The organism is Pseudomonas allii (assembly GCF_055380095.1).
The window spans coordinates 5,697,153-5,753,782 of sequence record NZ_AP039450.1 but is presented as its reverse complement, the minus strand read 5'-3'; the positions used below and the strand labels follow the sequence as shown (position 1 = coordinate 5,753,782).

Here is a 56,630-nt window from a genome sequence, read left to right as displayed (position 1 = left end):
CAGTGGACACCAAGTGATCGCGCAGCAGGCGGAACTTGTCCATCGGGAACCGGTGGTCCGCCGGGAACTCGGGGCTGTAGTCATCGTGGTAGATCAATGGCAGAGGCATGGGATTTTCTGACGGGAACCTGCGGCGCATCTTACCCGCGTTGTACACTCACGCACATGGCAAGGGAGGGGACCCATGGAGCCGATACTCGAATTGGAAAGCGCACGCCTTTTGTTGCGTCAATGGCGCGACAGCGACCTGCCGGACTTTGCGCGCATGTGCGCCGACCCGCAGGTGATGCGTTATTTCCCGGCCACACTGAGCCACCTGGAAAGCGCCGCGTTGATCGGCCGGATTCGCGGCCACTTCGCCGAATACGGCTTTGGCCTGTGGGCGTTGCAACGCAAGGACACAGGGGAATTCATCGGTCTCACCGGGTTGCTGAATGTCAGCTTCGATGCCGACTTTACCCCGGCGGTGGAAATCGGCTGGCGCCTGGCCCGCGAACACTGGGGCCTGGGCTATGCCAGCGAGGCCGCCTGGACCGCATTGCGCTGTGGTTTTGATCGTCTGAACCTGGACGAGATTGTCGCCTTCACCACGGAAGCCAATCTGCCATCACAAAAAGTCATGCAGGCCATCGGTATGCATTACGATCCCCAGGCAGATTTTGAACACCCCAAGGTCGCAGCCGATGACCCGCTGCGCCATCATGTTTTGTACCGCATCACCCGCGCCCAATGGTTGGACACGCTGCACGGATAGGCAGCCCGGAATGCCCGATAGATTTTAGGAGTTGCTCAATGAGCCAAGTATTGGAAGATCTGGTGGACCTGCTGACCCTGGAGCCGATCGAGGAAAACCTCTTTCGCGGCCGCAGCCAGGACCTGGGTTTTCGCCAGCTGTTCGGCGGCCAGGTGCTCGGCCAGTCGCTGTCGGCGGCCAGCCAGACCGTAGAAGAAGCGCGGCACGTGCATTCGCTGCACGGTTATTTCCTGCGCCCCGGTGATGCGAAATTGCCGGTGGTGTATTCGGTGGATCGCGTTCGCGACGGCGGCAGTTTCAGCACGCGCCGCGTGACCGCGATCCAGAAAGGCCACCCGATCTTCACCTGCACCACCTCGTTCCAGTACGACGAACAAGGCTTCGACCACCAGACCACCATGCCGGTGGTGGTCGGCCCGGAAAACCTGCCCTCGGAGCTGGAACTGACCCAGCGGCGTGCGCACCTGATCCCCGAGCACATGCGTGACAAGCTGCTGTGCCCCAAGCCGATCGAAGTGCGCCCGGTCACCGAGAAAGACCCGTTCAACCCGCAACCGTCCGACCCGGTCAAGTACGTGTGGTTCCGCGCCGACGGCGCCCTGGCCGATGCACCGGCGCTGCACAAATACCTGCTGGCCTACGCCTCGGACTTCGGCCTGCTGACCACTTCGCTGCTGCCCCACGGCAAAACCGTGTGGCAGAAAGACATGCAGGTCGCCAGCCTCGATCACGCGCTGTGGTTTCACGCCGACCTGCGTGCCGATGACTGGTTGCTCTACGCCATGGACAGCCCGTGGGCCGGTAATTCCCGGGGTTTCTCCCGTGGCAGCGTGTACAACCGCGCTGGGCAGTTGGTGGCCTCGGTGACCCAGGAAGGCCTGATTCGCCATCGCAAGGATTGGGCATGAGCCTGACGGACGTTAGACATTGGGTGTTCGACATGGACGGCACCCTTACGGTGGCCGTGCATGATTTCGCGGCCATTCGCGTGGCCCTGGAGATTCCACCCGAGGACGACATCCTCACGCACCTGGCGGCGTTGCCGGAGGAGGTTGCGGCAGCCAAACACGCTTGGCTGCTGGAGCATGAGCGCGCGCTGGCGCTGGGGTCGGTGGCTGCCGAAGGCGCGGTGGACCTGGTGCGCGAACTGGCCGGGCGTGGCTATCGCCTGGGCATCCTGACGCGCAATGCGCGGGAGCTGGCGCATATCACCCTGGAGGCGATTGGCCTGGCGGACTGTTTTGCCATCGAGGACGTGCTGGGGCGGGATGACGCGCAACCCAAGCCTGATCCGGATGGTTTGCTGAAACTCGCAGCCGCTTGGGACGTTGCGCCCAGCGAGATGGTGATGGTCGGCGATTACCGCTTCGACCTGGATTGTGGCCGGGCGGCGGGGACGCGGACGGTGTTGGTGAATCTGCCGGAGAACCCGTGGCCGGAGTTGGCCGATTGGCATGCATCGGACTGCGCGGTGCTGCACCAGATGATCCAGCCCAGACAATAGAGATCAACTGTGGGAGGGGGCTTGCCCCCGATAGCGGTGTATAAATCAGCACATGTGTAGTTGGCAGACCGCAATCGGGGGCAAGCCCCCTCCCACAGGTTATGGCGTGAACAGTACTTTCTGGCCCTCGGGCGACGTAAACATCCCATCCCCGTTATGCCCCACTCCCGGCACTTCCACCAGCGTGTGGCTCAACTGCGGATGCCGCTGCTTGAGGTAGTCAAAGTAGTTGTGCCCACGAATCAGGCGGTACGCGCCCTGGGTCTCGGCAGCGCAGCTTTTGTCCAGCGCCGGGTGGTTCGGGTCGGTGTCCTGCTGGCCCAGCAGGTAGGTGATGTTGCGTGACACGTAAGCCTGCTCCAGCTGTTGGGCGCTCTGGCCCTTGGCGTAGTCGGGCAGGTTCTGCAGGCCGTACTTCCAGTCGTTGAAGCCGGGGCAACGGGCGGGGTCGAACTTCACCGGGCGTTGTGGGGTGAAGTAGGCGTAGGACGAAGGGTTGGCCACCACGTAACGCAGGCTGATGCCTTCGGTTTGCAGCATCGGGTGGTAGTGGCCGGTGAGGGCGAAGCGCTGCACCACCTGGCCGCCGCCGGAGTGGCCAGCGACCACGATTTCTTTCAGCGCGGGGAACAGCTTGCGGTTGCCCAGGTGTTTGATGAGCTGGTCGAGGGCGCCGTAGGAACTGATTGGCCCCGGACCGGTGGAGGGCTCGCCGGCCATCCAGTCATTGCCGCTCCAGCGCAACACCTGGTTGTCCAGATGGTTGCGCTTCACGTCGGACTCATTCAGAAACTGCGGTGCAATCACCAGCGTGTTGGTGGCCTGGCCGGCGTGCTCGGCGGCGTCTTCAGCGCTTTGCAGGTAGGTCTGCGCATTGCGCAGGCGGCCGTGCACGATGATCAGCGCGCGGGTAACCTGGGGCAGCGGCTGGCGCCAGTCCTGGCTCAAGCCCAGGCTGAGATCGCCGGCCTCCAGGTGGAAACGATCAGGGCTGACTTCCTTGACGCCGTGCTCGGCGGCCCAGGTTGAACACGTAACTAACAAGCCCAGCAGCCATCCCAATCGTTTATTCATTTAAAGACTCTTGGCGGTAAACGTGTCGCATTGAGTGATCTGGCCCTGGGCGAAGCCGGTCTTGAACCAGCGAACCCGCTGTGCCGAGGTGCCGTGGGTAAACGAGTCCGGCACAACGCGCCCCTGACCCTGTTGCTGCAAACGGTCATCGCCAATGGCGTTGGCCGCGTTCAGTGCTTCTTCAATGTCACCGGGCTCCAGCCAGTTGAGACGCTTTTGCGCACGGTTGGCCCACACCCCGGCGAAGCAGTCGGCCTGCAGTTCCTGGCGCACCAGCAGGCCGCCATCGCCTTGCATCTGCCGGCCTTGCTGGCGCGCCGCCTGGATCTTCGACGAGATGCCCAGCAAGGTCTGCACGTGGTGCCCGACTTCGTGGGCGATCACGTAGGCCTGGGCGAAATCACCTGCGGCCTGGAAGCGCTGCGACATTTCCCGGAAGAAATCCAGGTCCAGGTACACCTGCTGGTCAGCCGGGCAATAGAACGGGCCGCTGGCGGAAGTGGCACCCCCGCAGGCGGAATTGACCCGGCCACGGAACAGGATCAATTTCGGGTTCTTGTAGGCCAAGCCGTTTTCCTGGAACACCTGGCCCCAGGTGTCTTCGGTGTCGCCCAGGACGGCACGGACAAAATCCGCCTGCTCATCGTTGGCCGGCGGCGCCTGGCGCGTCTGCGTGCTCACTGACGGTGCCTGTTCCAGCTGGCCGGTCAACTGGCCGAGGATCTGCATCGGGTCCTGGCCGGTCAGCCAGCCGATGCCGACGATCAGCACGATGGCCGTGAGGCTCAGGCCCTTGCCGCCCCCAAAGCGTATACCGCCCCCACCGCCGCCGCTGTCATCGCGGGCGTCGACCACGTTGTCGCTGCGTCGGCCTTTTTTCCATAGCATGGGGCAATCCTCTTTGATGAACGGTCCTACAGGGATGTGGGTTGAGTATGGCCGTTATTGGCGGCAATACCCTTCGCCGGTATCGACGATCAGGCAATCCTTTTTATCCGCCAACCATTTCAAACCGGTGGCTTCGCCGTCGCCGGCGCTCAGTTGCTGCGGGCCGTCCGGACGGGTAAAGGCGATGCCGTCTTCGTTGGCTTCACCTTTGAAGGTGCCTGAGTCGTCGTCATCAAGGCCGTACTTCATGGTCAGGATGTAGTGACCGCGGCCGATACTGTCGTCCTTGGCGATGGTGAGGTAGAGACCTTCGACGCCGATCCACTTGCCGACCCATTTGTCGGTGGGCGGCGTTGCCGGCACCAGTGTGGCTTGTACGGACGCCGGGGCCGGCTTGGGGGCTGGCGCCTCTTGCTGGTTGCATGCGGTGAGCAGGACAAGGGCAGACAGAACAAAGAGGATTTTTTTCATAGCGGCAAGGCCTTGATTAAAAAGTGTGCAACACGGCAGTCAACGTGCAGCGTTGGACTCGAATCCGGTGATTTAGTGCGCTGTTCGCACGGTGTTTGGTTATGCTCTAGGGGCAGACGCAGGCCCGGCTGCTAGATTACCGGGTTGAGTGCCACGCGTTCAGCTCGCCACGCAGAGAATTCCATGACTGTCAGCACCCCCCTTTCCGGCGTCAACCACCCCTTCAAAGGCATTTTGCTGATTGTACTGGCGACGTTCCTGTTCTCCAGCCATGACGCCTTGTCCAAATACCTGGCCGGGTTCTATCCGATCGTGATGGTGGTGTGGGCGCGTTACCTGGTGCACACCTTGTTGATGGCCGGTATCTTCCTGCCGCAATCGGGCTTGCGCGTGCTGCGCAGCAAACGGCCGGGGATGCAGGTGGTACGGGCGCTGTGCCTGTTGGGCACCAGCCTGTTTTTCACCTCGGCGCTGCACTTCATCCCCCTGGCGGAAGCCACGGCGGTGAACTTCCTTGCACCGATCCTGGTAACGGCGCTCTCGGTGCCGCTGCTCGGCGAGCATGTGACGCGTGGCCAGTGGCTGGCGGTGATCTGCGGGTTTGTCGGGGTGCTGATCATCATCCACCCCGGTGGCGAACTGTTCACCCCGGCGGTCTTGTTGCCCCTGTGTTCGGCGCTGTTCTTCTGCTTCTATCAACTGCTCACGCGCATCCTCAGCCAATACGACACCCCCACCACTAGCAACTTCTTCGCCGGGCTGTGCAATACCCTGGTGATGAGTGCGATGGTGCCGTTCTTCTGGCAGGTGCCGACGCTGTGGCACGGTGTGTTGATGCTGGCCCTGGGCACTTGCGGGATGACCGCGCACTTGATGCTGACCCAGGCGTTCCGCTTCGCGGCGCCGGCCTTGCTGGCTCCGTTTGGCTATTGCCAGATCGTGTTTGCGGGGTTGTTGGGCTGGCTGGTGTTCAACCACACCCCGGACCTGACCACGGTGGTCGGTATCGGGGTGATCTGCATGAGCGGGCTGGCCGCTGCCTGGCAGCAGCGGCGCCGGTAGCTGAGACGGTAGATCAAACGTCCACGGTGGGGATCTTGCGCGGTGCCATGAAGTACATCCAGGTCAGCGCAATGAAGTACATCGCCGGGATCAGGGTGAACAACACCGTGTAGTTGTTGTTCGTGACCGTGAGGATGTGGCCGACGATCTGGGTCATGAACATGCCGCCGATGGCCGCGCACATGCCGCCAAAACCGAACACCGTGCTCATCATGTGCTTGGGCGTGTAGTCCATCACCAGGCTCCAGATGTTGGCGGTCCAGGCCTGGTGCGCGCCAATCGCCAGGGAGATGGCAAACACCGCGACCCACAGCTGGCTGGAACCGGCGGCCATGATCACGCCGACGATGCAGCAGGCAAACAGCAGCATCGATAGCAGCCGCGCCTTGATCGAGTTCATGCCACGGCCGATCAGGAACGACGACAGAATCCCACCGCCCACGCTGCCGAAGTCGGCGGTCAGGTAGATGATGATCAGCGGGATACCCATCTGGGTCACGTTGATGCCCAGGTTGTATTGCTGGTTCAGGAACGGCGGCAGCCAGTACAGGTAGAACCAGAACACCGGCGCGGTCAGCGAGTAGGCGAGGGCGAAGGCCCAGGTGCCACGCATGCGCAGGATGCGGCTGAAGGGCACGCGGGGTTGTTCTGGTTCGACTTCCTGTTGCACGTAGTCCAGTTCGGATTGTTTGACGGTGGGGTGATCTTCCGGGTTGAAGTACTTCAAGCCCCAGAACAGCAGCCAGATCCCGCCGAGCGCCGACATGCACAGGAACGCCGCCTGCCAGCCCCACACGTGCAGGATCAACGGCAGCAGCATCGGCGTCATCATCGCGCCAACGTTGGTGCCGGCGTTGAAGATACCGGTGGCCACCGCGCGCTCTCCGGCCGGGAACCACAGGCGTGTGGTCTTGACGCAGGCCGGGTAGTTGGCGGCTTCGGTCAGCCCAAGAATGAAACGACAGACCATGAAGCCCACTGCCGAGGTGGCCAGGCCGTGGGCGCCGGTGGCCAGGCTCCACAACAGGACCGCGCAGAAAAACACGCGTTTCACGCCGACGCGGTCGATCAAGCGGCCCTGCAGCACAAAGCCGATGGCGTAGCCGACCTGGAACCAGAAGTTGATATTGGCGTAGTCCATCGCCGTCCAGCTCATCTCCTTGGCGAGGATAGGCTGCATCACGCCCAAGGCGGCGCGGTCGATGTAGTTGAGGGTGGTGGCGAAGAACACCAGGGCCAACATGCCCCAGCGCGTTTTACCCACGGCCAGGGCGCCGCGGATCTTGTCGCCGATGCCGGCGTGCGGGGTGCCCGGGCGGTCGGCCAGGACGGAGTTTTGCAGAGGCATGAGGTCGTACCCGTTTTTTGAAATTTTTATGGTGTGTTCTGGGTCTTGTTACTGAATCGATGGTGCGCAGTGGCTAAAAAATCGTCAATTCGCCAAAACGGCTTTGTGTTCGATAATCGCACCAAAAACTAACCGGTTCGTACATTTTAATTGCTGTGAACAGTTTAGCGGCCAATAATTTGCCGTAAATAAGACGCGCCTTAAATGCCGGGAGTCGCCCATGCAACGCTCTATTGCCACCGTTTCCTTGAGCGGAACCCTGCCGGAGAAACTCGAAGCCATCGCGGCCGCCGGGTTCGACGGTGTAGAAATCTTCGAAAACGACCTGTTGTATTACGACGGCAGCCCCCGCGAAGTTAGGCAAATGTGTGCCGACCTGGGCATTGCCATCACCTTGTTCCAACCGTTTCGCGACTTTGAAGGCTGCCGCCGTGACCGCCTGGCGCGCAACCTGGAACGCGCCGAACGCAAATTCGACTTGATGCAGGAACTGGGCACCGACCTGGTGCTGGTGTGCAGCAATGCCTCGGCCGACTGCGTGGGCGACGAGGGCATTTTGCTCGATGACCTCAGCCTGCTCGCCGAACACGCCGGCCGTCGTGGCTTGCGCATCGGCTATGAAGCGCTGGCCTGGGGCAAGCATGTGAACACCTGGCAACAGGTGTGGAACCTGGTGCGCCAGGTCGATCACCCGAGCCTTGGCGTCTTGCTCGACAGCTTCCACACCCTGTCCCTCAAGGGCGACCCGAGCGCCATCGCCGAGATCCCCGGCGACAAGATTTTCTTCGTACAAATGGCCGACGCGCCGATCCTGGCCATGGACGTGCTGGAGTGGAGTCGGCACTTCCGCTGCTTCCCCGGCCAAGGCGAATTCGACCTGGCGGGGTTCCTCGCGCCGATCATCAAGAGCGGCTACACCGGGCCGCTGTCCCTGGAAATTTTCAACGACGGCTTCCGCGCCGCGCCCACCCGTGCGAACGCGGCGGATGGCCTGCGCTCCCTGCTGTACCTCGAAGAGAAAACCCGCGAACGCCTGAAACAGGAAGCGCCGGCGCAACCGGTGGAGATTCTGTTTGATACCCCAGCGGCCAGCGAATACGACGGCATCGAGTTCCTCGAATTTGCCGTGGACGAGAGCCTTGGCGCCAAGCTGACCCATTGGCTGGAACGCCTGGGTTTCGTCAAAGCCGGGCAGCATCGCTCCAAGAGCGTGAGCCTGTTGCGCCAGGGCGATATCAACCTGATCCTCAACTGCGAACCCTATTCGTTTGCCCACAACTTTTTCGAAGCCCATGGGCCGTCGCTGTGTGCCACCGCGATTCGGGTCAAGGACAGCGCCAAGGCCCTGGAGCGGGCGGTAGCGTACAAGGGCCAACCGTATCGCGGCCTGGTCGGGCCGAACGAGTTGGAACTGGCGGCGGTGCGTGCGCCGGATGGCAGCCTGATTTACCTGGTGGATCAGAGCGAAGGCGGGTTGTATGACACCGACTTCAACCTGCAACCCGCCGCGTCGTCCAGCGGCGGCTTGCTGCGCATCGACCACATGGCCATGGCCTTGCCGGCCGATAGCCTCGACAGTTGGGTGCTGTTCTACAAGAGCCTGCTGGATTTCGAAGCCGATGACGAAGTGGTGCTGCCCGACCCTTACGGCCTGGTGAAAAGCCGCGCCCTGCGCAGCCGTTGCAGCTCGATCCGCCTGCCGCTGAACATTTCCGAGAACCGCAACACGGCGATTTCCCACGCACTGTCGAGCTATCGTGGCTCGGGCGTGCACCACATTGCCTTCGACTGCGCGGATATCTTTGCCGAAGTGCGCCGCGCCAAGGAGGCCGGTGTGCCGTTGCTGGATATCCCGCTCAACTACTACGACGACCTGGCGGCGCGTTTCGATTTCGACGATGAATTCCTCAGTGAGCTGGCGTACTACAACGTGCTGTACGACCGTGACGCCCAGGGCGGTGAGCTTTTTCACGTGTACACCGAACCCTTCGAAGGGCGGTTTTTCTTCGAGATCATCCAGCGCAAGAACGGTTATGCCGGCTACGGCGCGGCCAACGTGGCGGTGCGCCTGGCGGCGATGGCCAAATCGCGCAGCGGCGCGGTGCGCCAGGCGCGTTTATAACGGCGGCCCGGGTGCTTTCTTTCGGGGGGCATCGCGGCCCATAATCACGGCCTGCATAACACTGGCCGTGAGCGCACCATGACCACCGAGGCACCTCGCAAGAGTCGTAAGAACAATCCGGAAAAGACCCGCGAAAACATACTCCAGGAAGCCATCGTCGAGTTTGTCCAGCAGGGCCTTTCCGGCGCTCGCGTGGACGCGATCGCTGAACGCATCCATACCTCCAAGCGCATGATCTATTACTACTTCGGCAGCAAGGAGCAGTTGTACGTCGAGGTGCTGGAGAAACTCTACGGCGACATCCGCAACACCGAGACCCGCATGAACCTGACGGCCCTGGAACCGCGTGAAGCGATCCGGCGGCTGGTGGAGTTCACCTTTGATCACCATGACCAGAACGTGGATTTCGTGCGCATTGTCAGCATCGAAAATATCCACAATGCCGAGTACGTGAAGCGCACAGACACCATCAAGGCGATGAACAGCAAGATCCTTGAAGGGCTGGGGGAAACCTTGCGCCGTGGCGCCGAGCTGGGCTTGTTCCGCGAAGGGCTGGAGCCGTTGGATGTGCACCTGCTGATCAACTCGTTCAGCTTTTACCGGGTGTCCAACCGCCATACCTTCAGTGAGATTTTTCAGATCGACCTGTCGGATGAGGCGGTTAAACAGCGGCATCGGGACATGATTTGTGATTCGGTGATGCGTTATCTCCAGGCCTGAAGTTTCAGGTTGGAATGCATTCAAAATGTGGGAGGGGGCTTGCCCCCCCGATGACAGTGGGTCAGCTACAGATAAGCTGGCTGATCCACCGCTATCGGGGGCAAGCCCCCTCCCACATTTGGATTTTTATTCCAACTCAGTCAGGTATTCATGCTTTGGAAATGCGCCAGCATCCTATCGGCATCCGGCACTTCCCCACTGAACAACTCAAACGCCTTCACTGCCTGAAACACCGCCATGTTACCGCCATCCAGGGTGCGGCAGCCCAAGGCACGGGCATCGCGCAGCAGTTCGGTTTCCAGCGGGAAGTACACGATTTCGGCCACCCACAGTTCGGCCCGTAAAAAGGCGGCGGGCACGGGTGTGCCGGGCAGTTTGGCCATGCCCATCGGCGTGGTGTTCACCAGGCCATCGGCCTCGGCCACGGCGTTTTTCACGTTATTGCCCACTTGGGCACGGCCCGGCCCGAAACGCAGCGTGAGGTTATCCACAAGGTCGCGGGCGCGCGCGGGGTCCACGTCGAAAATACTCAACTGTTGCACCCCCTCGGCCAGCAGCGCATGGGCTACCGCCGCACCCGCGCCGCCGGCGCCCATCTGCACCACGTGTTGGCGGGCGACATCACTCAAGTTGCGCCGGAATCCTTCGGCAAATCCCAGGCAGTCGGTGTTATGGCCGATGCGCTTGCCGTCCTTGAACACCACCGTGTTGACCGCGCCAATGCCATGGGCCTCGTCGGATAACTCATCGAGCAACGGCAGGATCGCCTGCTTGCACGGGTAGGTAATGTTCAGCCCGGTAAAGCCCATGAGTTCGGCGGCGCGCAGCAGATCGGGCAGGGCGTCGATGTCCAGGTGCCGGGGTTCAAGATCGATCAGGCGGTACAGGTAGCGCAAGCCTTGGGCATCGCCTTCGTGTTCATGCAGCGCGGGCGTACGGGAGGCCTGGATACCGGCGCCGATCAGGCCGGCGAGAATGCGCGGTTTCATCGGGCCGATCCTTTGAGCAACTGGCTGAAGTGTTCCAGCGCCAGGTGGTAGCCATGGCTGCCGAACCCCGCGAGCACGGCCTTGGCGATGGGCGACACAAAGGAGTGATGACGGAACGCTTCGCGGGCGTGCACGTTGGAGAGGTGCACTTCGATCACCGGCACTTCACTGGCCACCAGCGCATCGCGGATTGCCACCGAGGTGTGGGTCCAGGCCGCCGGGTTGATCACGATACCGGCGCAGCGGGCACGGGCGCCGTGGATCCAGTCGAGCAGTTCGCCTTCGTGGTTGGTCTGGCGGAATTCGATTTTCAGGCCCAGCTGTTCAGCGCTGCGCCCGCACAAGGCAGCAACATCGGCCAGGGTTTCATGGCCATAGGTGGCGGGCTCGCGGGTGCCGAGCAGGTTGAGGTTGGGGCCGTTGAGTACCAGCACGATAGGCGGCATGGGGCGTCTCTCCACAGTTATTGTTCGTTGTGCGGATAAAATGTACTGGTTGGTTAATTTGGTCAATTGATGGTGGCGTATGTGTTCGATTACCGAACTGTTAATCAAGCCTTTCCTCCCGCCGGATCAGATTATATATCAATTGAAAATCATTCTCGACAACGCTTAAGATGCCCGCCTGTTTCCTTAACATTCCAGGGAGTCGGTTTGTCGGACGTGGATCTCAAAGGCCTGTTTCTCAAGCATGCCGATACCTTGCGCGGGTATCTGGCGCGCAAGGTACGGGACCCGCAGTTGGCCGCAGACCTGGTGCAGGAGAGCTTCCTGCGCCTGGCAGAAAAGCCGGCCGGCGAGCGCATCGACAACTCCCAGGGCTATCTCTATCGAACGGCGAGCAATCTGCTGATCGACCATATTCGCCAGGAAGCGCGGCGCAAGACAGACTCCGTGCCCCATGAGGCGCTGGCCGAGATTGAAGATGACGTGGCCGGGTTGGAGGCTCAGGCAATGGCGCAGCAACAGCGACAGGCATTGAAGCAGGCATTGGCGGAATTACCGGAACGCACCCAGCAGATTTTCCGTCTGAACCGCATCGAAGGCATGACCCACGCCCAGGTCGCCCGGCACTTGGATATCTCTGACAGCTCCGTCCAAAAGCATCTGGCCAAAGCATTGGCCTACGTGATGCAGCGCTTGCAGGAAGGCGAGAGGGCGCCATCCGACGAATGAATTACCGAAAAAAGCCCGTTCACTCGTCACAGCGTTATATAACGAAAAATTCGAGATTCACACGTGAATAGCCAGGGTCCGCAACAGCACAGCATTACCGAGGCGGCCGCCGAGTGGGCGGTGCGCCTGCACGCCGGTGCCCTGACCGAACAGGAGCAGGCCGAGTTGCGGCATTGGATCGCCTGCGACAGCCGCCACGAAGCGGCATTGCGCTTTGCCGAACAGACCTGGGCGGCATTGGGCGACGTGTACAAGGAACCGCCGGTGAACCGCCAGCGCCCGCCAGCGGCGACGCCGCCTGTGCGCGGGACCAGGCGGCGCCGACCATGGCAACGTGCGGCTGCCGTTGCGTTGGTCGTGGTGGTGGCCGGTGTCGGCTGGGTGCGCGGGCCGGACCTGTTGCTGCGCATGCAAGCGGACTACATCACCGAAAAAGGCGAAGTGCGCACCGTGCACCTGGCCGATGGCAGCAAGGTCGAGCTGGATTCCGGCAGTGCCATCCGCCTGGATTACGACGGTGTGCAACGCCGTATCAGCCTGCTGCAAGGCTCGGCGATCTTTGATGTGGCACCGAGGGTGGGCGCAGAAACCCGACCGTTCGTGGTGCAGAGCGCCGGGGGACAAACCCGGGCGCTGGGCACGCGGTTTGTGGTGGAGCGCGAGGGCGATAGCCAGGCGTGGACCGGGGTGTTGGAGCACAGTGTCGAGGTCACGTTGCAAGCCATCCCGAAAAAAGGCCCGGCCGACCAAGTGGTCAAACAAGGCCAGGCCGTACGCTACAGCACGCAGGATGGCATCGTGCCTTTGGATCAGCTCGACGTAGCGCGCGCCACCAGTTGGCGGCGCGGTGTGTTGATCTTTGATCGCCAGCCGTTGGCCAAAGTCATCGAACAGCTCAACCGCTATCGCCCCGGGCGCGTGGTGTTGGCCGACTCGGCATTGGGCGATCGTGAAGTCAGCGGCGTGTTCCGCCTCGACATGCTCGACACCGCCTTCGACACGCTCACCCAGGAACTGCAAGTGCAACGCTTGGACCTGGCCGGCCTCAGCCTGATCTATTGATAACCCGGTGGGGGCTTGCTCCCACCGCCTCGAATCCCCGTTCCTGAAAAACTTTCAAAAAACCTTACTGACTTCCTGCGCGTCGCACGTCTTGCTAGGTGAGAAGCATTCGCATAAACAAAAAACGCTCAGCGCAGGGAACCACAGAAATGTCAGCACTCAACAAGGGGCGTATCACCGCAAGCCGATTAGCCCTGGCCATCCACTTGGGCCTGTTCGCCGCAGTGGCTCCAGTATGCGCTGATCAGTCTCAGGCGAATGCTGCGCAACCTGTGGTGCTGATGCTGGATATCCCCGCGCAGTCCCTGGACAGTGCCGTACTGGCGTTCGCCGACCAGGCTGGCCTGCAAGTGCTGTTCGACAGCCAGCGCCTGGCCGGTTTGCAGAGCACGGCGGTGAAGGGGCAATACGGCGTGCAGGAAGGGTTGGCGCGTCTGTTGGGGAATGCGCCGGTGGAGTATCGCTTCAATGGCGAGCGCCAAGTCACCCTGACCCGCGTCGAGCAGAGCGGCGCCGCGTTGGCGCTGGCGACCACCACGATTACCGGCCTGCACCCCAACGACTGGGTGTATTCATCGCCACGTTCGGTGAGTGTGGTCGGTCGCGAACAACTGGACCGCAACCCGCCACGGCATGCGGCTGAAATGCTGGAGGAGGCGCCGGGCGTCTACTCGGCGGTCAGCCAGCAAGACCCTGGCCTGTCGGTGAACATTCGCGGTATCCAGGACTATGGCCGGGTCAACATGTCGGTGGACGGCATGCGCCAGAACTACCAGCAAAGTGGTCACCAGCAACGTAATGGCACGCTGTATGTCGACCCGGAATTGCTGTCGGAAGTGGTGATCGAGAAGGGCGCCACGTCCACGATGGGCGGCGCCGGGGTGATCGGCGGGGTGGCCAATTTTCGCACTGTGGAAGCCGCCGACCTGCTCAAGGGCGGCAAGGAAATCGGTGGGCGCATCCGTTTGACCACAGGGCTGGGCGGGCGCAGCAACGGTACGCACTTTATCGGCAGTTCGGCGTTTGCCGTGGGCACCGATGTGTGGGACATGCTGGTGGCTGCCAGTGAGCGTCACCTTGGTGACTACAAACCCGGCACCCAAGGCAGCATCGGTGAGTTGCGCACCGGCAGTTCCTTCCTGCCCGCCAGTGAAGACCGCATCAAAAACTCCACTGTCGAGTACACCGGCTCGGTGATGCGCTCGCGCCTGCTCAAGCTGGGTCTGAACCTGCCGGTGGATCAGCGCCTGCAACTGAGCTACCTGACCACCGAAGTCAACTACGACGACGTCAACATGATGACCGCCGAAAAAGCCCAGCTCTGGGAGAAACTCGGCAGCAGCAACGTCACGGCGCAGAACTTCGCACTGGACTACAGCTACACGCCGGACAACCCGCTGATCGATTTCAAGGCCAAGCTCTACTACGTCGACACCCGCAATGACCAGACCACACTGACCCGTGGCAGCAGCAAGGGCTACGACGTGACCTATCAGACCAACACCTATGGTGTGCAGGCGCAGAACCTCTCGACCTTCGCCTTGAGCGAGCTGTCGGTGATCAAGGCCAACTACGGCCTGGAGTTTTTCTACGACAAGGTCCGGCCGGACTCCAACCAGATGGTGGCTGCCGATTCGGCGGTGACGGCCTCGGCGGCGGAAAGCATCACGCCTAAAGGTGATCGGGCAATGGGCAGCTTGTTCGCGCGCCTGGACTACGACTACGACAACTGGCTGAACCTCAATGCCGGGTTGCGTTACGACCGCTATCGGCTGCGCGGTGAAACCGGCTTGAACACCCGTACCTTCATCATCGGCACCACTCGACAGGTCGGCCTGCCCATGACCTATGACGTGGATCGGGAAGAGGGGCATTTCTCGCCGACCTTCGGCCTGTCGGTCAAGCCCGGCGTGGATTGGCTGCAACTGTTCGCCACGTACGGCAAGGGCTGGCGCCCGCCGGCCGTCACCGAATCGCTGGTCAGCGGACGGCCCCATGGCGGCGGTTCGGAATCGATTTTCCCCAACCCTTACTTGAAGCCCGAGACGTCCACGGCCTGGGAGGTCGGCTTCAACGTGCTGAAGGAAGACCTGCTGTTCGCCGAGGATCGCGTGGGCATGAAAGTGTCCTACTTCAACACCCGCGTGGACGACTTCTCCTATATGGCCCTGGGGGTGCAGCCGCCCGGTTATGGCATCGCCAACATCGGTAATGCGGCGTATGTGAACAACCTGGAAACCACACGTTTTCGCGGCCTTGAGTATCAGCTGGATTACGACGCCGGGTTTGCCTATGGCCAGTTCAACTACACGCGCATGCTCGGCAGTAATACGTTCTGCAGCAAGACCGCGTGGCTGGGGGGGGTTACCAAGATCCAGAAAGGCCCGGGCAGCCGGGCGCCGGTCACCGCGATGGTGCCGGACGACGTGGCCAATGCGGGGCAGAGCTGCAGCGCGATCCTGGGCTCTTCCGAACACATGCCGATGGACCGTGGCACCGCGACGCTGGGCGCGCGCTTCTTCGAGCGCACGTTGGATGTGGGGGTTCGTGCGCGCTACAGCGGCGGTTACTACGTCAAAGGTGGCGCCGGCGTGACCACCTCGCAAACCGGCGTCTATCCGGCCGACTGGAAACCCTACACCGTCTACGACCTGTACAGCAGCTACCGCGCCACCGAGCAGTTGACCCTGCGCCTGGCCATGGAAAACGTCACCGACCGCGCCTACCTGGTGCCGCTGGGCGACGTGTTGGCCTTCACCCTGGGGCGTGGGCGCACGTTGCAGGGCACCGTTGAATATCAGTTCTGACCGATTTTGCCCAGTGACGGGCAAAACCACAGCAGGCACTGGCTTGCTGCGGAGATACCACCCCATGACTTGGAGTTTTGCATGAGCATTTCTATTTCATACAGCACCGCCTACGCCGCTAACACCGTTGCCGAGTACCTGAGCGACTGGTCGGCTTACTTTGGTGACCTGAACCACCGTGAAGGGTCGGTCAAAGAGGGTTCGAACACCGGTGGTTTCAATCCTGGCCCGTTCGACGGCACCCAATATGGCGTGTCGAGCACTGTCAGCAACGCGGCGGTGGTGGCCAACGGCGACCTGCATTACACCTTGTTCAACCCGCCGTCGCACACCTTGTGGGGTTCGATCGACTCGCTGGACCTGGGCACTGTCCTCACCGGCGGCGCTGCCGGCGGTAGCTACGCCCTCGCCGAGCAGGAAGTCAGCTTCGCCAACCTGGGCCTGTCGAGCCTGCAGGCCGAAGGCCGCGATGGCCAGGTGCACAAAATCATCTACGGCCTGATGAGCGGCGACAGCTCGGCACTGGCGTCGGCGATCGACTCCCTGCTCAAGGACATCGACCCAAGCCTGTCGATCAACTCGACGTTCGACCAACTGGCCGCTGCCGGTGTGGCGCATGTGGACTCGGCTGCTGTCGCCGCCTCCGATGTGGCGCTGGTGGGGGTGCAGGACGTGCCTCAGGACTTCGCCCTGGCCGCTTAAGCAAAAAAGCGAATGGAAGATCGCTCTCCCATTCGCCGCATGACACACCGCTGTCGCCCAAGCCTTCTATTTCTTCAGCGACGGCGGTGCCGAATTCTGCGCAGCGTCCTACCGCCTGTCAACGCGACGACGCTGCCCGCTCAACCCTTTGAGAATCCCCAGATGCGCCACGCCGGCAACGAAACCCTGGCTGCCCTCACGGCCTATAAAAGTGGCTTCTTCAACATCGGCCTGTTCTCGGCGGTGATCAACCTGCTGATGCTCGCCCCGGCGCTGTACATGCTGCAGGTGTACGACCGGGTACTGGCCTCGGGCAATCAGATGACCCTGCTCATGCTGACGCTGATGATCCTCGGCCTGTTTGGCTTGATGGGCGCGTTGGAATGGGTGCGCAGCCAGGTGGTGATCCGTCTTGGCACGCAGATGGACATGCGCTTGAACCAGCGGGTGTACGACGCCGCGTTCGAAGCGCAACTCAAGGGCGGCACCCAGGCGGCCGGGCAGGCGCTGCATGACCTGACCACCCTGCGCCAGTTCGCCACCGGCCAGGCGTTGTTCGCGTTTTTCGATGCGCCGTGGTTTCCGGTGTACCTGCTGGTGATCTTCCTGTTCCACCCCTGGCTCGGGCTGTTGGCGCTGGTCGGTGCGGTGCTGCTGATCGTGCTGGCGTGGGTCAACCATCACGTCAGCCAGGCGCCGATGGCCCTGGCCAGCCAACTGTCGATCAACGCCAGCCAACAGGCCACGGCCAACCTGCGCAATGCCGACACCATCGAAGCCATGGGCATGCTCGCCACGTTGCGCGCGCGTTGGTTCGGCCAGCACCAGGCGTTCCTGGCGCAACAGAACCTGGCCAGTGAAAAGACCGCGACCGTCACCGCCTGGTCCAAGGGCGTGCGCCTGGCATTGCAGTCGCTGGTACTGGGCCTGGGCGCGTTGCTCGCGGTGCAGGGCGACATCACGCCGGGGATGATGATCGCCGGTTCGATCCTCATGGGCCGCGTGCTCAGCCCCATCGACCAGTTGATCGGCGTGTGGAAGCAGTGGGCTTCGGCGCGCCTGGCTTTTGATCGCCTGTCACAGATGCTGGAGGCCAACCCGGCACGGCCCGAACGCATGAGCCTGCCGGTGCCCAAGGGCCAACTGAGCGTCGAGCAAATCAGCGCCTGTGCTCCCGGCAGCCGTCGACCGGCGCTGGCCAATTTGGGCTTCAGCCTGGCGGCGGGCGAGGTACTGGGGGTGATCGGACCGTCGGGCTGCGGCAAGTCCACCCTGGCCCGGATACTGGTGGGCGCCTGGGCACCCTTGGCCGGCAAGGTGCGGCTGGACGGTGCCGACCTGGCCCTGTGGGACAAACAGCAACTAGGCCCGCACATCGGCTACCTGCCGCAGGACATCCAGCTGTTCGCCGGCAGCATCGCGCAAAACATTGCACGGTTTGCCGAAGTCGAGGCGGACAAAGTCCTTGCCGCCGCACAAATGGCCGGCGTGCATGAGCTGATCCTGCAACTGCCCCTGGGCTACGACACGCAATTGGGGGAGGGTGGCGCTGGATTGTCCGGTGGCCAGAAACAACGGGTCGCCCTGGCGCGTGCGCTTTACGGCCTGCCGGCGCTGATCGTGCTGGATGAGCCCAACGCCAATCTCGACGAAGTGGGCGAGCAGGCCCTGCTCCACGCCATCGCCCAGCTCAAGCAACAGCGCCGCACAGTGATCCTGATCACCCACAAGCCCAACGTGCTGACCCTGACGGACCAGATGCTGATCCTCAAGGACGGCCAGTTGCAGGCCTTCGGGCCGACGGCACGGGTGTTGGAGGCACGGCAGAAACCGGCGGCGAGCAAACCGGTGGCGACCCTGAGCATGAGTTACCGCCTCGGTGAAGGAAAACAGGCATGAGCCAGAGCAAACCTTTGCTGATCAGTGATGCGCCGAACAATGTGCTGGCGCTGGATGACAAAAAATATTCGCGCCTGGGCTGGCTGCTGGTGCTCGGCGGTTTTGCCGGGTTCCTCGGCTGGGCAGCGTTGGCGCCACTGGACAAGGGCGTGGCGGTGCCGGGCAAGGTCATGGTCTCGGGCCATCGCAAGACGGTGCAGCACCCGGCCGGAGGAATCGTGGAACGTATCGACGTGCGCGACGGTGATGTGGTCAGCGCCGGCCAGGTGCTGCTGCGCTTGAAGGAAACCCCGTTGCGCGGGCAGATGCAGTCCCTGCGCAGTCAGTTCCTGGCGTCCCTGGCCAGTGAGGCGCGTTTGAGTGCCGAAAGCGAAGGGCTGGCTGCGATCAGCTTTGGCCCCGAACTGCTCAATGATCCTGAGGCGGCGGTCACCCTGAACCTGCAACGGCAGTTGTTCAATAGCCGTGCCCAGGCACTGGCCACTGAGCAACAGGGCCTGCGCGAAACCATCGCCGGCGCCGAGGCGCAGTTGCGCGGCACGCGGGATTCGCAAGCGAGCAAAGTCCAGCAACGGGCGGCGTTGAATGAGCAGCTGCAAGGCCTGCGCGAGTTGGCCCGTGACGGTTACATCCCGCGCAACCGCCTGCTCGACAGCGAGCGCCTGTATTCCCAGATCGACGGCGCCATCGCCGAAGACTACGGCCGCATCGGCCAATTGCAGCGTCAGGTGATTGAACTGCGCCTGCGCATCCGCCAGCTTGGCGAAGACTTCCAGAAAGACCTGCGCGGCCAGTTGGCCGAGACCCGCACCCGCAGCGACGACCTGCGCAATCGCCTGGCTTCGGCCGAGTTCGAACTGGCCAACAACCTGGTGCGAGCGCCGGCATCCGGCGTGGTGGTGGGGTTGGACGTGTACACCGAAGGTGGCGTGATCAAGCCCGGCCAAGCGTTGATGGACATCGTGCCCCAGGGCGAGCCCTTGCTGGTGGAGGCGCGGGTGCCGGTGCAGATGGTCGACAAAGTGCATCCGGGCTTGCCGGTGGAGTTGATGTTCTCGGCGTTCAACCAATCCACCACGCCACGGGTGGCCGGTGAGGTGACGCTGGTCTCTGCCGACCGCCAGGTCGATGAGCGCACCGACGAGCCGTATTACACGCTGCGTGCCCAGGTCAGCGCGGCGGGCATGCAGCAACTGGACGGCGTGCAGATCCGTCCGGGCATGCCGGTGGAAACCTTCATCAAGACCGGTGAGCGCTCGATGCTCAACTACTTGTTCAAACCCCTGATGGATCGCACCCACATGGCCCTGGTGGAAGAATGAAGGCGTTGTTGTTTACCTTGTGTTTGGGTTGCACCTCGGCGGCGCAGGCCTTGGGTTTGCTGGATGCCTACGACCGGGCCCTGCGCAATGATCCGACCTTCCAGGCAGCCATCCAGGAGCGTGAGGGCGGTGAAGAAAATCGCGCGATCGGTCGTGCGGCGTTGTTGCCCAATTTATCGTGGAGCTATAACAACTCGCGCAATGAATCCGAAGTGACGGCGGGGGATGTCAAAAGCGACCGTGATTACCGCAGTTATGCCTCGACCCTGACCTTGCAGCAACCGCTGCTGGATTACGAAGCCTACGCGCGCTTTCGCCAGGGCACCGCCCAGGCGTTGATGGCCGATGAACGCTTTCGCGGCAAGAGCCAGGAACTGGCGGTGCGGGTGCTCAATGCCTACAGCCAGGCGTTGCTGGCCCAGGAGCGTATCGAGCTGAGCCGCGCACAGAAACGTGCGTATGCCGAGCGCCTGCAACTCAATGATCGCCTGCTCAAAGGCGGCGAAGGCACCCGTACTGATGTGCTGGAAACCCAGGCGCGGCTGAGCCTGGCCCAGGCCGAAGAGATCGAATCCCAGGATACCCAGGACAGCGCCCTGCGCGAGTTGGAAGCCATCGTCGGCCAACCGTTGCAGATCGAAGAACTGGCGCCGCTGACGCGCCAATTCGAGATCCCGCCGCTGGAGCCCAACCGTTTTGAAACCTGGCGCGAACTGGCCATGGCCAACAACCCGGAACTCCAATCCCAGCACCACGCCCTGGACGTGGCCTCCTATGAGGTGGAACGCAAACGCGCCGGGCACCTGCCCAAGGTCAGCTTGTACGCCACGAGCCGCCAGACCCACTCCGACTCGGAGAGCAGCTACAACCAGAAGTACGACACCAACACGGTCGGCATCCAGGTCAGCCTGCCGCTGTTTGCCGGTGGTGGCGTGGCGGCCTCCACCCGTCAGGCAGCCAACCAACTGTCCCAGGCCCAATACGAACTGGACGCGCAAACCTCGGCCACGCTGGTGGAGTTGCGCAAGCAGTTCAACCTCAACACCAGCGGCGCGGCCAAAGTGCGTGCCTATGAAATGGCGGTCAGCTCTGCCACGGCGTTGGTCGCTGCGACAAAGAAGAGTGTTGCCGGCGGTGAGCGGGTCAACCTCGACGTGCTCGACGCCGAGCAACAACTGTTCACTGCCCGCCGCGACCTGGCGAATGCGCGGCATGCGTATTTGCTGGCGAGGATTCAGCTGAAGTATTACGCGGGGTTGCTGAGCGAGCAGGATCTGCGGGCGTTGGCGGAGTATTTCCAGCCCTCGGCATGAGTGGTTACAACCCGGCCTTCGCCGGGTTTTTTGTGCTTACTAGTCTGTGAAACAGCTTCGGGTAGATGAGGCCGGTTGTCGGGTGGCAGGGGAAAATTGTTACCTGGCGGAAAATAACCTAACGGATGGGTTACGATGAGAGTAGGCGCTTACAAGGGATATGTGATTTCGGTGTTCATCAGGGATGAGCATTGCCCGCCCCATGTGCATGTGCGGGGCAAGGAATGGGATGCGCGTTTTCGTTTCAGCTTTCTGAACGGGGACGTGGAGTTGTGGGACGTAGAGCCTGAGCGGAGGCAGCCACCCATGGCGGTTTTGAAAGAAATACGCGGGGTGATCATGCAGCGGCACTACTTGGCACGGGCACGCAGGATCTGGTGGGAATACCTGCAAACGGTCTGCCTGGAGAATCATTCCTGGGATTGGGACGCCGGTGAGTTGGTGCCAGGGTTGGTTATTCGGCGTGGAGTCCATGTCATCGCAAGTGCTCGGCACGATGTCGTAGCGCAACGGACAATTTTGAATCTGGTAAGGGCACCAGACTGCGTGGGGATTGATCTATGAAAATCGTAAAAGCCAAGGTTGTACCCTATAAACCACTCACTGAGGCCGACGTAGAAAAGGCAATAGCCCGAGGGCGCAAGACGCGGCACCTTTATGCCCGTGCCAGCGCTGTGCGTTATGAAGACAACTGCCTTTCCATCGGCTTCAGCGACGGTAGTCGCGTTGTACTGCCGGTGGCTGGTCTGCCCGAGTTCGCGGGGTTTTCCCTGGAGGACTTTGAGCAACTGGAAGTCGGCTTTGGCGGCAAGGCGCTGTGCTGTGAGGCCCAAGACCTGGACGTTTCGATCACGGGCCTGATTGCCACCAGCAAACCCCTGATGGACCTGGCGATCAGCCTGGTTGCCTCGCGCAACGGTCGCAAAAGCAGCGCCGCCAAAGCCGCTGCCGCCCGTGCCAATGGCAAGAAGGGCGGGCGGCCGCGCAAGAAGCAACCGGAGGACGTCGAGTTACCGCCGAGTCAATAACACCCCGGATTCCATGTGGTGCGTCCACGGAAACTGGTCAAACATCGCGCATTTCGTAATCGTGTGCGTGTCATGCAGTTGCGCAATGTTCGCGGCCAACGTCTCCGGGTTGCAGGAGATGTACAGGATGTTGTCGAAGCGCCGGGTCAGTTCGCAGGTGTCCGGGTCCATGCCAGCGCGCGGCGGGTCGACGAACACGCTGCCGAACTCATAGCTTTTCAGGTCGATGCCGTGCAGGCGGCGGAACGGGCGCACTTCGTTGAGGGCTTCGGTGAGTTCTTCGGCGGAGAGGCGCACCAGGGTGACGTTATCCACCGCGTTTTCATCGAGATTGCTAAGGGCCGCATTCACTGAGGTCTTGCTGATCTCGGTGGCCAGTACGTTGCGCACGCGCGTCGCCAGGGGCAGGGTGAAGTTGCCGTTGCCGCAGTACAGTTCCAGCAGGTCATCCGGGCGATCGCCCAAGGCGTCGTATGCCCAGTTGAGCATCTTCTGGTTCACCGTGCCGTTGGGCTGGGTGAAGGCACCCTCGGGCTGGCGGTAGCTGAAGGTGCGGCCGCCGACTTCGAGTTTTTCCACCACGTAGTCATGGCCGATCACATCGCGCTTGCCCTTGGAACGGCCGATGATGCTGACATTCAAGTCGGCAGCCAGCTGGTTGGCGGCGGTGTGCCAGTGCTCGTCCAGCGGGCGGTGGTAGCACAGGGTGATCATCGCATCGCCTGCCAGTGTGGTGAGGAACTCCACCTGGAACAGCTTGTGGCTCAGGGCGGCGCTGGCTTGCCAGGCGGCCTTGAGCTGCGGCATCAACTGGTTGATGCGCTGGCTGGCGATGGGGAACGCTTCGATCAGGATCGGCGTGCGTTTGTCGTCCTGGGAGAACATCGCGTAGTGGCGCTCACCGCCTTCGCGCCACAGGCGGAACTCCGCGCGCAGGCGGAAGTGCTGCAGCGGCGAGTCGAAGACCTGCGGCTCGGGCGCGTCGAACGGTGCCAACAGGTCACGCAAGCGCGTGACCTTGTCTTGCAGTTGAGCGGTGTAGCGTGCGGCGTCAAAAGTCATGCGTTGAACCAGCCCAGCTTGATCACAAACAGAATCGACAGAATCACCAGCGCCGGGTTCAGCTCACGGTAGCGGCCCGAAAGCAGCTTGATGGCGGTCCAGGCGATGAAACCGAAGGCGATGCCGTTGGCGATGGAGTAGGTGAAAGGCATCGCCAGGGCGGTGATCACCACCGGCGCTGCAACGGTAATGTCGTCCCAGTCGATTTCGGCCAGGCCCTGGGTCATCAGCACCGCCACGAACAGCAGGGCCGGTGCGGTGGCGAAGGCAGGGACACTGGCGGCCAGTGGCGAGAAGAACAACGCCAGCAGGAACAGGATTGCGACCACGATGGCGGTCAAGCCGGTACGGCCACCGGCGCTCACGCCCGCCGCCGATTCGATGTAGCTGGTGGTGGTCGAGGTGCCGAGCAGGGAGCCGGCCATGGCGGCGGTGCTATCGGCGATCAGCGCACGGCCCATTTTCGGCATATGGCCGTCCTTGCCCATCAGGCCGGCACGCTTGGCCACGCCGATCAGGGTGCCGGAGTTATCGAACAGGTCGACGAACAGGAAGGCGAAGATCACGCTGACCAGGCCGATATCCAGCGCGCCCTTGATATCCAGTTGCAGGAAGGTCGGGGCCAGGGACGGTGGCATCGACGTCACGCCGCCAAAGGGCGTAACGCCCAGCAGGATGGAAACAATGGTCACCGCCAGGATGCCGATCAACACCGCGCCGCGCACGGCCAAGGCTTCCAGGGCAACGATCAGCACGAAACCGAGGGTGGCGAGAATCGGTGCCGGTTGTTTCAAGTCGCCCAGGCCCACCATGGTGGCCGGGTTGCTGACCACGATGCCGGCGTTGTGCAGGGCGATCAAGGCCAGGAACAGGCCGATACCGGCGGCAATCGCCGAGCGCAGGGGCAGGGGGATGGCGTTGATGATCCACTCACGGATACGGAAGATCGACAGCAGGAAGAACAACACCGCCGAAATAAACACCGCCCCCAGCGCCACCTGCCAGGTGTGGCCCATGTGCAGCACCACGGTGTAGGTGAAGAAGGCGTTGAGGCCCATGCCCGGCGCGAGGGCGATCGGGTAGTTGGCGATCAGGCCCATTACGGTCGAACCGATGGCAGCCGCCAGGCAGGTCGCGACGAACACCGCGCCCTTGTCCATGCCGGTCTCGCCGAGGATGCTCGGGTTCACGAACAGGATGTAGGCCATGGCCAGGAATGTCGTGATGCCCGCGAGGATCTCGGTGCGCACGTTGGTGTTGTGTGCCTTGAGTTGAAACAGCTTTTCCAGCATGCCTGCTCCCTGTGACGCTCTGTGGCGTCGTGATTTGTTGACCTCTAAGTCAAAGCACAAACTGCGCCAAGCGCCTTTGGTTTCAGAGAGGATCGGAAAAAGCGGCGCATCATACCAGCAGCCGAGGCCTTGAGGCATACTGCGCCGACGTTTAAACGAAGGTCATCTGCAACATGAAAAACGCCAGCCCGTGGAGTCTAGCCCTGATCCCCTGTATCAGCCTGTTGCTCGGCGCAGCACCGGCCTGGGGCGCGACTGCACCGCCGTTGAGCGAAGTGCGGGTGTTCAAGGTTGAATCGGCAGCGTGCACGGAAACCATCCCGGAGCGCGCACAAAGCACGCAGATGTGCACGCACCGTGGGCCTACCAAAGTGTCAGTCATGGAAGTCGGCCTGGGCAACAACCCCATGGGACGCTTTGATGGCGCAGAGCTCAATGGGCAGCGCACGGCGGTCTGCCAGGTCGGCAACATCAGCGAGGCCTGCAACGGGGCCGGCACGCTGATGGGCTACATCTATGTGTTTGACCTGAACGTGGAGGCCCAGGGCTGGTTCCAATACAGCAATTCCTCGATCAACCCCCCGCAGAACACCCTGACCACGCAGCTCAATATCCGCTGATCAATCACCTTGAACGCTCATTACCCCGGGAAGTCGTACCCCTGAGACGGCGACTTCCCTGAACGCCGCGGATGTCCACCAACCCGTGAGGTGTTTATGAGCACAACCCCCAATGGCGCGGCGGCCCAACCGTTCGTCAGCCACTCGATACGCCTGAGCCTCAACGGCCAGGATCGCCAACTGGATGTCTTGCCCTGGACCACACTGCTCGACCTGCTGCGCGAGCAACTTGACCTTGTCGGCAGCAAAAAAGGCTGCGACCACGGTCAATGCGGCGCCTGCACGGTGTTGCGCGATGGCAAGCGGATCAATGCCTGCCTGACCCTGGCGGTGATGTGCGACGGCGCCGAGCTGACCACCATCGAAGGCCTGGCCGACGGCGATCAACTGCACCCGATGCAGCAGGCGTTTATCAAGCACGACGCCTTCCAATGCGGCTACTGCACCCCTGGCCAGATCTGTTCCGCCGTGGGCCTGGCCAATGAAGGCCGTGCCCACGACACCGCGCAAATCCAAGAACTGATGAGCGGCAACCTGTGCCGCTGTGGCGCCTACAGCAATATCCGCGATGCCATCGAGGAAGTCCTGGAGGGCAAACCATGAACCCCTTCCATTACAGCCGGCCAACCGGCGTACAGGAGGCCGTGCACCTCAGCAGCGCTGCATCGCGCTTTATCGCCGGGGGCACCAACCTGCTGGACCTGATGAAAGAAAACATCAGCCGCCCCGAACATCTCATCGATATCACCGGCCTGCCGTTGCATGACATTCAGGAGACGACCGACGGAGGACTGTTGATCGGCGCCCTGGTGAGCAATGCCGACCTGGCCTGGCACCCGTTGATCGAACAGCGTTACCCGTTGCTCTCCCAGGCCATCCTCGCCGGTGCCTCGCCGCAGTTGCGTAATATGGCCAGTACTGGCGGCAACCTGCTGCAACGCACCCGCTGCTACTACTTCTATGACGCCACGGTGCCGTGCAACAAGCGTGAGCCCGGCAGCGGCTGCCCGGCGCGCACCGGCTTGAACCGTATCCACGCAATCCTGGGGGCGAGTGAGCAGTGCGTCGCTACCCACCCTTCGGACATGTGTGTCGCCCTGGCGGCGTTGGCGGCGCGCGTGCATGTCGAGGGCCGTGGTGGGGCGCGGATCATTGAGTTTGCCGACTTCCACCGCTTGCCCGGTGACACCCCGCAACATGACAACCTGCTGGCCGACGATGAACTGATCACCGCCATCGAACTGCCTGCCGACAACCTGGCAAACCATAGCAACTACCTGAAGATTCGCGACCGCGCCTCTTACGCCTTTGCCTTGGTGTCCGTCGCCGCAGCCCTTGAGCTGGACGGTGACATCATCGTCGACGCACGCCTTGCACTCGGCGGCGTGGCCCACAAACCCTGGCGCGACCGCGCGGTGGAAGCCGCGTTGATCGGCCAGGTCGTCAGCCGCGAAACCTTCAGCCAGGCTGCCGATGCCCTGCTGCAAGACGCCGAACCCCTGGCGCACAACGGCTTCAAAATCAAGCTGGCGCGCCGGGGCATCATTCGTGCCCTGAGTGATGCTGCTGTCGCAGGAGAACGCCCATGACCGCCATCGGCAAACCGTTGGACCGGGTCGACGGTCTGCTCAAGGTCACCGGCCAGGCGCGTTACGCCGGTGAATTTCCCGAGGAGGGCCTGCTGCATGGCAGCGTGGTGTCCAGCACCGTCGCCAAGGGCCGTGTGCTGCGCATCGATGCTTCCAAGGCGCTGGCCCTGCCGGGCGTGGTGGAGGTGATCCATCACCTCAATCGACCTAAAATCGCCAGCTACGACGATGCGTTCCAGGACGCCGACGCCGCCGACGGCTCGCCGTTCCGCCCGCTCTACAACGACCGCGTGCTGTACAGCGGCCAGCCCCTGGCCTTGGTGATCGCCGATAACCTCGAACTGGCGCGGCATGCCGGTTCCCTGGTGGAGATCGAGTACGCAACCGAAGCCTTCGAAACCGACCTGCTGGCCATGCAGGAACAGGCCTACGCCTCGCCGCAGACCCCGCCCAAGCCGCGCGGCAACTTCCAGGCCGAATGGAGCGGCGCCGCCGTCAGCCTCGACGTGCATTACAGCACGCCCATCGAGCACCACAATCCGATGGAGCCCCACGCCAGCACTGTGCTGTATCAGGCGGACGGCACCCTGCACATCCATGACAAGACCCAAGGCCCGCAGAACTGCCAGGCCTATGTGCAAAAGGTCTTCGGCCTGGACCAAAGCCAGGTGCGGATCTTTGCCGCGTTCGTTGGGGGGGCGTTCGGCTCCGGCTTGCGCCCGCAGTATCAGTTGCCGTTGGCGGTCATGGCCTCCCTGGCGTTGAAGCGCTCGGTGCGCGTCACCCTGACCCGCCAACAGATGTTCACCTTCGGCTACCGCCCGCGCACCTTGCAGCGTTTGCAGATGGGCGCCGCTGCCAATGGTCGTTTGCTCGCGCTGGGGCACACCGCCATCGGCCAGACCTCGCGCTTCGAGGATTTCAGCGAGCATGTGGTGGAGTGGAGCGGCATGCTCTACCACTGCGACAACGTGCAACTGACCTACAAACTGGTGCCCCTGGATGTGTTCACGCCCCTGGACATGCGTGCGCCTGGCGCTGCCCTTGGGGTGATTGGCCTGGAGTGCGCCATGGATGAACTGGCCTGCGCCTTGGGGATCGACCCGGTGCAACTGCGATTGATCAATTACGCCGAGCGCAACCAGAACGAAGACAAACCCTGGTCGAGCAAGGCCCTGCGCGAATGTTACCGCGAAGGTGCCGAGCGTTTCGGCTGGAGCCAGCGCAACCCGGAGCCGCGCAGCATGCGCGACGGCCGCCAGTTGATCGGCTGGGGCATGGCCGGCGGGGTGTGGGAAGCCATGCAGATGAAGGCCAGTGCCAAGGCGCGGATCGATGCGCAAGGCAAGCTGACGGTCAGCAGCGCCACCACCGATATCGGCACCGGCACTTACACGGTGATGACCCAGATTGCGGCGCAGGCCAGTGGCGTGGCGGTCGACGACGTGACCTTTTTGTTGGGCGATTCCTCACTGCCCACCGCACCGCTGCAGGGTGGTTCTTTTACCGTTTCCTCGGTGGGCACGGCGGTGCAGCAAGCCTGCGAGGCGTTGACCGGCAAACTGCTGGCCATTGCCCGCCAGACTTACCCGGTCTTCGCGCAGGCTGAATCCGTACGCTTTGAAGACGGCCAGTTGCACACCGGTGACGTGAGTGTGTCGTTGGCGCAGTTGGTCAAGGACAGTGGCGAAGACGCGCTGCAAGTGCAGGTCGACAGCGAACCCGACAAAAAACGCGAGGGCTATAGCACCGCCACCCATTCGGCGGTGTTTGTGGAAGTCCGCGTCGACGAAGACCTGGGCACCATCAAGGTCAGCCGGGTGGTCAGTGCGATTGCCGCCGGGCGCGTGGTCAACCCCAAGATGGCACGCAGCCAGATTCTCGGCGGGGTGGTGTGGGGCATCGGCATGGCCCTGCATGAAGAAACCCAGACCGATCATCAGTTGGGGCGCTTCATGAACCACAGCCTGGCCGAATACCACATCCCGGTGAACGCGGACATTGGCGAGATCGACGTGGTGTTTGTCGAGGAACATGACGAGATCGTCAACGCCCTCGGGTCCAAGGGCGTGGGAGAGATCGGCATCGTCGGCGTCGCGGCGGCGGTGGCCAATGCGATTTATCACGCCACCGGCAAACGGGTGCGGGAATTTCCCATCACCCTCGATAAGGTGCTCTGACACGGTCTAGCCAGCACCGGTTATCCAAGTGTGGGAGGGGGCTTGCCCCCGATGGGGGGTGTCAGTCAACGATGCTGTGACTGACATGGCGCTATCGGGGCAAGCCCCCTCCCACATGGGTTATACGCTGGTTTTTTGAATAGGCTCTTCCACCGGTACGTGCATGCGATCCCGATTCGCCAGGGTCGGGAACAGCTTGATCCACACGCCCGTCACCACCAGCGTACCGATCCCGCCCATGACCACGGCGGGCACGGTGCCGAACCAGTGGGCGGTAATGCCGGATTCGAACTCACCCAACTGGTTGGATGCGCCGATAAACAGACCATTGACCGCGCTGACCCTGCCGCGCATTTCATCCGGGGTTTCCAGCTGCACAAACGACGCACGGATAACCATGCTGATCATGTCCGCCGCCCCCAGCACCACCAGCACCGCCAGGGAAAACCAGAAGGAGGTGGACAGGCCGAAGGCGATGGTCGCCACGCCGAACACGCCTACCGCAGTGAACATCACGCGGCCCACATGGCGGTCCACCGAGAACCGCGCCAGCCACAGTGACATCAGCAACGCCCCCACCGCCGGCGCCGAGCGCAGCAGGCCCAGGCCCCAGGCGCCGGTCAGCAGGATGTCCTTGGCGAACACCGGCAGCAACGCGGTCGCGCCGCCCAGAAGCACAGCGAACAGGTCCAGGGAGATGGCGCCGAGGATGTCCGGGCGGCTGCGGATAAAACGGATGCCGGCCAGCAGCGAATCCAGGGTGGCCTTGCCTTTGTTCAACGGCGTCTGGCGGGCGGGCAGGTTGAGGGTCAGCACGCAGGCAATGAGGTACAGCACCACGGTGGGGCCATACACCCACACGCTGCCGAACGCGTAGAGCAAGCCGCCTAGGGCCGGCGCGACGATGGTCGCCAATTGCTGGGCCGACTGCGACGAGGCCACGGCTCGCGGGAACAAGGCGCTGGGCACAATACTTGGCAGCAACGCCTGGGTGGTCGGCATTTCAAAGGAGCGCGCAGCGCCGAGCAGGAAGGCGAGGATAAAGATCATCTCGCGGGTCACGTTGTCGGTCAGGCCGCCGATGGCCAGGCTCAGGGCAATCAGCGCCTGCACGGTCTGGCAGATGGCCGCCACCTTGCGCCGTTCATAGCGGTCGGCCACGTGCCCGGTGTGCAGCATGAACAGCACGCGTGGCACGAACTCCACCAGGCCGACCAACCCCAGGTCCAGCACATTGCCGGTCAGTTGGTAGAGGTTCCAGCCGATGGCCACGGTGAGCATCTGGAAGCCGCTGGCGGTGAAGATACGCGCCAGCCAGAACGCGATGAAAGGGCGGTGGTGGCGCAACAGCAACGCGGGTTCACTAGGCATCTGGGAGTTCAGGTCAAGGCCGGAGGGAGCGCCGAGATTATCATTAAGTTGTAACAGATAGTTGCAACAACTGAGCTGAGGCAGTCTGTCACGCGGCAAAAGACCACACAGTTCAATCCTGAAAATGGGACTACTCTTTCAGCAATGCTTGATCCAGATCAATGCCCGCCCGGGCATCGGCCTGGCGGCCTCAGGGCCAGATTCCCTACGTGTTGGCTAAAAAAAGAAACAAATCGAAATTCGCCAGACTCCATATCCGTGGGGGCAGTGGGTGCAGGCTCCCGCCAGCAGCCGGTATTACCTGACAGAGGAAGACATATGTTCGGTTTGGAGGCGCTCGATCTCGCCCGAATTCAATTTGCGTTCACCATCTCTTTCCACATCCTGTTCCCGGCGATCACCATCGGCCTGGCCAGTTACCTCGCGGTGCTGGAAGGCTTGTGGCTCAAGACCCACAACGACACCTACCGTGACCTCTACCACTTCTGGTCGAAGATCTTTGCCGTCAACTTCGGCATGGGCGTGGTGTCTGGCTTGGTCATGGCCTACCAGTTCGGCACCAACTGGAGCCGCTTCTCGGACTTCGCCGGCGCCGTCACCGGCCCGCTGCTTACGTACGAAGTGCTCACGGCCTTCTTCCTCGAAGCCGGTTTCCTCGGCGTGATGCTGTTCGGCTGGAACAAGGTCGGGCGCAACCTGCACTTTTTCTCCACCGTGATGGTGGCTGTGGGCACGCTGATTTCCACGTTCTGGATCCTCTCGTCCAACAGCTGGATGCAGACGCCCCAGGGCTTTGAAATCATAGATGGCCGCGTGATCCCGACCGACTGGTTCGCCGTGGTCTTCAACCCGTCGTTCCCGTATCGCCTGGCGCACATGGCCACCGCGGCCTTCGTGGCCACCGCGTTCTTCGTCGGTTCCTCGGCGGCCTGGCACTTGCTGCGCGGCAAGGACAACCCGGCGATCCGCAAGATGCTCTCCATGGCAATGTGGATGGCCCTGATCGTGGCGCCCATTCAGGCGGTGATCGGCGACTTCCATGGCCTCAACACCCTGAAGCACCAACCGGCGAAAATTGCCGCGATTGAAGGTCACTGGGAAAACATCGGCAACGAGCCGACGCCGCTGATCCTGTTTGGCTGGCCGGACATGAAGGCTGAGAAAACCAAGTACGCGGTAGAAATTCCCTACCTGGGCAGCCTGATTCTCACCCACTCCCTGGACAAACAGGTGCCGGCCCTCAAGGAGTTCCCTCCGGAAGACCGTCCCAACTCGACCATTGTGTTCTGGTCGTTCCGGGTCATGGTCGGCCTTGGCTTCCTGATGATCTTCACCGGCCTGTTCAGCCTCTGGCTGCGCCGGGGCGACAAGATGTACACGTCCAAGCCGTTCCTGTACCTGGCGTTGTGGATGGGCCCGTCCGGCCTGATCGCGATTCTTGCGGGTTGGTTCACCACCGAGATCGGCCGCCAGCCGTGGGTGGTCTACGGCTTGATGCGCACGGCGGACGCGTCCTCCGGACATAGCCTGGCGCAGATGACCATCACCCTGGTGTTGTTCGTGGTGGTGTACTTCGCGCTGTTCGGTGCGGGCCTGGGCTACATGATGCGCCTGGTCCGCAAAGGACCTCAGACCCACGAAGGCAGCGAACCCACCCACGGTGGCCCTGGCCAGAAACGTACACCGGCCCGTCCGTTGTCCGCCGCCGATGATGGCGGCGATGACGACCACACCCACATCCAGCACAAGGGGCATTGAGATGGGTATTGATCTTCCGCTGATCTGGGCCGTGATCATCATCTTCGGCATCATGATGTACGTGGTCATGGACGGTTTCGACCTGGGTATCGGCATCCTGTTTCCGTTTATCCCGGGCAAGACCGACCGTGACGTGATGATGAACACCGTGGCCCCGGTGTGGGACGGTAACGAAACCTGGCTGGTACTCGGTGGCGCGGCGTTGTTCGGCGCGTTCCCGCTGGCCTATTCGGTGGTGTTGTCGGCGCTGTACCTGCCGCTGATCCTGATGCTGATCGGGCTGATCTTCCGCGGCGTGGCCTTCGAATTCCGCTTCAAGGCCAAGGACCACAAGCGTCACCTGTGGGACAAGGCATTCATTGGCGGCTCGCTGGCGGCAACGTTCTTCCAGGGCGTGGCGCTGGGCGCGTTCATCGACGGCATTCCGGTGGTGAATCGCCAGTTTGCCGGCGGTTCGCTGGACTGGCTCACGCCGTTCACGATGTTCTGCGGCGTGGCGCTGATCGTGGCTTATGCGTTGCTCGGCTGCACCTGGCTGATCATGAAGACCGAAGGCTCGTTGCAGGAAAAGATGCACAACCTGGCGCGGCCCCTGGCCTTCGTGGTGCTGGCGGTAATCGGCATCGTGAGCATCTGGACGCCGCTGACGCACCCGGAAATCGCCTCGCGCTGGTTCACCCTGCCGAACCTGTTCTGGTTCCTGCCAGTGCCGATCCTGGTGTTGGTGACCATGTACGGGCTGATCCGCGCGGTGGCACGTAATGCACACTACACGCCGTTCCTGCTGACGCTGGTGCTGATCTTCCTGGGCTACAGCGGCTTGGGTATCAGCCTGTGGCCGAACATCATCCCGCCGTCAGTCTCAATTTGGGATGCTGCCGCGCCGCCGCAGAGCCAAGGCTTCATGCTAGTGGGTACGCTGTTCATTATCCCGTTCATCCTGGGCTATACCTTCTGGAGCTATTACGTGTTCCGCGGCAAGGTCACCCACGAAGACGGTTATCACTAGGAGGGTCGTTCCATGTCCGGCAAACCTTCGTTGCACGAGATTGAACAGGCCGAGAAGCAGCCGTTGTGGCGGCGCCTGGGGTGGCTGGCGATGATCTGGACTGGCAGTGTGCTGGCCCTGTTCGTTGTGGCCAGCCTGATGCGCATGTTTATGAATGCGGCCGGCCTGACCACCCACTGATATCCCGATCCGGGCTTTGCGGCCCGGCTTTCCAGCCCTGCTTTTTGCGAGAGAAGCAGGGTTTTTTTATTTGCGGGCCTTGAGGATCACGAACTTCGGCGTGGTGGCGACTTGCTCAACACCCCGGAACAGGCGTGCCAGCTTGGTGTGATAACCCAAATGCCGGTTGCCGACTATATAGAGGGCGCCGCCCACCACCAGCGCTTCCCGTGCCTGTTGGAACATGCGCCAGGCGAGGAAATCACCGACCACCTGCTGTTGGTGGAACGGCGGGTTGCACAGCACCACGTCCAGGGATTGTGGTTCTTGCCCGGCCAGGCCGTCGGCCGCACGCACCACCACATCACGCTCACCGAGGGCGGCTTGCCAGTTCTCCAGTGCCGACTGCACGGCCATGTAGGACTCGTCCACCAAGGTGTAGTGCGCCTCGGGGTTGTGCAGCGCGCTGGCAATCGCCAGTACGCCGTTGCCGCACCCCAGGTCCGCGACGCGGGCGCTGCCCAGGTTTTTCGGCAGGTGGGGCAGGAACGCGCGGGTGCCGATGTCCAGGTTTTCACGGCAGAACACGTTGGCGTGGTTCAGCAGCTCGATCGCCGGAGTGTCCAGGGCGTAGCGGGTGGGGTAGGGCGAGACGGCAACGGGGCGATCTTCAGCGGTGGCGATCAGCAATCGTGCCTTTTTTACCGCGAGCGATGCGTGCATCGGGCCAATGTAACGCTCCAGCAACTCGCCCGCCGCCCGTGGCAAATGCTTGATCATCGCCCCGGCGATCACCTCGGCACACGGTGCCAGTTGGCCTTGCAAGCGGATCAGCTGTTCTTCCAGCAAGGCCAGGGTTTTCGGGACGCGGATCAACACGCGGTCGAATGGCCCGGTGGGGAGGTGGCTGGCCGGGATGAACGGAACAGCGTCAAACGCCTTGCCATTGCGCACCAGGTTTTTTTCCAGGCCTTGCGCCGCCAGGAACGAGTCGCCACTGGAGGTCACCTGCACCTGGCCCTGAAGGCTGGCCGCAAGGGCGCCGAAGCTGTCATTGAGCACCAGCACCCGGGTGTGCGCGGCCAGCTGCTGTTCGGCCAAGTGGCTGAGCAGGTACTCGTCGGCGGCATCGAAGGCTTGCAGCGGATCGTTGTGTTGCTCTGGCTGGCGGATCAGATCGAGCTGGGCAAAGGGGCTTTCGAGCAGGGGCATGGCAGGGGAGGCTCTGGGTAAACGATGGGTGTTCGACTCTGGCGGCCGAACCGTCTGAGTGCACTGCGGGCGATACCCCGGAGGGGCCGCTCAGCACTCAGAATGGGCGGTAAATGTTACGTTTTTTTCAGCCGGATTACATGCGGTGTTTCTTGGCCGGTTAAATAATCCCTTCCTGCGCGGCGCGAAGCACGGCGGCGATCTTGTTGTTGACCCCCAGTTTCTTGAGGCAACTGCACACATGAAAACCCACCGTACGCTCGGACAAGCAAAGAATGGCAGCGATATCCGCCGCAGTCTTGCCCTTGCCTGACCACATAAGGACTTCCGTTTCCCGAGGGGTCAATTTGTTGGCAGGGTTGATGCTGGGTTTTTCGGCAAACTTATGCGCCAGTACGGCATGCATGGCGTGACAGAGCCATAGCACCATTCCCGCTTTTTCATACAGCTCTTCCGGGTTGATATCGCCCTGGCTGCGGCTTAGGGTCAGCATGCTGAATACACCTCGAAAATCATGCACGCTGATGGTCAACGCATTGTGTACACCCAGGGTTTGGGCCAAAGACCAAAGGCTGGGCAGGTTTTCGAACGTTTCTTTCCTCCAGACAAGGGGTAATACACCCTCCTTACAATGCTTCACTACGGGGTCTACATCGAAGTAGTGCGCTTGGGCGTACACGTTTGTCCATTCACTTGGATAGTTTGTATGTTCTATGGGGTTGCTTTGGCTCTTGGTGTGTTGAGAACTCATCTTGAAGGAACAGTATTGGAAGCCGAGTTCGAAGGCCTTGTTGATGGTCATTTCAAATACGCTGGTGACCTCGTTCTCACCTTCCAGCGTGTGGAGTCGAGTATTGCGCCAGTTAAGCATGGGTAAATCTCCATGGATTTTCCGTGACTTGGGGTACGTCCTTAACCCCCATAGCTGCACGAAAATCAGTGTAGGACACGGACTACATGGAGAGAGGAAAATTTTGTTCTTGGGTAGCAAGCTTTAAGAATGTTTACGCAGGAAGGTGAGTGGGCTAAGCAAGTGGCAAGTTGGAAAGTCGCGATTTATTAGAAGCTTGAAGCTTCTGTAACAATCAACTAACAGCGCATTTATGAAGTGGCTTAAAGGGCTAATAGCGAATTGATTAGCGGTGCAATTAAGTTGCCATCACTGCGTGCATCGCATGATGCCACTACCTATCGTGGGTGTTTCCGCACGCGACTTTGAGCGACACTAGGGCACCTGTAGAACGGAGCCCCCCATGACGGCCAGTGCTGAGAAATTTACCCGCCAGACCTTGCTCGGCGTGCAATCGCTGACCCCTAGCCTGTTTACCCTGCGCACCACTCGCGACCCGGGCTTTCGTTTTACGGCGGGCCAGTTTGTGCGACTGGGAGTCACCAAGGCGGATGGCAGCACGGTATGGCGTGCGTATTCCTTGGTGTCCTCGCCGTTTGATGAGCACTTGGACTTCTTCTCGATTGTCGTCCCGGACGGTGAGTTCACCAGCGAGCTGAGCCGCCTGCGAGTGGGCGATACCTTGATGGTGGAGCGCCAGGCCACGGGGTTCCTGACCTTGAACCGCTTCGTCGACGGCCGAGATCTGTGGATGCTGGGCACCGGCACCGGGGTGGCACCGTTTTTGTCGATCCTGCAGGACTTCGAGGTCTGGGAGAAATTCGAACGCATCATCCTGGTGTACAGCGCACGCGAAGCCAAAGAGTTGGCTTACCAAGCGCTGATCAACACGTTGGGCGAACGCGAGTACCTGGCCGAATACGCGCACAAGTTCACCTACATCCCCATCGTCACGCGTGAGCAACATGCGGGTGCTTTGAATGGGCGCATCACCACGTTGATTGAAAACGGCGAGTTGGAACGCGCGGCGGGCGTCGAACTGACCCCGGAGCATTCCCGCGTGCTGATTTGCGGCAACCCGCAGATGGTCGATGACACGCGGCAGTTGCTCAAGCAGCGTGATATGAACCTGAGCTTGAGTCGACGGCCCGGCCAGGTGGCGGTGGAAAACTACTGGTAATAAAAAAGGCGCCTCACACCAGGCGCCTTTTTCATGCCGGCTCGATTAGAGCGGCTTGTCGTTCTGTGCCTTGAGCAGATCGCGGATCTCACCCAGCAACACCTCTTCCTTGGTCGGCGTCGGCGGCAGGCTGGGTGCCACGGCCTCTTCACGCTTGAGGCGGTTGATTGCCTTCACACCCATGAAGATCGCAAACGCGACGATCACAAAGTCGATGACGCTCTGGATGAACTTGCCGTATGCCAGGACCACCGCAGGCACATCGCCTTGGGCGGCCTTGAGCGTTATCGCCAGGTCACCGAAGTCCACGCCACCGATCAACAGACCAATGGGCGGCATCACCACGTCGCCTACAAACGAGGAAACAATTTTGCCGAAGGCGGCGCCGATGATAATACCGACGGCCATGTCGACCACATTACCTTTGACCGCGAAGGCCTTGAACTCACTGATCACGCCCATAGGTTATTCCTTGTTACAGATGAGAAGGGTGGCACCTAGTGTAAGTCAGTCGTAGAGGGCTTGCCTGAAACAACTGCTGACACTGTTAGCTTTTATCGACACATTAAAACGCAATTAGTTTGCAAAGTGCCATCAATCGCGCGCGAAATACTCGCCAAAACAGCCACTTACCAGATTATTTTATCAATCGGGTTGGTACGGCTTTTCTATTTATCTTCTGACTCGCGGGTCACTAGCCTCTGGCAAGCACAACTGAATGTGCACTAAAAAAACCAGAGGAAACCTCGATGAACAACCCAATGAGCCGCGGGCCTGTTACAGCCCGATCCGCGCTGGTACTGGTGACCGCCAGCCTGCTTTCCCTGTCTGTACACGCCGCCAACCTGACCCGCGATAACGGTGCCGCCGTCGGTGACAACCAGAACTCGCAAACCGCCGGCGCCAATGGCCCGGTGCTACTCCAGGACGTGCAGTTGATTCAGAAATTGCAGCGTTTCGACCGCGAACGTATCCCCGAGCGCGTCGTACACGCCCGTGGCACCGGCGCCCACGGCACCTTTACCGTCACTGACGGCCTCAGTGACCTGACCAAGGCCAAGGTGTTCGCGGCCGGCGAGGCGACGCCGGTGTTCGTGCGCTTCTCCGCCGTGGTCCACGGCAACCACTCCCCGGAAACCCTGCGTGACCCACGCGGTTTCGCCACCAAGTTCTACACCGCCGAAGGCAATTGGGATTTGGTGGGCAACAACTTCCCGACATTCTTCATCCGTGATGCCATCAAGTTCCCGGACATGGTCCACGCGTTCAAGCCAGACCCGCGTACCAACCTGGATGACGACTCGCGTCGCTTCGACTTCTTCTCCCACGTGCCCGAAGCCACCCGCACGCTGACCGAGCTGTACTCCGACTCCGGCACCCCGGCCAGTTATCGGGAGATGGACGGCAACGGCGTGCATGCCTACAAGCTGATCAACGCCAAGGGTGAAGTGCACTACGTCAAGTTCCACTGGAAAAGCCTGCAAGGCATCAAGAACCTCGATCCCAAGCAGGTCACCGAAGTGCAGGGCCGCGACTACAGCCACATGACCAACGACCTGGTCACCCACATCAACAAGGGCGACTTCCCCAAGTGGGACCTGTACGTGCAGGTGCTCAAGCCTGAAGACCTGGCCAAGTTCGATTTCGACCCGCTGGACGCCACCAAGATCTGGCCGGATGTACCCGAGCGCAAAGTCGGACAAATGGTGCTGAACCGCAACCCGGCCAATGTGTTCCAGGAAACCGAGCAGGTGGCCATGGCCCCGGCCAACCTGGTGCCGGGCATCGAGCCGTCGGAAGATCGCCTGCTGCAAGGCCGGGTGTTCTCCTACGCCGATACCCAGATGTACCGCCTGGGTGCCAATGCCCTGCAGCTGCCGATCAACGCCCCACGGGTGACCGTCAACAACGGCAACCAGGACGGCGCGATGAACTTCGGCAAGACCACCACCGGAGTGAACTACCAGCCAAGCCGCCTGTTGCCACGGGAAGAACCGCAAACCGCACGCTACAGCCAGTCGGCGCTGTCAGGCAGCACTCAGCAGGCGAAGATCCAGCGTGAGCAGAACTTCAAGCAGGCGGGTGACTTGTACCGCTCCTACAGCAAGAAAGAGCGTCAGGACTTGATCGAAAACTTCGGTGGCTCGCTGGCCACCACCGACGACGAGAGCAAGCACATCATCCTGTCGTTCCTCTACAAAGCCGACCCCGAATACGGCACCGGCGTGGCCAAGGTGGCCAAGGGTGACCTGGCGCGCGTGAAGGCGCTGGCGGAAAAACTGACCGACTGATCCGTTGGTTACGGTCGACGCCCCGATACGGGCGTCGACCCCTGGCAGGAGAACAACCATGCGAATTTCTATCGGCTTGCTGATGACCATGCTGGCCTTTGTCGCCCATGCCGAGACTCCCGACCCGGTAGCGCTCAAGGCCCAGTTGCAGGACTACTACTTCGACGCCGCCCGCCGTGGCGACCTCGACATGCTCAACACCTTCATTGATGCCGGCTACAGCCTCAACTCCCAGGACGACAAGGGCTATACCGCGCTGATCCTTGCCGCCTACCACGGCCAGGGGCCGTTCGTGGAACGCCTGCTCACTGCCGGTGCCGACGCCTGCGTGCAGGACAAACGCGGCAACACCGCACTGATGGGGGCGATTTTCAAAGGCGAACTGAAGATTGCCCAGCGCCTGCTCGCCACCGACTGCAACCCCGACCAACGCAACGGCGCCGGGCAGACAGCGGCTATGTACGCCGGGCTGTTCAAGCGTGTCGAGTTGCTGGATGAACTCAAGGCCAAGGGGGCTGATCTCAACGCCGAGGACCCGGTCGGCAACAGTGCTTCACGCTTGGCCAGTGGTGAAATCCGGACCCCGGCGTCGCGCTGAGCTATCATCGCGGTTTTTCGGTTGGAGGTTCTCAAATGGCAAAGGCCAAGCGCATGTACGGCTGCACGGAGTGCGGCGCGACCTTTCCCAAGTGGGCTGGCCAGTGCACCGAGTGCGGTGCGTGGAACACCCTGACTGAAACCATGATCGAGAGCGGCGGTGCGGCGGCCCCCACCGGCCGTGCCGGCTGGACCGGGCAGCAGGCGCAGATCAAGACCCTGGCTGAAGTCAGCGTCGAAGAGATCCCGCGTTTTTCCACCGCTTCCGGCGAGCTGGACCGCGTCTTGGGCGGCGGCCTGGTGGACGGCTCGGTGGTGCTGATCGGCGGTGACCCGGGCATCGGCAAATCGACGATTTTGCTGCAAACCCTGTGCAGCATCGCCAGCCGCATGCCGGCGCTGTACGTCACCGGCGAAGAATCCCAGCAGCAAGTGGCCATGCGCGCGCGCCGCCTGGGGTTGCCTCAGGACCAATTGCGGGTCATGACCGAAACCTGCATCGAAAGCATCATCGCCACGGCCCGTATCGAAAAGCCCAAGGTCATGGTGATCGACTCGATCCAGACCATTTTCACCGAGCAGTTGCAATCGGCGCCGGGCGGCGTGTCCCAGGTGCGCGAGAGCGCGGCGCTGCTGGTGCGGTATGCCAAGCAGAGTGGCACGGCGATCTTCCTGGTCGGCCACGTCACCAAAGAAGGCGCGCTGGCCGGGCCTCGGGTGCTGGAGCATATGGTCGACACGGTGCTGTATTTCGAAGGTGAATCGGATGGCCGCCTGCGTTTGCTGCGGGCGGTGAAGAACCGCTTTGGGGCGGTAAACGAATTGGGCGTGTTCGCCATGACCGACCGGGGACTGAAAGAGGTCTCCAACCCGTCAGCGATCTTTCTGACCCGTGCCCAGGAAGAAGTCCCGGGCAGCGTGGTGATGGCAACGTGGGAAGGCACCCGCCCGATGCTGGTGGAAGTGCAGGCGTTGGTGGATGACAGCCACCTGGCCAACCCGCGCCGCGTGACCCTGGGCCTGGATCAGAACCGGTTGGCGATGTTGCTGGCGGTATTGCACCGGCATGGCGGCATTCCGACCCACGACCAGGACGTGTTCCTCAACGTTGTGGGCGGGGTCAAGGTGCTGGAGACAGCGTCCGACCTGGCGTTGATGGCGGCGGTCATGTCGAGCTTGCGCAATAAACCGCTGCCTCACGACCTGCTGGTGTTTGGCGAGGTCGGCCTGTCGGGCGAAGTGCGCCCGGTACCGAGTGGTCAGGAACGGTTGAAAGAAGCGGCCAAGCACGGCTTTAAACGCGCAATCGTGCCCAAGGGCAATGCGCCGAAAGAGTCGCCGCCAGGCATAAAAATTATTGGGGTCACGCGCCTGGAGCAGGCGCTGGATGCACTGTTCGAATAAATCAGGGATGAATGCCATGCAACCATCGAAATGCTGGGGCGCAGTCGCCCTGTTTGTCGCCTTGGCCGGGTTGCCCGCTTTGGCGTGGGCCGAGTTGCCCGCCGGTTATCGTCTGGCGCAAAAGCTGGCAACGGATGACGGCAGCGTTCTACAGGTGCTCGAAGACCAGCGCATCAGCGCTCAGTTGCACAAGGGCAGTTGGGGCAATGGCCTGGATGAGGACTCGTTCGACGAGCCCGGCGACCTGGTGGAAAAACCGTTGCTGGAAGCCCAGGTGCGCTTAGTGTCGGCCTCCGGCGACGTGATCGCCCATGAATACCTCGGTTACCCGTTGGCCGAGGTCAAGAAAGCCCCGCTCAAGGGTTTGCCGGAGACGGTGTATTTCCTGGTCATCGACCAGACCGCGCCGATGGGCAGCTACAGCGGCCCGGCCACGCAGTTATTAATGCCCGCCAAGCAACAACTCAAACCGATGGACTACACAGGCACCGACGGCAAGGTCAAGCCACTGACCCTGGCCCAGACCGGCAAGGCCGCCTGGCAGGCGGCGACGCCAACCGCGGGCGGGGCGGATGAATTGCTGCAAGTGTCGTCCTTCATGGACGGTGATGGGGACGAAGACTTTGCCACCCGTTACACCACCTACCGTTTTGCCGATGGCCTCTGGCAGGCCGCGTCGACTCAGAAAGCCGGCTTCTGGGAGTCGGAAAGCGACTTTCCGGCGCGTACGGCATTTCCCTGAGTCGTCACACTTCCAGCAAGGCGGCCAACTCTCGGTGCAGCTCATCCTCATCACCCAGGTTCAACTCGATCAACCGCCGCAAGTGGCTGATCGAGTCCAGGTCGATGTGCTGACACACAAAACCCAGTTGCCCAGGATCCTCATGGGTCAGTCGCACCTGCATCTTTATATGCGCCTTGGGATCCAGGCGGATGTCGACGTCGAACGGCAGCGCCTTGTTGCCCTTCCAGTCTTCCGGCCGTTGCACCAGCAGGCCTTTTAGCGACAGATCCACCAATTGCACAGGCCATTCGCGGCCGTTTTGCCTAATTTCGGTCTTGGCATCAAAGGCGATGCGGCGGAAACGACGGCGGTCAGACGGTTGCTCGGTCATGGTGAAGCCCTCCGGGGATAGGGGGATTGTAGCCGTGCGTCATTATTGGCCCAGGTTTTCTGCTTTTTTTGTCCGCAGAAGGCTCTAGACCAACGTAGGGGGGTGGCCTTTAAGTCCAGTAGCGCTAAACTCCGGATGGCTGTCCTTTCTGTCCACCCTGGCTGGAATACAAAAATGAAAAATAATAATAGCCTGCTACGCCACCTACCCTGGCTGGTGCTGGCAATCGTAGGAGCGTGCGCCCTGGGCGTAGTGGCCTTGCGCCGCGGCGAGGCGATCAACGCCTTGTGGATTGTGGTCGCTGCTGTGGCCATCTATCTGGTTGCGTACCGCTACTACAGTCTGTTCATCGCTAATAATGTGATGCAGCTCGATCCACGGCGGGCCACCCCCGCAGTGCTCAACAACGATGGTCTGGACTATGTGCCGACCAACAAACACATCCTTTTCGGTCACCACTTTGCGGCGATTGCCGGTGCAGGCCCGCTGGTCGGCCCGGTACTGGCGGCGCAAATGGGTTACCTGCCCGGCACGCTCTGGCTGATTGCCGGCGTGGTGCTGGCCGGTGCGGTGCAGGACTTCATGGTCCTGTTCCTGTCCACCCGTCGCAATGGCCGCTCCCTGGGGGACATGGTTCGCGAAGAGATGGGCCGCATCCCGGGGACCATCGCGCTGTTCGGCTGCTTCCTGATCATGATCATCATCCTCGCGGTGCTGGCGCTGATCGTGGTCAAGGCGCTGGCCGAGAGCCCATGGGGCATTTTCACGGTGATGGCGACCATCCCGATCGCGATGTTCATGGGCATCTACATGCGCTACATCCGCCCGGGCCGCATTGGTGAAATCTCGATCATCGGCGTGCTGTTGCTGCTGGGTTCGATCTGGCTGGGCGGGCAGATTGCCGCTGATCCGGTCTGGGCCAAGGCCTTCACCTTTACCGGCATTCAAATTACCTGGATGCTGATCGGCTACGGTTTCGTCGCCGCTGTTCTGCCGGTGTGGCTGATCCTGGCACCGCGTGACTATCTCTCCACCTTCCTGAAAATCGGCACCATCATTGCCCTGGCGATCGGCATCCTGGTCACCATGCCAGAGCTGAAAATGCCGGCCCTGACCCAGTTCATCGACGGCACCGGCCCGGTGTGGAAGGGCGGCCTGTTCCCGTTCCTGTTCATCACCATTGCCTGTGGTGCGGTCTCGGGTTTCCATGCGCTGATCTCCTCGGGCACCACGCCCAAGCTGCTGGACAACGAAACCAACGCCCGCTACATCGGTTACGGCGGCATGCTGATGGAGTCGTTCGTGGCCATCATGGCGATGGTCGCCGCGTCGGTGATCGAACCTGGCGTGTACTTCGCCATGAACAGCCCGGCCGCCGTGGTCGGTGGTGATGTGGTTGCCGTGGCGCAAACCGTCAGCAGCTGGGGTTTTGCGATCACGCCTGAGGCGCTGCAAGCCGTGGCCCATGACATCGGTGAGACCACCATCCTGGCCCGTGCCGGTGGTGCACCGACCCTGGCGGTCGGTATCGCACAGATCCTGCACAGCGTACTGCCGGGTGAAAACACCATGGCGTTCTGGTACCACTTTGCGATCCTGTTCGAAGCCCTGTTCATCCTCACGGCGGTAGACGCCGGTACCCGTGCCGGTCGCTTCATGCTGCAGGACCTGCTGGGCTCGTTCGTGCCGGCGCTGAAACGCACCGAGTCGTGGACCGCCAACCTGATCGCAACCGCCGGTTGCGTGGCGATGTGGGGTTACCTGCTGTATCAAGGCGTGATCGACCCACTGGGCGGCATCAACACCTTGTGGCCGCTGTTCGGTATCTCCAACCAGATGCTGGCGGGTATCGCGCTGATGCTGGCTACCGTTGTGCTGATCAAAATGAAACGCCAACGCTACATCTGGGTGACCATGCTGCCGGCTGTCTGGCTGCTGATCTGCACCACCACGGCGGGCTTCATCAAGCTGTTCGACGCGAACCCGGCGATCGGCTTCCTCTCCCTGGCGAAGAAGTACAGCGATGCATTGGCCAACGGCCAGATCCTGGCCCCGGCCAAGAGCATCGATCAGATGCAGCACGTGATCTACAACGCCTACACCAACGCAACGCTGACGGCGCTGTTCCTGTTCGTGGTGTTCAGCATCCTGTTCTATGCGCTCAAGGTCGGCGTCGCCGCCTGGGGCAACAAAGAGCGTACGGATAAAGAAGCCCCGTTCCAGGCTGTACCGGACGCGTAATCGAGGGTTGCAACCATGTTCAATGACATCAGTCGCCTCGGTAAATACCTCGGTCAGGCCGCGCGCCTGATGGTCGGCATGCCCGACTACGACACCTACGTCGAGCATATGCAAACCAAACACCCGGACAAGCCGGTGATGGACTACAAGGCGTTCTTCCGGGAGCGCCAGGAAGCCCGTTACGGCGGCAAGGGTGGGCCCAAGTGCTGTTGAGTTAACGCAATATCCCTGTGGGAGGGGGCTTGCTCCCGATAGTGATGTGTCAGTGAAAGATAAGTGCCTGACACACTGCTATCGGGGGCAAGCCCCCTCCCACATTTGTTTTATGTTTCTTCAAGGAGAATTCTTTGTCCTCTCCCATCCCGGTAACGATCCTCAGCGGCTTCCTCGGCGCCGGCAAGACCACCTTGCTGCGCCACCTGCTCAAAGCCGAGCACGGCCTGAAAATCGCCGTGATCGAAAACGAATTCAGTGACGCCGGTATCGACACCCAGCTGTTGGGCGCAGAACCGGTGCAAGTCATGACCCTGTCCAACGGCTGCGTGTGCTGCACCATCCACACCGACCTGACCAAGGCCCTGTACCTGCTGCTCGAGCGCCTGGACAGCGGCGAGATCGCCTTCGACCGCCTAGTGATCGAGTGCACCGGCCTGGCCGACCCGGCGCCGGTGGCCCAGACCTTTTTCATCGACGAGGAATTGCGTGAGCGCTACATCCTCGACGGCATCATCACCCTGGTGGACGCGGCCCACGCCGAGCACCACCTGACCCAGACCATTGCCCAGGCCCAGATCGGCTTTGCCGACCGTCTGCTGGTGAGCAAGCGCGACCTGGTGGATGACGTCACCTTCGAGGCACTCAGTGAGCGCCTGACCCGCATCAACCGGCGTGCGCCGATTCGTGTGGTCGACCATGGCAATATCGACCTGGCCGAATTGCTCGATGTGCGCGGCTTCAACCTCAACGCGGGCATGAGCCTGCGCCCGGTGCGCGCCGCGCCGTCCCTCGACCGTATTTCCAGCTTGGTGCTGCGCACCGACCAGCCGCTGGATATCGATCGACTCAGTGAGTTCATGAACGAACTGCTGGAAGACCACGGCAAACAACTGCTGCGCTACAAGGGCGTGCTGAACATTGCCGGGGAAGACCGGCGCATGGTGTTCCAGGGCGTGCTGAAGCTGTACGGCTTTGATTGGGACACGGAGTGGGAGGAGGGTGAGGCACGGGAGAGTGTGATCGTGTTTATTGCCGACGAGTTGCCCGAAGACAAGATTCGCGAAGGTTTTGCCAAGGTCTACCAACCCTGACTTGAAACACAATCAAATGTGGGAGGGGGCTTGCCCCCGATGAGGGTGTGTCAGTAGATAACTCTGTGACTGACACACTGCTATCGGGGGCAAGCCCCCTCCCACAATTAACTGTATTTCAAACTGGAATTGGCATAAAAAAGCCCGGCTCTTCAGCCGGGCTTCTTATTCAAGCAACTGCAATCAAGCGCCGTACACCGGCAGCTTCTTGCAGATGGCCTTGACCTTCTCACGTACCGCGTCGATCACGGCTTCGTTGTTCAGGTCTGCCAGGATGTCGCAGATCCAGCCAGCCAGTTCCTTGCACTCTGCTTCCTTGAAGCCACGAGTGGTCACCGCCGGGGTGCCGAAGCGCAGGCCGGAAGTGACGAACGGCGAACGTGGGTCGTTCGGTACGGAGTTCTTGTTCACGGTGATGAAGGCTTTGCCCAGGGCAGCGTCAGCATCTTTACCGGAAATGTCCTGCTTGATCAGCGACAGCAGGAACAGGTGGTTCTCGGTACCGCCAGACACTACGTCAAAGCCGCGCTCGATGAACACGCTGGCCATGGCCTGGGCGTTCTTGACCACTTGTTGCTGGTAGGTCTTGAACTCAGGCTGCAGCGCTTCCTTGAAGCAGATCGCTTTGGCGGCGATCACGTGCTCCAGCGGGCCACCCTGGGCGCCTGGGAAGACAGCGGAGTTCAGCTTCTTCTCGATGTCGGCGTTGGCGCGAGCCAGGATCAGGCCGCCACGTGGACCGCGCAGGGTCTTGTGGGTGGTGGTGGTCACGACGTCAGCGAAAGGCACCGGGTTCGGGTAGACGCCAGCGGCGACCAGACCGGCCACGTGGGCCATGTCGACGAACAGGTACGCACCCACCTTGTCAGCGATGGCGCGGAAGCGTGGGAAGTCCAGGATCTGCGAGTAGGCAGAGAAACCGGCCACGATCATTTTTGGCTTGTGTTCAACCGCCAGGCGCTCGACTTCGTCGTAGTCGATCAGGCCGTTGGCATCGATACCGTATTGAACGGCGTTGTACAGCTTGCCGGAGGAGGAAACGCTGGCGCCGTGGGTCAGGTGACCGCCGTGGGCCAGGCTCATGCCCAGGATGGTGTCGCCGCCTTGCAGCAGGGCCAGGTACACGGCGCTGTTGGCTTGGGAACCGGCGTGTGGCTGGACGTTGGCGTAATCGGCGCCGAACAGTTCCTTGGCACGGTCGATGGCCAGTTGCTCAACCACGTCGACGTACTCGCAACCACCGTAGTAGCGCTTGCCTGGGTAGCCTTCGGCGTACTTGTTGGTCAGAACCGAGCCTTGAGCCTCCATCACCGCAGGGCTGGTGTAGTTTTCCGAAGCGATCAGCTCAATGTGCTCTTCCTGGCGCACGGCTTCTTGCTCCATGGCGGCGAAGAGATCGGCGTCGTACTTGGCAATAGTCAAATCACGGCTGAACATGGCGGTCCTCAAGGATCGGGGGCAGAAAAGGAGGGCATTCTAACCCAATGGGTTTTAGATGGCATATGAAAGGACATCATGTCGCGGACAAGTGGGGCTCATCTGGGGATAGGCGGTGGCTGTGAGTGCCTGATCGGTGGCAAGCCCCCTCCCACAGTTGAATGTGTTCGCAGATCAGAATGTGGGAGGGGGCTTGCCCCCGATGAGGCCTGTAGCCTCACCGCAGAATTTCAGTCGAACATGAACAGCGCATCATTGCTGAACTGCGCCTCGAACCGATTCGCCGGCATCGGCCGTCCAAACAGATAGCCCTGCACTTCATCACAGCCATGCTCACGCAGGAAATCCAGCTGCTCATGGGTTTCCACACCCTCGGCGATCACCGCCAGGTTCAGGCTGTGGGCCATGGCGATAATGGCGCGGGCGATCTGCGCGTCCTGTTCGCCGGAAGGCAGGCCGTCGACGAAGGTACGGTCGATCTTCAGCACGTCGATGGGGAACTGCTTGAGGTAGTTGAGCGACGAGTAACCGGTGCCAAAGTCGTCGACCGCAATGCTCAGGCCCAGGTTCTTCAGGCTGTCGAGGATCTGCATGGCCTCGTTGACCTCACGCATCAGGATACTTTCGGTCAACTCCAGCTCCAGGCACGCCGGCGGCAAGCCGGTGTCTTTGAGGATGGTGGCGATGCGCGTACCCAACTGGCCGTCGGAGAATTGCCGCGCCGAGATGTTCACCGAGACTTTCGGCACGCGCACCTTGTTCTGGTGCCAGGTCTTGAGCTGGCGGCAGGCCTCGCTGATTACCCAGTCGCCCACATCCACCACCAGGCCCAACTCTTCCAGCACCGGGATGAAGTCCCCCGGCGGCACCAGGCCGCGGCGCGGATGACGCCAGCGCAGCAGGGCTTCGGCGCCGGTCAGGCGTTTGCCGTCGCCGCTGAACTGCGGTTGGTAATAGAGCACGAATTCGTTCTGCTCCAGCGCATGGCGCAGATCGCTTTCCAGCTCCAGGCGTTCCAGGGCGCTGGCGTTCATGTCGGCCTGGTAGAACTGGAAGTTGTTCTTGCCGCGTTCCTTGGCGTGATACATCGCCGTGTCGGCGTTTTTCATCAACTGGCTCAGTTCGTTGCCGTCCTGCGGGCTCAGGGCGATACCGATACTGGCGGTCACAAAGAACTCACGGCCCTCCAGCACGAAGGGTTTCACCAGGCTGGCGAGGATCTGCTCGGCCACATGAATCGCGCGGTTGAGTGCCATGTCACGGTTGACCCGTGGTTGCAGGAGCAAGGTGAACTCGTCGCCGCCCATGCGCGCCACGGTGTCGTCTTCGGCGACGCAGCCCAGCAGGCGGGTGGCCATCTCCTTGAGCATGCGGTCGCCGGCGGCGTGGCCCAGGGAGTCGTTGATCGGCTTGAAGCGGTCGAGGTCGAGGAACATCAGCACCACCCACGACTTCTGCCGTTCCGCCGACTGCAGCGCGGTGTGCAGGCGGTCCTGGAACAGCGTGCGGTTGGGCAGGTGGGTCAGGGCGTCGTAGTAGGCCAGGCGGTGGATGCGCTGTTCGCTGGCCTTGCGCTCGCTGATGTCACTGAAAAAGCATACATAGCTGGCCAGGTCACCTTCATCGTCGAACACGGCAGTAATGCCGACCCACGCCGGGTAATGCTCGCCATTGCGACGCTTTAGCCACACTTCGCCTTCCCAGGTGCTGTGCTGGTGCAACTGCTTGAGCACGTAGCGCAGGTGGGCTTCCTGTTGTTCGTCGACGGTGAGCATGTTCGGCAACTGGTCGAGCACATCGCTGACCGCATAGCCGCTGACCCGGCTGAACGCCTCGTTGGCCTGCACGATATAGCCGGCGGGGTCAGTGATCAGGATCGCTGAGGTTGAGTGTTCGAAGACCGTGGCCGCCATGCGCAGGTCTTTCTCGGCGCGGCGTTGCTGGCTGATATCGCGGCCCACCCCAAGGATGCCCTCGAAAGCGCCGTGTTCGTCCCACACCAGCACCAGGCGCAGCTCGATCGGCACCTTGCGGCCGTCGGCGCGCAGACAGTCGAACAGGAACAGCTGGGTCTGGATCTCATCACGCAGCCTGTTCAGTGCCTCGGGGTCGCCCAGCGCGCGGCTGACCTGTTCCATCAGGCTGTAAATGCCGGTCAGTTGCTGTGGATTGGCGATGATCGATTGCCAACCGTTCTTGAACACCCAGTCCACGTCATAGCCGAGCACGGCGTTGACCGATGGGCTGATGTAGTTGAGGGCCAACTGGCTGTCGGTGGAGCAGATCACGTCGCTGATGCTTTCAGCCAGCATGCGGTAGCGTTGTTCGCTGTCGCGCAGGGATTCGCTGGCTTCGATCTGGTCGGTAATGTCCTTGGCTACGCCGATGATGCGGGTGATCTGCGCGGTCTTGTCCCGCGCCAGGGCTTGTTCGCGAATATCGAAGCGTCGCCATTCGTTATTGCGGTGACGGAAGCGCAACTGGCATTGCAGTTGGGTGGTGTAGCCGACCTGGCGCTGTTGCTGGCGCAAGTCGTGGTAATGCTCGGCGTCTTCGGGGTGCAGCAGGATTTCCCAGAAGTACTCGCCCATTTGCTGCAATTCGGCCTTGTTATAGCCGAGGGTGTGGCCCAGGTGGTGGTTGCTGAAAATCATGCGCTGGCTGATCACATCCTGCACATACAGGTGGTCGGGCACGGTGCGCACCACGTCCGACCAGAAACTCTCGCGTTCCACCAGCGACAGTTCGATCAGCTTGCGGCTGGTGATATCGCTGATGCTGAGGATCACCGCCTTGAAATCGTCCTGCTGCTCGGGCAGACGCATCACCAGCCACAGGTATTGATCGTTGCCGGCCACGTCCTTGAGCTGGATTTCCAGCTCCAACTGGCTTTGTTGGGTTAGGACGGCTTCGAGAATCTGGTAACCGATGGACGTAGCGTTGCGTGGGCAGTCATCGATCAGGCGCTCCCAGGCCTGTTCGCAGGAACCCACGTTCAGCAGGCTGACCGCCACCTGGTTGACCTCGGTGACGCGCAGTTCCTTGAGCAGTTGCTGGCGCTCGCCGGAGTTGTCCTGCAGCCAGGCGTGCAGTTGCTCGCGGGTTTCCAACCGAGTCTTGTCGAAGAACGCATTCAGCCCCGACAGGTCCAGCACGCAGAGGGCAACGCCGGTGCCTTCGAAAATATCCTGGTAGCGTCGACGGCCTTCATGCACCTGGCGCTGACGGCGGCGCATGTTCAGCAGCACGATCACCGGGATCAACGAGAACGCCAGGCCCAGCAGGCATTTGCCGATGAAGGCCGGCAGCAGTTGCTCCAGCACGGCGCTGCGGTCGAACAGCCCGCGCAATTGCCAGTCGCTTTTGCTCAGGGGGGTGACCAGCACGCTTTTGTTCAATTCGTCCGGGGTCAGCGCCGAGGCCCACTGCGCGGGCATGCCACTGTCACGGCTGACCACGCGATGGTTGAGGCGGTTTTCGATGGCCCACATCGGGCGTTGGCCCTGGCCGTCCTGGCGGGTGAGGTTGGTCAGGTAGTTGGGCGCCAGGCGCAGCGCCCAATACATCCGTGAGCCGCCGCTGGGCTGGTGCAACAAGAGATAGATGAGGGTGCCGTCGTTGCTGTTGCTCAGGTAATAGGACTGGCCGTGGCTGCGTTGCACCAGTTCTTCGAGCCAGGCGCTGTCCTGGCTGTCAGTGGCGCTGTCACTGATCATTGCGCCGCTGGGGGCAAGCAGGGCGATGCTGCGCAGTTCCGGCAACGAACGTTGCAAGGTCCGCATCAAGGCCTGTTGCTGTTCGCTGTCACGCGGCGGCTCGACCATCGGCAGCAGGTTCAGGGCGATCTTTGCGCTGAGGGCCATGTTCAGGCTGATCTGTTCAGCCAGGTCGGCGCTGTAGTCGATGGTGTATTGCTGCTGGTTCTTCTGGTTTTGCTGCAGTTGGTCCAGAAGTTGCCAGAACAATAACGCGAGCAGCATGAGGACAAGCGTCGCCAATGCGCCTTTGAGGGTGCCGTGCAGGGGCGCTCCCGGCGCGATATGAGCGGCGCGCAGGGGAGTTGGCGGCGTGACTTTGGACAAGCTGTGATCCTGCGGTTTGGCTGGACTGGCGCGCGACGTGCACTATAAGCCGGACGCCCGGAGGGCGGCTAGCATGCCTTGACTTGTGGCAAAGTGCCAGCCCTTGCCTGGCTGGACTGACCAAGCGCATTCAGGTAGCTTTGCCGGTTACGCGGGGGCGTTCCAGCCCCAGATATTCAGGCTTTATACCGCACGCAGGCATTGATGATAGTCAACGGCCCGCGCCGCGCATGGCCTGGCACGGGCTTCGTCCGCTTAATTCATCAGTCACTGACGCTAGGTTCTCCATGGCTCAATACGTCTTCACCATGCATCGGCTGGGCAAAGTTGTCCCCCCGAAGCGGGAAATCCTGAAAAACATTTCGCTGTCCTTTTTCCCAGGCGCCAAGATCGGCGTACTCGGCCTCAACGGTTCGGGTAAATCCACGCTGCTGAAAATCATGGCCGGCGTCGACACCGAGTTCGAAGGCGAAGCCCGCCCGATGCCAGATCTGAACATCGGCTACCTGCCGCAAGAGCCGATCCTGGACCCGACCAAGACCGTGCGTGAAGTGGTCGAAGAGGCCGTCAGCGTAATCAAGAACGCCCAGGCACGCCTGGACGAGGTCTACGCCGCCTACGCCGAACCGGACGCCGACTTCGACAAACTGGCCGCCGAGCAGGCCAAGCTCGAAGCGATCCTGCAGGCCGGCGACGGCCACAACCTGGAGCGCCAGCTGGAAGTCGCCGCCGACGCGCTGCGCCTGCCGGCGTGGGACGCCAAGGTCGAACACCTGTCCGGTGGCGAGAAGCGCCGCGTGGCCTTGTGCCGTCTGCTGCTATCGGCCCCCGACATGCTGCTGCTCGACGAACCGACCAACCACTTGGATGCCGATTCCGTCGCCTGGCTGGAACACTTCCTTCACGATTTCCCGGGCACCGTGGTTGCGATCACGCACGACCGCTACTTCCTGGACAACGTCGCCGGCTGGATCCTCGAACTCGACCGTGGCGCCGGGATCCCTTACGAGGGCAACTACTCCGGTTGGCTGGAAGCCAAGTCCGACCGTCTGGCTGCCGAATCCAAGCAGCAATCGGCCCACGAAAAGGCCATGAAGGAAGAACTGGAGTGGGTGCGCAAAGGCGCCAAGGCCCGCCAGTCCAAGTCCAAGGCCCGTCTGCAACGCTTTGAAGAAATGCAATCGCAGGAATTCCAGAAGCGTTCGGAAACCAACGAAATCTACATCCCGGCCGGTCCGCGCCTGGGTGACAAGGTCATCGAGTTCAAGAACGTTTCCAAAGGCTATGGCGACCGCGTGCTGATCGACAACCTGTCGTTCTCCATGCCAAAAGGCGCGATCGTCGGCGTAATCGGTGGTAACGGTGCGGGTAAATCCACGCTGTTCCGCATGCTGATGGGCAAGGAAACCCCGGATTCGGGCACCATCGAAGTCGGCGAAACCGTGCAGCTGGCCTGCGTGGACCAGAGCCGCGAAGACCTCGACGGCAGCAAGACTGTGTTCCAGCAGATTTCCGACGGCTCCGACCAGATCCGCATCGGCAACTATGAAATCCCGTCGCGTACCTACGTGGGTCGCTTCAACTTCAAGGGCGGCGACCAGCAAAAATTCGTCAAGGACCTGTCCGGTGGTGAGCGTGGTCGCTTGCACCTGGCCCTGACCCTGAAAGAGGGCGGCAACGTCCTGCTGCTCGACGAACCGTCCAACGACCTCGACGTTGAAACCCTGCGTTCCCTGGAAGAAGCCCTGCTGGACTTCCCGGGTGCTGCCATTGTGATCTCTCACGATCGGTGGTTCCTTGACCGCGTCGCGACGCACATCCTGGCGTACGAAGACGACTCGCAAGCGGTGTTCTTCGAAGGTAACTACACCGAGTACGAAGCGGACCGTAAGAAGCGCCTGGGCGAAGCCGCTGCCCAGCCGCACCGTGTACGGCACAAAAAACTGGCCTGATTCGGGCGGGTGTTATGAAAGAGCGGAGCCTTCGGGCTCCGTTTTTTTTGCCTTCGAATGTGGGAGGGGGCTTGCCCCCGATAGCTGTGTGACTATTGGTGCATCGCTTGAGCTGAAATCCCTGTTTAAGGGCAAAAATGGCCTTTGATTTATATCCAATGCACCATTTAAATTCACAAAGGCGACATTTTGCCCTGTCGCGGTGCGACATGAATTGTTAAAGTCCGGCTCAATCTCATTTAAAAACAATCAATTTGCCGAGACTTTTCATGATCGAATCCGTCGAATCCTTCCTGGCCCGCCTCAAGAAGCGCGACCCCGACCAGCCAGAATTCCACCAGGCCGTAGAAGAAGTCCTACGCAGCCTGTGGCCGTTTCTCGAAGCCAACCCCCACTACCTGACCTCGGGCATCCTGGAGCGCATCTGCGAGCCGGAACGCGCGATTACCTTCCGGGTGTCGTGGGTGGATGATCATGGCAAGGTCCAGGTCAATCGCGGTTTCCGTATCCAGATGAACAGCGCCATCGGCCCTTACAAAGGCGGCTTGCGCTTCCACCCGTCGGTCAACCTGGGCGTGCTGAAATTCCTCGCCTTCGAGCAGACCTTCAAGAACTCTCTGACGTCGCTGCCCATGGGCGGCGGCAAAGGCGGCTCGGACTTTGATCCAAAAGGTAAGAGCGACGCCGAAGTCATGCGCTTCTGCCAGGCCTTCATGAGCGAGCTGTATCGCCATATCGGTGCGGATGTGGACGTGCCGGCCGGCGATATCGGCGTGGGCGCCCGAGAGATCGGCTTCTTGTTCGGCCAGTACAAGCGCTTGAGCAACCAATTTACCTCGGTGCTGACCGGCAAGGGCATGACCTACGGCGGCAGCCTGATCCGCCCGGAAGCCACCGGTTTCGGCTGCGTGTACTTCGCCGAAGAAATGCTCAAGCGCAACAACCAGCGGGTTGAAGGCAAGCGCGTGGCGGTGTCCGGTTCCGGCAACGTGGCGCAATATGCGGCGCGCAAAGTCATGGACCTGGGCGGCAAGGTGATTTCCCTGTCTGATTCCGAAGGCACTCTGTACGCCGAGAGCGGTTTGACTGAGGTGCAATGGTCGGCCCTGCTGGAGCTGAAAAACGTGCAGCGCGGGCGCATCAGCGAACTGGCTTCGCGTTATGGCCTGGAATTCCGCGCCGGTAAAACCCCTTGGGAACTGGCCTGCGATATCGCACTGCCCTGTGCCACCCAGAACGAACTCGACGCTGAGGCCGCCCGTACCCTGCTGCGCAACGGCTGCCTCTGCGTGGCCGAAGGCGCCAATATGCCGACCACCTTGGAGGCTGTGGATATCTTTATCGAGGCCGGCATCCTGTTCGCCCCGGGCAAGGCGTCCAATGCCGGTGGCGTGGCCGTGAGTGGCCTGGAAATGTCGCAGAACGCCATGCGCCTGCTGTGGACCGCCGGTGAAGTGGACAGCAAGCTGCACAACATCATGCAGTCGATCCACCATGCCTGCGTGCACTACGGCGAAGAAAACGGCCGCATCAACTACGTCAAAGGCGCCAACATCGCAGGCTTCGTCAAAGTGGCCGACGCGATGCTGGCCCAAGGCATCGTCTAGGCCTCGGGCTCGATCCGCAGCACTTCGATCAACTGATCGCCGACGGGGCGTTGCCACAGCACCTCGTCGCCGACCTGGGCGCCCAGCAAGGCGCGGCCCAGGGGCGACCCCCAATTGATCAAGCCTGCGCCGGCGTCGGCCTGGTCTTCACCGACCAATTGGATGCGTTGCTGTTCGTCCAGCTCATTGGCGAAGGTCACCCAACTGCCGATCTGCACCTTGTCGGTGGACGTTGCGGGTGCCACCACTTGGGCGCTTTGCACCCGTTGGTTGAAGTAACGCAAATCCCGTTCAAGATCCGCCTGGCGCTGTTTATCGTCTTTGGCGGATTCCAGGCCATATTCGTGCTGCAACTGCGCAACCTTGGCCTGCAACTGCGCCAGCCCTTGCGCGGTAAGGCGGTTGGGTTGCTCGCTGACCTGGCGCTCTACCGGCTGGTCGGCCTGGGCGGCGGCGTTGTCCTCGTTTACAAAAGCTCGGCTCATGACGTTCTCCCTCAATGGAGCTTGGGCCATGATCGCCGCGCAATCGTTCCCATGTTCTGCGTGGGAATGCTGCCCTGGACGCTCTGCGTCCGCTACCTACTGCGAACGATAGGCCCTGGCGGCGTCGCGGTCTTTCTCGTGCTGCCAGGCGCGTTCGCGGTCGTCCCAGTGATTGTCCTTGTAGTCGCGCAGGTCTTCGTTCTCGCGCATGGCCTTGCACTGGCGAAAACCATCCTCCCAGCCCTCGGCGTATTCACGGTCCTTGAGATAACGCGGCACGTTCTTGCGAAACTCCCCGCTGATCACCCCGGCCGCCTGGCGACCGCTGCTGCAACCGTCATCAAAACCATCGGCAAACGCCGGTGGGTAACCCTTGGCCAACAACTCCTGATGGGTCGACTGGCAACCCGCCAACAACACCACTGCACACAGCATTACCGCAGACCGCCACATGGCGTACTCCCTGGCCGTTTCACGGCTGATAGGAGAAGTCTAGTCAGGGGTTTGTTGGGGCGGTGTGAAAGGGAGGTGAGAAAGGTGTTGGGTTAAAGGGCCATCGCCGTAACCTCGGCGAAAAAGAAAAATTGCTTCTGTGGCGAGCGGGCTTGTCCCGCGTTGGGCTGTGTAGCAGCCCCTAAACAGTAAGCTGAGGATCGTCAGGCATACCGCGCTGCTCTTTATTGGGGCTGCTGCGCAGCCCAACGCGGGGCAAGCCCGCTCACCACAGGGTTATCTACGGCTGAAAATATCTCGGTGCGACCGTGACATCAGGACAGCGCAGTGTATTTGAGTCTACGAGAAGCCAATGTGGGAGGAGGTTTGCCTCCGATGGCGGCGTGTCAGTCGATGGGTTCGTGACTGATGCACTGCTATCGGGGGCAAGCCCCCTCCCACATGTTGATCCCGGCCAGGCTTTAGTCAGTAGTGGTACCACTTCACTTCAAGTAGCACTTCATTCACCGGTGTCGACAAGTGGCTGTACTCGCGTTGTGCACTCAGGCGTAGCCCCAGGTTGCGCGACAATTCCCACTGTTGGTTCAAGCTGATGCTACGGCGTACCTCGCCATTGGTGAAGAAGTCACCCTTGGCTTCCAGGCTCAGGTTGCCCAGTGGGTTCTTCCACAGCACGCCGGTGTTGAACCCGGCCGCCGGGGAGATGGCTTCGCTGAAGTCGTTGTTGTGCTCCACGCGCACGGTGCCGAGGGCGAAGCCGAGCATGTCGTCGCTCAACTGCCAGGTACCGCCGGCGCCGCCGTTGACGTGGGCGACCAGGGTTTCGTCGTCGTGTTTGCCGGGCACGCGTTCAAGGCCGCCGGTGACTTGCCATGACCACGGCTGCAACAGGGCGTTGCGTGGGGTCAGGGAGCGGATGGTGGCCAGGTCCAGTTGCTGCAGTTGCCAGTGGTTGCCTTCGTACTGGCGCAGTTTCATCTGCAGGATTTCAATTTGTGCACCCAGCGGGAAACCTTCGGCGTTGTCGTTGAGGTCGTGGTAGGCCATGCGCAGGCCGTATTCGCCGAAGGCCTTGTCGCCACGGGTGCCGATGCCGGCTTGCCAGGTGCGCGATTCGTGGCCGTTTTCCGGCAGGCC

The 56,630-nt window shown here is 61.6% G+C and carries 51 protein-coding genes (2 of these 51 cut by a window edge); 32 read left to right on the top strand and 19 right to left on the bottom strand.

Features of this window, described 5'->3' with window-relative positions:
• Window positions 1-109: the 5' portion of a histone deacetylase family protein gene (locus ACZ445_RS26340; protein ID WP_058427738.1), read on the bottom strand. The gene continues 812 nt to the left of window position 1, outside the view; only the first 109 of its 921 coding nucleotides appear in the window; it begins with the start codon at window positions 107-109; its stop codon lies beyond the left edge, outside the window.
• A gap of 75 nt (window positions 110-184) precedes the next feature.
• Between ACZ445_RS26340 and ACZ445_RS26335 the strand changes: the two genes are divergently transcribed.
• Genes ACZ445_RS26335 through ACZ445_RS26325 form a run of 3 tightly spaced genes read left to right on the top strand, consistent with a single transcriptional unit; the run spans window position 185 to window position 2,258 of the window.
• Complete coding sequence (locus tag ACZ445_RS26335) at window positions 185-754, top strand: GNAT family N-acetyltransferase (RefSeq protein ID WP_071493646.1); 570 nt, start codon at window positions 185-187, stop codon at window positions 752-754.
• 38 nt (window positions 755-792) lie between these two features.
• Window positions 793-1,662, top strand: a complete 870-nt coding sequence (gene tesB, locus ACZ445_RS26330) for an acyl-CoA thioesterase II (RefSeq protein ID WP_464707760.1) — start codon at window positions 793-795, stop codon at window positions 1,660-1,662.
• Window positions 1,659-2,258 (top strand): HAD family hydrolase, encoded by a 600-nt coding sequence (locus tag ACZ445_RS26325; protein ID WP_464707758.1) that lies wholly within the window; start codon window positions 1,659-1,661, stop codon window positions 2,256-2,258. The genes tesB and ACZ445_RS26325 overlap by 4 nt, the downstream gene beginning before the upstream one ends.
• Window positions 2,259-2,357: 99 nt before the next feature.
• On the opposite strand, the gene ACZ445_RS26320 is transcribed toward ACZ445_RS26325, so the two are convergent.
• From ACZ445_RS26320 to ACZ445_RS26310, 3 genes are read right to left on the bottom strand one after another with little or no spacing between them, the layout of a single operon-like run.
• Window positions 2,358-3,332 (bottom strand): hypothetical protein, encoded by a 975-nt coding sequence (locus ACZ445_RS26320; protein ID WP_058427735.1) that lies wholly within the window; start codon window positions 3,330-3,332, stop codon window positions 2,358-2,360.
• Window positions 3,333-4,220, bottom strand: coding sequence for a KPN_02809 family neutral zinc metallopeptidase (gene ypfJ / locus ACZ445_RS26315; RefSeq protein WP_464707757.1), 888 nt, complete (start codon window positions 4,218-4,220; stop codon window positions 3,333-3,335).
• 54 nt (window positions 4,221-4,274) lie between these two features.
• Window positions 4,275-4,691, bottom strand: a complete 417-nt coding sequence (locus tag ACZ445_RS26310) for a membrane lipoprotein lipid attachment site-containing protein (protein ID WP_058427733.1) — start codon at window positions 4,689-4,691, stop codon at window positions 4,275-4,277.
• A gap of 183 nt (window positions 4,692-4,874) precedes the next feature.
• Between ACZ445_RS26310 and ACZ445_RS26305 the strand changes: the two genes are divergently transcribed.
• Window positions 4,875-5,753 carry a DMT family transporter gene (locus ACZ445_RS26305; protein WP_058427732.1) on the top strand — a complete coding sequence of 293 codons (879 nt, stop codon included), beginning with the start codon at window positions 4,875-4,877 and terminating at the stop codon, window positions 5,751-5,753.
• Between the two features lie 13 nt (window positions 5,754-5,766).
• Here the strand turns inward: ACZ445_RS26305 and ACZ445_RS26300 are convergent, their stop codons facing one another.
• Window positions 5,767-7,101: an MFS transporter gene (locus ACZ445_RS26300; RefSeq protein WP_071493640.1), complete on the bottom strand. Its 1,335-nt coding sequence runs from the start codon at window positions 7,099-7,101 to the stop codon at window positions 5,767-5,769.
• Between the two features lie 220 nt (window positions 7,102-7,321).
• Here ACZ445_RS26300 and quiC point away from each other — a divergent pair, with 220 nt between their 5' ends.
• The gene (gene quiC / locus ACZ445_RS26295; RefSeq protein WP_058427730.1) at window positions 7,322-9,223 is read left to right on the top strand and encodes a 3-dehydroshikimate dehydratase QuiC; all 1,902 of its coding nucleotides are present in this window, start codon (window positions 7,322-7,324) and stop codon (window positions 9,221-9,223) included.
• 78 nt (window positions 9,224-9,301) lie between these two features.
• Window positions 9,302-9,943: a TetR/AcrR family transcriptional regulator gene (locus ACZ445_RS26290; RefSeq protein ID WP_033897904.1), complete on the top strand. Its 642-nt coding sequence runs from the start codon at window positions 9,302-9,304 to the stop codon at window positions 9,941-9,943.
• Between the two features lie 140 nt (window positions 9,944-10,083).
• On the opposite strand, the gene ACZ445_RS26285 is transcribed toward ACZ445_RS26290, so the two are convergent.
• Both ACZ445_RS26285 and aroQ read right to left on the bottom strand, forming a co-directional pair.
• Window positions 10,084-10,932, bottom strand: coding sequence for a shikimate dehydrogenase (locus ACZ445_RS26285; protein ID WP_179028319.1), 849 nt, complete (start codon window positions 10,930-10,932; stop codon window positions 10,084-10,086).
• Entirely contained in the window at window positions 10,929-11,378 is a 450-nt protein-coding gene (gene aroQ, locus ACZ445_RS26280; RefSeq protein WP_010206717.1) for a type II 3-dehydroquinate dehydratase, read from the bottom strand. The genes ACZ445_RS26285 and aroQ overlap by 4 nt, the downstream gene beginning before the upstream one ends.
• Before the next feature lie 207 nt (window positions 11,379-11,585).
• Between aroQ and ACZ445_RS26275 the strand changes: the two genes are divergently transcribed.
• From ACZ445_RS26275 to ACZ445_RS26235, 9 genes are all read left to right on the top strand, one after another.
• Window positions 11,586-12,107 (top strand): RNA polymerase sigma factor, encoded by a 522-nt coding sequence (locus ACZ445_RS26275; protein WP_058427728.1) that lies wholly within the window; start codon window positions 11,586-11,588, stop codon window positions 12,105-12,107.
• A 63-nt stretch (window positions 12,108-12,170) separates the two neighbouring features.
• Entirely contained in the window at window positions 12,171-13,169 is a 999-nt protein-coding gene (locus tag ACZ445_RS26270) for a FecR family protein (RefSeq protein WP_464707756.1), read from the top strand.
• A 149-nt stretch (window positions 13,170-13,318) separates the two neighbouring features.
• The gene (locus tag ACZ445_RS26265; protein ID WP_464707755.1) at window positions 13,319-15,976 is read left to right on the top strand and encodes a TonB-dependent receptor; all 2,658 of its coding nucleotides are present in this window, start codon (window positions 13,319-13,321) and stop codon (window positions 15,974-15,976) included.
• Between the two features lie 81 nt (window positions 15,977-16,057).
• Window positions 16,058-16,678, top strand: coding sequence for a heme acquisition protein HasA (locus ACZ445_RS26260; protein WP_058427725.1), 621 nt, complete (start codon window positions 16,058-16,060; stop codon window positions 16,676-16,678).
• A gap of 162 nt (window positions 16,679-16,840) precedes the next feature.
• Window positions 16,841-18,577 (top strand): type I secretion system permease/ATPase, encoded by a 1,737-nt coding sequence (locus tag ACZ445_RS26255; protein WP_058427724.1) that lies wholly within the window; start codon window positions 16,841-16,843, stop codon window positions 18,575-18,577.
• Window positions 18,574-19,899, top strand: a complete 1,326-nt coding sequence (locus ACZ445_RS26250) for an HlyD family type I secretion periplasmic adaptor subunit (protein ID WP_464707753.1) — start codon at window positions 18,574-18,576, stop codon at window positions 19,897-19,899. The genes ACZ445_RS26255 and ACZ445_RS26250 overlap by 4 nt, the downstream gene beginning before the upstream one ends.
• Window positions 19,896-21,212 carry a TolC family outer membrane protein gene (locus ACZ445_RS26245; protein WP_464707752.1) on the top strand — a complete coding sequence of 439 codons (1,317 nt, stop codon included), beginning with the start codon at window positions 19,896-19,898 and terminating at the stop codon, window positions 21,210-21,212. The genes ACZ445_RS26250 and ACZ445_RS26245 overlap by 4 nt, the downstream gene beginning before the upstream one ends.
• Before the next feature lie 135 nt (window positions 21,213-21,347).
• Window positions 21,348-21,776, top strand: coding sequence for a DUF4160 domain-containing protein (locus ACZ445_RS26240; protein ID WP_464707751.1), 429 nt, complete (start codon window positions 21,348-21,350; stop codon window positions 21,774-21,776).
• Complete coding sequence (locus tag ACZ445_RS26235) at window positions 21,773-22,240, top strand: DUF2442 domain-containing protein (RefSeq protein WP_058427720.1); 468 nt, start codon at window positions 21,773-21,775, stop codon at window positions 22,238-22,240. The genes ACZ445_RS26240 and ACZ445_RS26235 overlap by 4 nt, the downstream gene beginning before the upstream one ends.
• Here the strand turns inward: ACZ445_RS26235 and trmA are convergent.
• On the bottom strand, window positions 22,223-23,302 hold the full coding sequence (gene trmA / locus ACZ445_RS26230; protein ID WP_058427719.1) for a tRNA (uridine(54)-C5)-methyltransferase TrmA: 1,080 nt from the start codon (window positions 23,300-23,302) through the stop codon (window positions 22,223-22,225). The two genes, ACZ445_RS26235 and trmA, sit on opposite strands and share 18 nt — an antisense overlap.
• Window positions 23,299-24,594: an NCS2 family permease gene (locus tag ACZ445_RS26225; RefSeq protein WP_071493628.1), complete on the bottom strand. Its 1,296-nt coding sequence runs from the start codon at window positions 24,592-24,594 to the stop codon at window positions 23,299-23,301. Before ACZ445_RS26225 ends, trmA begins: the two co-directional genes overlap by 4 nt.
• Window positions 24,595-24,767: 173 nt before the next feature.
• On the opposite strand from ACZ445_RS26225, the gene ACZ445_RS26220 reads away from it, so the two are divergent.
• The 4 genes from ACZ445_RS26220 (at window position 24,768) to ACZ445_RS26205 (ending at window position 28,983) form a co-directional block, all read left to right on the top strand.
• Window positions 24,768-25,214: a DUF4879 domain-containing protein gene (locus tag ACZ445_RS26220; RefSeq protein ID WP_058427717.1), complete on the top strand. Its 447-nt coding sequence runs from the start codon at window positions 24,768-24,770 to the stop codon at window positions 25,212-25,214.
• Window positions 25,215-25,310: 96 nt separating this feature from the next.
• Entirely contained in the window at window positions 25,311-25,817 is a 507-nt protein-coding gene (locus ACZ445_RS26215; protein WP_058427716.1) for a (2Fe-2S)-binding protein, read from the top strand.
• Complete coding sequence (locus ACZ445_RS26210; RefSeq protein WP_464707750.1) at window positions 25,814-26,803, top strand: FAD binding domain-containing protein; 990 nt, start codon at window positions 25,814-25,816, stop codon at window positions 26,801-26,803. Before ACZ445_RS26215 ends, ACZ445_RS26210 begins: the two co-directional genes overlap by 4 nt.
• Window positions 26,800-28,983 (top strand): xanthine dehydrogenase family protein molybdopterin-binding subunit, encoded by a 2,184-nt coding sequence (locus ACZ445_RS26205; protein WP_058427714.1) that lies wholly within the window; start codon window positions 26,800-26,802, stop codon window positions 28,981-28,983. Before ACZ445_RS26210 ends, ACZ445_RS26205 begins: the two co-directional genes overlap by 4 nt.
• 120 nt (window positions 28,984-29,103) lie before the next feature.
• Here ACZ445_RS26205 and ACZ445_RS26200 read toward each other — a convergent pair whose 3' ends face one another.
• Window positions 29,104-30,354 carry an MFS transporter gene (locus tag ACZ445_RS26200; RefSeq protein ID WP_058427713.1) on the bottom strand — a complete coding sequence of 417 codons (1,251 nt, stop codon included), beginning with the start codon at window positions 30,352-30,354 and terminating at the stop codon, window positions 29,104-29,106.
• A 318-nt stretch (window positions 30,355-30,672) separates the two neighbouring features.
• On the opposite strand from ACZ445_RS26200, the gene ACZ445_RS26195 reads away from it, so the two are divergent.
• The 3 genes from ACZ445_RS26195 to ACZ445_RS26185 are packed head-to-tail and all read left to right on the top strand — an operon-like array spanning window position 30,673 to window position 33,301.
• On the top strand, window positions 30,673-32,112 hold the full coding sequence (locus tag ACZ445_RS26195; RefSeq protein WP_464707749.1) for a cytochrome ubiquinol oxidase subunit I: 1,440 nt from the start codon (window positions 30,673-30,675) through the stop codon (window positions 32,110-32,112).
• Between the two features lies 1 nt (window position 32,113).
• Entirely contained in the window at window positions 32,114-33,121 is a 1,008-nt protein-coding gene (cydB, locus tag ACZ445_RS26190; RefSeq protein WP_058427711.1) for a cytochrome d ubiquinol oxidase subunit II, read from the top strand.
• Between the two features lie 12 nt (window positions 33,122-33,133).
• The gene (locus ACZ445_RS26185; protein WP_010206690.1) at window positions 33,134-33,301 is read left to right on the top strand and encodes a DUF2474 domain-containing protein; all 168 of its coding nucleotides are present in this window, start codon (window positions 33,134-33,136) and stop codon (window positions 33,299-33,301) included.
• Between the two features lie 66 nt (window positions 33,302-33,367).
• Here ACZ445_RS26185 and ACZ445_RS26180 read toward each other — a convergent pair whose 3' ends face one another.
• Together ACZ445_RS26180 and ACZ445_RS26175 are read right to left on the bottom strand one after the other, a co-directional pair.
• Entirely contained in the window at window positions 33,368-34,492 is a 1,125-nt protein-coding gene (locus ACZ445_RS26180) for a methyltransferase (protein WP_058427710.1), read from the bottom strand.
• Window positions 34,493-34,652: 160 nt separating this feature from the next.
• Window positions 34,653-35,363 carry a helix-turn-helix transcriptional regulator gene (locus ACZ445_RS26175; RefSeq protein WP_058427709.1) on the bottom strand — a complete coding sequence of 237 codons (711 nt, stop codon included), beginning with the start codon at window positions 35,361-35,363 and terminating at the stop codon, window positions 34,653-34,655.
• 382 nt (window positions 35,364-35,745) lie between these two features.
• On the opposite strand from ACZ445_RS26175, the gene ACZ445_RS26170 reads away from it, so the two are divergent.
• Window positions 35,746-36,522: a ferredoxin--NADP reductase gene (locus ACZ445_RS26170; protein ID WP_058427708.1), complete on the top strand. Its 777-nt coding sequence runs from the start codon at window positions 35,746-35,748 to the stop codon at window positions 36,520-36,522.
• Window positions 36,523-36,567: 45 nt separating this feature from the next.
• Here ACZ445_RS26170 and mscL read toward each other — a convergent pair whose 3' ends face one another.
• Complete coding sequence (gene mscL, locus ACZ445_RS26165) at window positions 36,568-36,984, bottom strand: large-conductance mechanosensitive channel protein MscL (RefSeq protein ID WP_017737414.1); 417 nt, start codon at window positions 36,982-36,984, stop codon at window positions 36,568-36,570.
• A 287-nt stretch (window positions 36,985-37,271) separates the two neighbouring features.
• Here mscL and katB point away from each other — a divergent pair, with 287 nt between their 5' ends.
• From katB to ACZ445_RS26145, 4 genes are read left to right on the top strand one after another with little or no spacing between them, the layout of a single operon-like run.
• On the top strand, window positions 37,272-38,813 hold the full coding sequence (gene katB / locus ACZ445_RS26160; protein ID WP_058427707.1) for a catalase KatB: 1,542 nt from the start codon (window positions 37,272-37,274) through the stop codon (window positions 38,811-38,813).
• A 58-nt stretch (window positions 38,814-38,871) separates the two neighbouring features.
• The gene (locus tag ACZ445_RS26155; RefSeq protein WP_058427706.1) at window positions 38,872-39,411 is read left to right on the top strand and encodes an ankyrin repeat domain-containing protein; all 540 of its coding nucleotides are present in this window, start codon (window positions 38,872-38,874) and stop codon (window positions 39,409-39,411) included.
• 35 nt (window positions 39,412-39,446) lie between these two features.
• The gene (gene radA / locus ACZ445_RS26150) at window positions 39,447-40,814 is read left to right on the top strand and encodes a DNA repair protein RadA (protein WP_058427705.1); all 1,368 of its coding nucleotides are present in this window, start codon (window positions 39,447-39,449) and stop codon (window positions 40,812-40,814) included.
• Between the two features lie 7 nt (window positions 40,815-40,821).
• Window positions 40,822-41,556, top strand: a complete 735-nt coding sequence (locus ACZ445_RS26145) for a hypothetical protein (protein ID WP_464707748.1) — start codon at window positions 40,822-40,824, stop codon at window positions 41,554-41,556.
• 4 nt (window positions 41,557-41,560) lie between these two features.
• Here ACZ445_RS26145 and ACZ445_RS26140 read toward each other — a convergent pair whose 3' ends face one another.
• On the bottom strand, window positions 41,561-41,929 hold the full coding sequence (locus ACZ445_RS26140) for a PilZ domain-containing protein (RefSeq protein WP_058427704.1): 369 nt from the start codon (window positions 41,927-41,929) through the stop codon (window positions 41,561-41,563).
• Window positions 41,930-42,103: 174 nt separating this feature from the next.
• Here ACZ445_RS26140 and ACZ445_RS26135 point away from each other — a divergent pair, with 174 nt between their 5' ends.
• The 3 genes from ACZ445_RS26135 (at window position 42,104) to yjiA (ending at window position 45,477) form a co-directional block, all read left to right on the top strand.
• Window positions 42,104-44,170: a carbon starvation CstA family protein gene (locus ACZ445_RS26135; protein ID WP_058427703.1), complete on the top strand. Its 2,067-nt coding sequence runs from the start codon at window positions 42,104-42,106 to the stop codon at window positions 44,168-44,170.
• A gap of 15 nt (window positions 44,171-44,185) precedes the next feature.
• A complete protein-coding gene (locus ACZ445_RS26130; RefSeq protein WP_003194308.1) occupies window positions 44,186-44,383 on the top strand; it encodes a YbdD/YjiX family protein in 198 nt (65 codons plus the stop codon).
• Between the two features lie 134 nt (window positions 44,384-44,517).
• The gene (gene yjiA, locus ACZ445_RS26125) at window positions 44,518-45,477 is read left to right on the top strand and encodes a GTPase (protein ID WP_058427702.1); all 960 of its coding nucleotides are present in this window, start codon (window positions 44,518-44,520) and stop codon (window positions 45,475-45,477) included.
• 183 nt (window positions 45,478-45,660) lie between these two features.
• Here the strand turns inward: yjiA and glyA are convergent, their stop codons facing one another.
• Both glyA and ACZ445_RS26115 read right to left on the bottom strand, forming a co-directional pair.
• Entirely contained in the window at window positions 45,661-46,914 is a 1,254-nt protein-coding gene (gene glyA / locus ACZ445_RS26120; RefSeq protein ID WP_058427701.1) for a serine hydroxymethyltransferase, read from the bottom strand.
• Between the two features lie 230 nt (window positions 46,915-47,144).
• On the bottom strand, window positions 47,145-50,996 hold the full coding sequence (locus tag ACZ445_RS26115) for a sensor domain-containing protein (RefSeq protein ID WP_464707746.1): 3,852 nt from the start codon (window positions 50,994-50,996) through the stop codon (window positions 47,145-47,147).
• Window positions 50,997-51,283: 287 nt separating this feature from the next.
• Here ACZ445_RS26115 and ettA point away from each other — a divergent pair, with 287 nt between their 5' ends.
• Complete coding sequence (ettA, locus tag ACZ445_RS26110; protein WP_071493613.1) at window positions 51,284-52,948, top strand: energy-dependent translational throttle protein EttA; 1,665 nt, start codon at window positions 51,284-51,286, stop codon at window positions 52,946-52,948.
• Between the two features lie 269 nt (window positions 52,949-53,217).
• A complete protein-coding gene (gene gdhA, locus ACZ445_RS26105) occupies window positions 53,218-54,555 on the top strand; it encodes an NADP-specific glutamate dehydrogenase (RefSeq protein ID WP_058427698.1) in 1,338 nt (445 codons plus the stop codon).
• Here gdhA and ACZ445_RS26100 read toward each other — a convergent pair.
• From ACZ445_RS26100 to ACZ445_RS26090, 3 genes are all read right to left on the bottom strand, one after another.
• Window positions 54,552-55,040, bottom strand: a complete 489-nt coding sequence (locus tag ACZ445_RS26100) for a GreA/GreB family elongation factor (RefSeq protein WP_058427697.1) — start codon at window positions 55,038-55,040, stop codon at window positions 54,552-54,554. The two genes, gdhA and ACZ445_RS26100, sit on opposite strands and share 4 nt — an antisense overlap.
• A gap of 96 nt (window positions 55,041-55,136) precedes the next feature.
• Window positions 55,137-55,493 carry a hypothetical protein gene (locus ACZ445_RS26095; protein WP_058427696.1) on the bottom strand — a complete coding sequence of 119 codons (357 nt, stop codon included), beginning with the start codon at window positions 55,491-55,493 and terminating at the stop codon, window positions 55,137-55,139.
• Between the two features lie 465 nt (window positions 55,494-55,958).
• Window positions 55,959-56,630: the end of an Lnb N-terminal periplasmic domain-containing protein gene (locus tag ACZ445_RS26090; RefSeq protein WP_464707744.1), read on the bottom strand. The gene runs 1,182 nt beyond the window's last position; 672 of the gene's 1,854 nt are visible here — the last part of the coding sequence; its start codon lies off the right edge, out of view; it ends in the stop codon at window positions 55,959-55,961.

What these genes read in the sequence shown, in the direction of transcription:
- ACZ445_RS26300 (WP_071493640.1), bottom strand. Translation starts at nt 7,101, where the DNA reads ATGCCTCTGCAAAACTCCGTCCTGGCCGACCGCCCGGGCACCCCGCAC.
- ACZ445_RS26305 (WP_058427732.1), top strand. Translation starts at nt 4,875, where the DNA reads ATGACTGTCAGCACCCCCCTTTCCGGCGTCAACCACCCCTTCAAAGGC.
- ACZ445_RS26220 (WP_058427717.1), top strand. Translation starts at nt 24,768, where the DNA reads ATGAAAAACGCCAGCCCGTGGAGTCTAGCCCTGATCCCCTGTATCAGC.
- katB (WP_058427707.1), top strand. Translation starts at nt 37,272, where the DNA reads ATGAACAACCCAATGAGCCGCGGGCCTGTTACAGCCCGATCCGCGCTG.
- ACZ445_RS26260 (WP_058427725.1), top strand. Translation starts at nt 16,058, where the DNA reads ATGAGCATTTCTATTTCATACAGCACCGCCTACGCCGCTAACACCGTT.
- ACZ445_RS26250 (WP_464707753.1), top strand. Translation starts at nt 18,574, where the DNA reads ATGAGCCAGAGCAAACCTTTGCTGATCAGTGATGCGCCGAACAATGTG.
- ettA (WP_071493613.1), top strand. Translation starts at nt 51,284, where the DNA reads ATGGCTCAATACGTCTTCACCATGCATCGGCTGGGCAAAGTTGTCCCC.
- ACZ445_RS26255 (WP_058427724.1), top strand. Translation starts at nt 16,841, where the DNA reads ATGCGCCACGCCGGCAACGAAACCCTGGCTGCCCTCACGGCCTATAAA.
- ACZ445_RS26265 (WP_464707755.1), top strand. Translation starts at nt 13,319, where the DNA reads ATGTCAGCACTCAACAAGGGGCGTATCACCGCAAGCCGATTAGCCCTG.
- ACZ445_RS26205 (WP_058427714.1), top strand. Translation starts at nt 26,800, where the DNA reads ATGACCGCCATCGGCAAACCGTTGGACCGGGTCGACGGTCTGCTCAAG.
- ACZ445_RS26200 (WP_058427713.1), bottom strand. Translation starts at nt 30,354, where the DNA reads ATGCCTAGTGAACCCGCGTTGCTGTTGCGCCACCACCGCCCTTTCATC.
- ACZ445_RS26155 (WP_058427706.1), top strand. Translation starts at nt 38,872, where the DNA reads ATGCGAATTTCTATCGGCTTGCTGATGACCATGCTGGCCTTTGTCGCC.
- ACZ445_RS26225 (WP_071493628.1), bottom strand. Translation starts at nt 24,594, where the DNA reads ATGCTGGAAAAGCTGTTTCAACTCAAGGCACACAACACCAACGTGCGC.
- ACZ445_RS26290 (WP_033897904.1), top strand. Translation starts at nt 9,302, where the DNA reads ATGACCACCGAGGCACCTCGCAAGAGTCGTAAGAACAATCCGGAAAAG.
- mscL (WP_017737414.1), bottom strand. Translation starts at nt 36,984, where the DNA reads ATGGGCGTGATCAGTGAGTTCAAGGCCTTCGCGGTCAAAGGTAATGTG.
- ACZ445_RS26310 (WP_058427733.1), bottom strand. Translation starts at nt 4,691, where the DNA reads ATGAAAAAAATCCTCTTTGTTCTGTCTGCCCTTGTCCTGCTCACCGCA.
- radA (WP_058427705.1), top strand. Translation starts at nt 39,447, where the DNA reads ATGGCAAAGGCCAAGCGCATGTACGGCTGCACGGAGTGCGGCGCGACC.
- ACZ445_RS26195 (WP_464707749.1), top strand. Translation starts at nt 30,673, where the DNA reads ATGTTCGGTTTGGAGGCGCTCGATCTCGCCCGAATTCAATTTGCGTTC.
- ACZ445_RS26335 (WP_071493646.1), top strand. Translation starts at nt 185, where the DNA reads ATGGAGCCGATACTCGAATTGGAAAGCGCACGCCTTTTGTTGCGTCAA.
- ACZ445_RS26175 (WP_058427709.1), bottom strand. Translation starts at nt 35,363, where the DNA reads ATGCTTAACTGGCGCAATACTCGACTCCACACGCTGGAAGGTGAGAAC.
- ACZ445_RS26145 (WP_464707748.1), top strand. Translation starts at nt 40,822, where the DNA reads ATGAATGCCATGCAACCATCGAAATGCTGGGGCGCAGTCGCCCTGTTT.
- ACZ445_RS26245 (WP_464707752.1), top strand. Translation starts at nt 19,896, where the DNA reads ATGAAGGCGTTGTTGTTTACCTTGTGTTTGGGTTGCACCTCGGCGGCG.
- glyA (WP_058427701.1), bottom strand. Translation starts at nt 46,914, where the DNA reads ATGTTCAGCCGTGATTTGACTATTGCCAAGTACGACGCCGATCTCTTC.
- ACZ445_RS26215 (WP_058427716.1), top strand. Translation starts at nt 25,311, where the DNA reads ATGAGCACAACCCCCAATGGCGCGGCGGCCCAACCGTTCGTCAGCCAC.
- aroQ (WP_010206717.1), bottom strand. Translation starts at nt 11,378, where the DNA reads ATGCCGCCTATCGTGCTGGTACTCAACGGCCCCAACCTCAACCTGCTC.
- ACZ445_RS26130 (WP_003194308.1), top strand. Translation starts at nt 44,186, where the DNA reads ATGTTCAATGACATCAGTCGCCTCGGTAAATACCTCGGTCAGGCCGCG.
- ACZ445_RS26210 (WP_464707750.1), top strand. Translation starts at nt 25,814, where the DNA reads ATGAACCCCTTCCATTACAGCCGGCCAACCGGCGTACAGGAGGCCGTG.
- gdhA (WP_058427698.1), top strand. Translation starts at nt 53,218, where the DNA reads ATGATCGAATCCGTCGAATCCTTCCTGGCCCGCCTCAAGAAGCGCGAC.
- ACZ445_RS26180 (WP_058427710.1), bottom strand. Translation starts at nt 34,492, where the DNA reads ATGCCCCTGCTCGAAAGCCCCTTTGCCCAGCTCGATCTGATCCGCCAG.
- ACZ445_RS26135 (WP_058427703.1), top strand. Translation starts at nt 42,104, where the DNA reads ATGAAAAATAATAATAGCCTGCTACGCCACCTACCCTGGCTGGTGCTG.
- trmA (WP_058427719.1), bottom strand. Translation starts at nt 23,302, where the DNA reads ATGACTTTTGACGCCGCACGCTACACCGCTCAACTGCAAGACAAGGTC.
- tesB (WP_464707760.1), top strand. Translation starts at nt 793, where the DNA reads ATGAGCCAAGTATTGGAAGATCTGGTGGACCTGCTGACCCTGGAGCCG.
- ACZ445_RS26285 (WP_179028319.1), bottom strand. Translation starts at nt 10,932, where the DNA reads ATGAAACCGCGCATTCTCGCCGGCCTGATCGGCGCCGGTATCCAGGCC.
- quiC (WP_058427730.1), top strand. Translation starts at nt 7,322, where the DNA reads ATGCAACGCTCTATTGCCACCGTTTCCTTGAGCGGAACCCTGCCGGAG.
- ACZ445_RS26185 (WP_010206690.1), top strand. Translation starts at nt 33,134, where the DNA reads ATGTCCGGCAAACCTTCGTTGCACGAGATTGAACAGGCCGAGAAGCAG.
- ACZ445_RS26140 (WP_058427704.1), bottom strand. Translation starts at nt 41,929, where the DNA reads ATGACCGAGCAACCGTCTGACCGCCGTCGTTTCCGCCGCATCGCCTTT.
- ACZ445_RS26325 (WP_464707758.1), top strand. Translation starts at nt 1,659, where the DNA reads ATGAGCCTGACGGACGTTAGACATTGGGTGTTCGACATGGACGGCACC.
- ACZ445_RS26320 (WP_058427735.1), bottom strand. Translation starts at nt 3,332, where the DNA reads ATGAATAAACGATTGGGATGGCTGCTGGGCTTGTTAGTTACGTGTTCA.
- ACZ445_RS26235 (WP_058427720.1), top strand. Translation starts at nt 21,773, where the DNA reads ATGAAAATCGTAAAAGCCAAGGTTGTACCCTATAAACCACTCACTGAG.
- ACZ445_RS26095 (WP_058427696.1), bottom strand. Translation starts at nt 55,493, where the DNA reads ATGTGGCGGTCTGCGGTAATGCTGTGTGCAGTGGTGTTGTTGGCGGGT.
- ypfJ (WP_464707757.1), bottom strand. Translation starts at nt 4,220, where the DNA reads ATGCTATGGAAAAAAGGCCGACGCAGCGACAACGTGGTCGACGCCCGC.
- ACZ445_RS26100 (WP_058427697.1), bottom strand. Translation starts at nt 55,040, where the DNA reads ATGAGCCGAGCTTTTGTAAACGAGGACAACGCCGCCGCCCAGGCCGAC.
- ACZ445_RS26170 (WP_058427708.1), top strand. Translation starts at nt 35,746, where the DNA reads ATGACGGCCAGTGCTGAGAAATTTACCCGCCAGACCTTGCTCGGCGTG.
- ACZ445_RS26240 (WP_464707751.1), top strand. Translation starts at nt 21,348, where the DNA reads ATGAGAGTAGGCGCTTACAAGGGATATGTGATTTCGGTGTTCATCAGG.
- cydB (WP_058427711.1), top strand. Translation starts at nt 32,114, where the DNA reads ATGGGTATTGATCTTCCGCTGATCTGGGCCGTGATCATCATCTTCGGC.